The sequence below is a fragment of the Mycobacterium sp. GA-1199 genome (assembly GCF_001500045.1).
GTDB lineage: Bacteria > Actinomycetota > Actinomycetes > Mycobacteriales > Mycobacteriaceae > Mycobacterium.
Genome location: NZ_LQIX01000004.1, coordinates 1 through 57671, shown reverse-complemented (window position 1 = coordinate 57671; position 57671 = coordinate 1). Strand labels below are relative to the sequence as shown.

General features: G+C 65.9%; 55 protein-coding genes (1 of these 55 running past the window's edge). 22 read left to right on the top strand and 33 right to left on the bottom strand.

The genetic code is table 11. From position 1 onward, the window contains the following. The 3 genes from AU198_RS04725 to AU198_RS04715 form a co-directional block, all read left to right on the top strand. Positions 1-625: the 3' end of an MDR family MFS transporter gene (locus AU198_RS04725; RefSeq protein WP_064346350.1), read on the top strand. 1427 nt of this gene lie to the left of the window's left edge; only the last 625 of its 2052 coding nucleotides appear in the window; its start codon lies beyond the left edge, outside the window; its stop codon occupies positions 623-625. Positions 626-687: 62 nt separating this feature from the next. Next, positions 688-1170 carry a carboxymuconolactone decarboxylase family protein gene (locus AU198_RS04720; RefSeq protein ID WP_064346349.1) on the top strand — a complete coding sequence of 161 codons (483 nt, stop codon included), beginning with the start codon at positions 688-690 and terminating at the stop codon, positions 1168-1170. Between the two features lie 30 nt (positions 1171-1200). Continuing rightward, positions 1201-2562: a glutamine synthetase family protein gene (locus AU198_RS04715; RefSeq protein ID WP_156431489.1), complete on the top strand. Its 1362-nt coding sequence runs from the start codon at positions 1201-1203 to the stop codon at positions 2560-2562. A gap of 34 nt (positions 2563-2596) precedes the next feature. Here AU198_RS04715 and AU198_RS04710 read toward each other — a convergent pair whose 3' ends face one another. Together AU198_RS04710 and AU198_RS04705 are read right to left on the bottom strand one after the other, a co-directional pair. After that, the gene (locus AU198_RS04710; RefSeq protein ID WP_064346347.1) at positions 2597-3040 is read right to left on the bottom strand and encodes a nuclear transport factor 2 family protein; all 444 of its coding nucleotides are present in this window, start codon (positions 3038-3040) and stop codon (positions 2597-2599) included. Beyond that, positions 3030-4820 carry an N-acyl-D-amino-acid deacylase family protein gene (locus AU198_RS04705; RefSeq protein ID WP_064346346.1) on the bottom strand — a complete coding sequence of 597 codons (1791 nt, stop codon included), beginning with the start codon at positions 4818-4820 and terminating at the stop codon, positions 3030-3032. Before AU198_RS04705 ends, AU198_RS04710 begins: the two co-directional genes overlap by 11 nt. A 157-nt stretch (positions 4821-4977) precedes the next feature. Between AU198_RS04705 and AU198_RS04700 the strand changes: the two genes are divergently transcribed. From AU198_RS04700 to AU198_RS04685, 4 genes are all read left to right on the top strand, one after another. Then, entirely contained in the window at positions 4978-5889 is a 912-nt protein-coding gene (locus tag AU198_RS04700; RefSeq protein ID WP_064346345.1) for a dienelactone hydrolase family protein, read from the top strand. 332 nt (positions 5890-6221) lie between these two features. Next, positions 6222-6620 (top strand): hypothetical protein, encoded by a 399-nt coding sequence (locus AU198_RS04695; RefSeq protein ID WP_064346344.1) that lies wholly within the window; start codon positions 6222-6224, stop codon positions 6618-6620. 267 nt (positions 6621-6887) lie between these two features. Next, the gene (locus AU198_RS04690) at positions 6888-7346 is read left to right on the top strand and encodes a hypothetical protein (RefSeq protein ID WP_064346343.1); all 459 of its coding nucleotides are present in this window, start codon (positions 6888-6890) and stop codon (positions 7344-7346) included. Next, positions 7343-8041: an HAD family hydrolase gene (locus AU198_RS04685; RefSeq protein ID WP_064346342.1), complete on the top strand. Its 699-nt coding sequence runs from the start codon at positions 7343-7345 to the stop codon at positions 8039-8041. The genes AU198_RS04690 and AU198_RS04685 overlap by 4 nt, the downstream gene beginning before the upstream one ends. A 12-nt stretch (positions 8042-8053) precedes the next feature. On the opposite strand, the gene AU198_RS04680 is transcribed toward AU198_RS04685, so the two are convergent. From AU198_RS04680 to AU198_RS04655, 6 genes are all read right to left on the bottom strand, one after another. Then, positions 8054-9154, bottom strand: coding sequence for an Rv2629 family ribosome hibernation factor (locus AU198_RS04680; RefSeq protein WP_064346341.1), 1101 nt, complete (start codon positions 9152-9154; stop codon positions 8054-8056). 82 nt (positions 9155-9236) lie between these two features. Next, entirely contained in the window at positions 9237-10547 is a 1311-nt protein-coding gene (locus tag AU198_RS04675; RefSeq protein WP_064346340.1) for a cytochrome P450, read from the bottom strand. A 62-nt stretch (positions 10548-10609) separates the two neighbouring features. Further along, positions 10610-11113, bottom strand: a complete 504-nt coding sequence (locus tag AU198_RS04670) for a Cif family virulence factor (RefSeq protein ID WP_064346339.1) — start codon at positions 11111-11113, stop codon at positions 10610-10612. A gap of 96 nt (positions 11114-11209) precedes the next feature. Then, positions 11210-11674, bottom strand: a complete 465-nt coding sequence (locus AU198_RS04665) for an SRPBCC family protein (protein WP_064346338.1) — start codon at positions 11672-11674, stop codon at positions 11210-11212. A gap of 101 nt (positions 11675-11775) precedes the next feature. Beyond that, a complete protein-coding gene (locus AU198_RS04660) occupies positions 11776-12120 on the bottom strand; it encodes a hypothetical protein (RefSeq protein ID WP_064346337.1) in 345 nt (114 codons plus the stop codon). A gap of 71 nt (positions 12121-12191) precedes the next feature. Next, a complete protein-coding gene (locus AU198_RS04655; protein WP_064346336.1) occupies positions 12192-12401 on the bottom strand; it encodes an Rv3202a family protein in 210 nt (69 codons plus the stop codon). A 279-nt stretch (positions 12402-12680) separates the two neighbouring features. On the opposite strand from AU198_RS04655, the gene AU198_RS04650 reads away from it, so the two are divergent. Beyond that, positions 12681-13568 carry a cyclopropane mycolic acid synthase family methyltransferase gene (locus tag AU198_RS04650; RefSeq protein WP_064346335.1) on the top strand — a complete coding sequence of 296 codons (888 nt, stop codon included), beginning with the start codon at positions 12681-12683 and terminating at the stop codon, positions 13566-13568. On the opposite strand, the gene AU198_RS04645 is transcribed toward AU198_RS04650, so the two are convergent. From AU198_RS04645 to AU198_RS04635, 3 genes are all read right to left on the bottom strand, one after another. Continuing rightward, positions 13565-13804, bottom strand: a complete 240-nt coding sequence (locus AU198_RS04645; protein ID WP_064346334.1) for a hypothetical protein — start codon at positions 13802-13804, stop codon at positions 13565-13567. The two genes, AU198_RS04650 and AU198_RS04645, sit on opposite strands and share 4 nt — an antisense overlap. After that, positions 13801-15636, bottom strand: coding sequence for an MFS transporter (locus AU198_RS04640; protein WP_064346333.1), 1836 nt, complete (start codon positions 15634-15636; stop codon positions 13801-13803). Before AU198_RS04640 ends, AU198_RS04645 begins: the two co-directional genes overlap by 4 nt. A 103-nt stretch (positions 15637-15739) precedes the next feature. Then, a complete protein-coding gene (locus AU198_RS04635) occupies positions 15740-16117 on the bottom strand; it encodes a thiol-disulfide oxidoreductase DCC family protein (RefSeq protein WP_064346332.1) in 378 nt (125 codons plus the stop codon). Positions 16118-16163: 46 nt separating this feature from the next. Between AU198_RS04635 and AU198_RS04630 the strand changes: the two genes are divergently transcribed. The 3 genes from AU198_RS04630 (at position 16164) to AU198_RS04620 (ending at position 19901) form a co-directional block, all read left to right on the top strand. Continuing rightward, entirely contained in the window at positions 16164-17114 is a 951-nt protein-coding gene (locus tag AU198_RS04630) for a threonine ammonia-lyase (RefSeq protein ID WP_064346413.1), read from the top strand. A gap of 471 nt (positions 17115-17585) precedes the next feature. Continuing rightward, complete coding sequence (locus tag AU198_RS04625; protein WP_082690869.1) at positions 17586-18926, top strand: DUF7159 family protein; 1341 nt, start codon at positions 17586-17588, stop codon at positions 18924-18926. Between the two features lie 225 nt (positions 18927-19151). Then, the gene (locus tag AU198_RS04620) at positions 19152-19901 is read left to right on the top strand and encodes a L,D-transpeptidase (protein ID WP_231744570.1); all 750 of its coding nucleotides are present in this window, start codon (positions 19152-19154) and stop codon (positions 19899-19901) included. On the opposite strand, the gene AU198_RS04615 is transcribed toward AU198_RS04620, so the two are convergent. The 6 genes from AU198_RS04615 to AU198_RS04590 all read right to left on the bottom strand — a co-directional run bounded on the left by AU198_RS04615 (position 19898) and on the right by AU198_RS04590 (position 23712). Beyond that, entirely contained in the window at positions 19898-20587 is a 690-nt protein-coding gene (locus AU198_RS04615; RefSeq protein WP_064346331.1) for a sterol desaturase family protein, read from the bottom strand. The two genes, AU198_RS04620 and AU198_RS04615, sit on opposite strands and share 4 nt — an antisense overlap. Beyond that, positions 20584-21306, bottom strand: a complete 723-nt coding sequence (locus tag AU198_RS04610; protein ID WP_064346330.1) for a FadR/GntR family transcriptional regulator — start codon at positions 21304-21306, stop codon at positions 20584-20586. Before AU198_RS04610 ends, AU198_RS04615 begins: the two co-directional genes overlap by 4 nt. Before the next feature lie 52 nt (positions 21307-21358). Next, a complete protein-coding gene (locus AU198_RS04605; RefSeq protein WP_064346329.1) occupies positions 21359-21733 on the bottom strand; it encodes a nuclear transport factor 2 family protein in 375 nt (124 codons plus the stop codon). A 7-nt stretch (positions 21734-21740) separates the two neighbouring features. Then, positions 21741-22160, bottom strand: coding sequence for a lipoprotein LpqH (locus tag AU198_RS04600; RefSeq protein ID WP_064346328.1), 420 nt, complete (start codon positions 22158-22160; stop codon positions 21741-21743). A gap of 50 nt (positions 22161-22210) precedes the next feature. Beyond that, positions 22211-22855 (bottom strand): peroxidase-related enzyme, encoded by a 645-nt coding sequence (locus tag AU198_RS04595; RefSeq protein WP_064346327.1) that lies wholly within the window; start codon positions 22853-22855, stop codon positions 22211-22213. 80 nt (positions 22856-22935) lie between these two features. Next, positions 22936-23712, bottom strand: a complete 777-nt coding sequence (locus tag AU198_RS04590; RefSeq protein WP_064346326.1) for a helix-turn-helix domain-containing protein — start codon at positions 23710-23712, stop codon at positions 22936-22938. A 111-nt stretch (positions 23713-23823) separates the two neighbouring features. Here AU198_RS04590 and AU198_RS04585 point away from each other — a divergent pair, with 111 nt between their 5' ends. Continuing rightward, on the top strand, positions 23824-24111 hold the full coding sequence (locus tag AU198_RS04585; protein ID WP_064346325.1) for a hypothetical protein: 288 nt from the start codon (positions 23824-23826) through the stop codon (positions 24109-24111). A gap of 236 nt (positions 24112-24347) precedes the next feature. Here the strand turns inward: AU198_RS04585 and AU198_RS04580 are convergent, their stop codons facing one another. After that, positions 24348-25637 carry a cytochrome P450 gene (locus tag AU198_RS04580; RefSeq protein WP_064346324.1) on the bottom strand — a complete coding sequence of 430 codons (1290 nt, stop codon included), beginning with the start codon at positions 25635-25637 and terminating at the stop codon, positions 24348-24350. Positions 25638-25887: 250 nt separating this feature from the next. Here AU198_RS04580 and AU198_RS04575 point away from each other — a divergent pair, with 250 nt between their 5' ends. Continuing rightward, positions 25888-26460, top strand: a complete 573-nt coding sequence (locus AU198_RS04575; RefSeq protein WP_064346323.1) for a hypothetical protein — start codon at positions 25888-25890, stop codon at positions 26458-26460. Here the strand turns inward: AU198_RS04575 and AU198_RS04570 are convergent. Beyond that, a complete protein-coding gene (locus AU198_RS04570; RefSeq protein ID WP_064346322.1) occupies positions 26457-26936 on the bottom strand; it encodes a hypothetical protein in 480 nt (159 codons plus the stop codon). The two genes, AU198_RS04575 and AU198_RS04570, sit on opposite strands and share 4 nt — an antisense overlap. After that, positions 26933-27550: a DUF2867 domain-containing protein gene (locus tag AU198_RS04565; RefSeq protein WP_064346321.1), complete on the bottom strand. Its 618-nt coding sequence runs from the start codon at positions 27548-27550 to the stop codon at positions 26933-26935. Before AU198_RS04565 ends, AU198_RS04570 begins: the two co-directional genes overlap by 4 nt. A gap of 58 nt (positions 27551-27608) precedes the next feature. Here AU198_RS04565 and AU198_RS04560 point away from each other — a divergent pair, with 58 nt between their 5' ends. Next, a complete protein-coding gene (locus AU198_RS04560) occupies positions 27609-28160 on the top strand; it encodes a TetR/AcrR family transcriptional regulator (RefSeq protein ID WP_064346320.1) in 552 nt (183 codons plus the stop codon). A gap of 42 nt (positions 28161-28202) precedes the next feature. On the opposite strand, the gene AU198_RS04555 is transcribed toward AU198_RS04560, so the two are convergent. The 5 genes from AU198_RS04555 to AU198_RS04535 form a co-directional block, all read right to left on the bottom strand. Continuing rightward, positions 28203-28535: a DUF6766 family protein gene (locus AU198_RS04555; protein ID WP_064346319.1), complete on the bottom strand. Its 333-nt coding sequence runs from the start codon at positions 28533-28535 to the stop codon at positions 28203-28205. Between the two features lie 62 nt (positions 28536-28597). Then, entirely contained in the window at positions 28598-29731 is a 1134-nt protein-coding gene (locus AU198_RS04550; protein ID WP_064346318.1) for a nitronate monooxygenase, read from the bottom strand. A 46-nt stretch (positions 29732-29777) separates the two neighbouring features. Then, positions 29778-30134: a VOC family protein gene (locus AU198_RS04545; protein ID WP_064346317.1), complete on the bottom strand. Its 357-nt coding sequence runs from the start codon at positions 30132-30134 to the stop codon at positions 29778-29780. Positions 30135-30200: 66 nt separating this feature from the next. Then, the gene (locus tag AU198_RS04540; protein WP_064346316.1) at positions 30201-30977 is read right to left on the bottom strand and encodes an HAD family hydrolase; all 777 of its coding nucleotides are present in this window, start codon (positions 30975-30977) and stop codon (positions 30201-30203) included. Positions 30978-30989: 12 nt separating this feature from the next. Further along, on the bottom strand, positions 30990-32078 hold the full coding sequence (locus tag AU198_RS04535) for an NAD(P)H-dependent amine dehydrogenase family protein (protein WP_064346315.1): 1089 nt from the start codon (positions 32076-32078) through the stop codon (positions 30990-30992). Positions 32079-32155: 77 nt separating this feature from the next. On the opposite strand from AU198_RS04535, the gene AU198_RS04530 reads away from it, so the two are divergent. Continuing rightward, positions 32156-32890: a glucose 1-dehydrogenase gene (locus AU198_RS04530; protein ID WP_064346314.1), complete on the top strand. Its 735-nt coding sequence runs from the start codon at positions 32156-32158 to the stop codon at positions 32888-32890. Between the two features lie 127 nt (positions 32891-33017). On the opposite strand, the gene AU198_RS04525 is transcribed toward AU198_RS04530, so the two are convergent. Then, positions 33018-33404 carry a PaaI family thioesterase gene (locus AU198_RS04525; protein ID WP_064346313.1) on the bottom strand — a complete coding sequence of 129 codons (387 nt, stop codon included), beginning with the start codon at positions 33402-33404 and terminating at the stop codon, positions 33018-33020. Between the two features lie 58 nt (positions 33405-33462). Here AU198_RS04525 and AU198_RS04520 point away from each other — a divergent pair, with 58 nt between their 5' ends. Beyond that, complete coding sequence (locus tag AU198_RS04520) at positions 33463-34722, top strand: competence/damage-inducible protein A (protein WP_064346312.1); 1260 nt, start codon at positions 33463-33465, stop codon at positions 34720-34722. A 76-nt stretch (positions 34723-34798) separates the two neighbouring features. Then, a complete protein-coding gene (locus AU198_RS04515; protein ID WP_064346311.1) occupies positions 34799-35020 on the top strand; it encodes a hypothetical protein in 222 nt (73 codons plus the stop codon). A gap of 23 nt (positions 35021-35043) precedes the next feature. Here the strand turns inward: AU198_RS04515 and AU198_RS04510 are convergent, their stop codons facing one another. From AU198_RS04510 to AU198_RS04495, 4 genes are read right to left on the bottom strand one after another with little or no spacing between them, the layout of a single operon-like run. After that, the gene (locus tag AU198_RS04510) at positions 35044-35967 is read right to left on the bottom strand and encodes an alpha/beta fold hydrolase (protein WP_064346310.1); all 924 of its coding nucleotides are present in this window, start codon (positions 35965-35967) and stop codon (positions 35044-35046) included. Positions 35968-36005: 38 nt separating this feature from the next. Then, positions 36006-36854 carry a hypothetical protein gene (locus AU198_RS04505; protein ID WP_064346309.1) on the bottom strand — a complete coding sequence of 283 codons (849 nt, stop codon included), beginning with the start codon at positions 36852-36854 and terminating at the stop codon, positions 36006-36008. A 34-nt stretch (positions 36855-36888) separates the two neighbouring features. After that, a complete protein-coding gene (locus tag AU198_RS04500) occupies positions 36889-37128 on the bottom strand; it encodes a hypothetical protein (protein WP_064346308.1) in 240 nt (79 codons plus the stop codon). Positions 37129-37169: 41 nt separating this feature from the next. Further along, positions 37170-37547 (bottom strand): hypothetical protein, encoded by a 378-nt coding sequence (locus tag AU198_RS04495; RefSeq protein ID WP_082690871.1) that lies wholly within the window; start codon positions 37545-37547, stop codon positions 37170-37172. A 97-nt stretch (positions 37548-37644) separates the two neighbouring features. Here AU198_RS04495 and AU198_RS04490 point away from each other — a divergent pair, with 97 nt between their 5' ends. After that, positions 37645-39276 carry a fatty acid--CoA ligase gene (locus AU198_RS04490; protein ID WP_064346409.1) on the top strand — a complete coding sequence of 544 codons (1632 nt, stop codon included), beginning with the start codon at positions 37645-37647 and terminating at the stop codon, positions 39274-39276. Between the two features lie 116 nt (positions 39277-39392). Next, on the top strand, positions 39393-39881 hold the full coding sequence (locus AU198_RS04485; protein WP_231744569.1) for a hypothetical protein: 489 nt from the start codon (positions 39393-39395) through the stop codon (positions 39879-39881). Positions 39882-39891: 10 nt separating this feature from the next. Here the strand turns inward: AU198_RS04485 and yaaA are convergent, their stop codons facing one another. The 3 genes from yaaA to AU198_RS04470 form a co-directional block, all read right to left on the bottom strand. Further along, on the bottom strand, positions 39892-40635 hold the full coding sequence (gene yaaA / locus AU198_RS04480; RefSeq protein WP_064346306.1) for a peroxide stress protein YaaA: 744 nt from the start codon (positions 40633-40635) through the stop codon (positions 39892-39894). A gap of 31 nt (positions 40636-40666) precedes the next feature. Then, positions 40667-41218 carry an NlpC/P60 family protein gene (locus AU198_RS04475; RefSeq protein ID WP_064346305.1) on the bottom strand — a complete coding sequence of 184 codons (552 nt, stop codon included), beginning with the start codon at positions 41216-41218 and terminating at the stop codon, positions 40667-40669. Positions 41219-41471: 253 nt separating this feature from the next. Next, on the bottom strand, positions 41472-42608 hold the full coding sequence (locus AU198_RS04470; protein ID WP_064346408.1) for an alkaline phosphatase family protein: 1137 nt from the start codon (positions 42606-42608) through the stop codon (positions 41472-41474). A gap of 85 nt (positions 42609-42693) precedes the next feature. Here AU198_RS04470 and AU198_RS04465 point away from each other — a divergent pair, with 85 nt between their 5' ends. The 3 genes from AU198_RS04465 (at position 42694) to AU198_RS04455 (ending at position 57557) form a co-directional block, all read left to right on the top strand. Then, entirely contained in the window at positions 42694-55908 is a 13215-nt protein-coding gene (locus AU198_RS04465) for a BTAD domain-containing putative transcriptional regulator (RefSeq protein ID WP_082690868.1), read from the top strand. A gap of 162 nt (positions 55909-56070) precedes the next feature. Further along, positions 56071-56847: an ArsR/SmtB family transcription factor gene (locus tag AU198_RS04460; protein ID WP_064346303.1), complete on the top strand. Its 777-nt coding sequence runs from the start codon at positions 56071-56073 to the stop codon at positions 56845-56847. Positions 56848-56852: 5 nt separating this feature from the next. Continuing rightward, entirely contained in the window at positions 56853-57557 is a 705-nt protein-coding gene (locus tag AU198_RS04455; protein ID WP_064346407.1) for a DUF899 domain-containing protein, read from the top strand. Positions 57558-57671: the final 114 nt, after the last annotated feature.

Sequence of the window (57671 nt, the reverse complement as noted above, 5' to 3'; positions counted from 1 at the left end):
CTCGCTGGGTCGCGTTTTCCTGTACGCGGTGCCCGTGGCGGTAGTGGGCTTCGTCGTTTCGCTGTTCCTCAAGGAGGTGCAGCTGCGGGAGGTGGAGACGGTGTCGGCCTCGGACCTGGGTGAGGGCTTCGGCATGCCGGGCACCGAATCGCCCGAGAAGATCCTCGAAGTGGCCGTCGGCCGGCTGTTCCGCGACTCACCGGAGATCCGACTGCGCAGCCTGGCCCGCGAATCCGGGTGCGACCTCGACGTCAGTCAGATGTGGGCGCTGCTTCAGATCTACCGGCAGAACCAGGTATTCGGCTCGGCGACGCTGACCGACATCGCCGAACGACTCCGCGTGCCTTACGAGATCATCGAGCCGGCCTTCGATGATCTGGTGCGACGCGGCCTGGCGCTTCGCACCGGCGAACGGCTCTGGCTGACCCAGGACGGGGTCCGGAAGGTCGACGCGATCTCGACGGCGATCGTGGGCCGCATCGTCGAGAAGTTGGCAACGTCACCGTCCTTCGAAGGGCGCCCGGACCGGTTCCAGGTCGAGGTCGCACTGGAGCGCATCGCGCACCGAATGCTCCTGCAGCGCGACTGGACCGACGACCGCGCCCAGCTGATCGCCACCAGCTGACTGCGCCGATCCGAGAACTAGAACGCGTTCCAATTCGACGACCGCGGGCGTACGATGCGGCCATGAGTCGAATCGGAGATTTCGCCGACGATGACGCGGCCGCCTGGGTGACGAAGTCGCCGGATATCGGCATCGCGATGGCCGGCTTCACCAATGCGGTTTACACGAAGAACCGGCTGCCGATGCGGGTTCGCGAACTGGCGCGGATGGTCATCGCTCTGGATAACGAATGCGTGGTGTGCCAGAACACCCGCGACTCCGAAGGTCTGGCGGCCGGCGTCGACGAGGATCTCTACGATCACGCCGCCGAATGGCGGACGTGGCCCGGCTACAGCGCGCAGGAGCGCATCGCCGCCGAGTTCGCCGAACGCTTCGCCGGCGACCACACCGGCCTGCGCGACGACGAGGACTTCTGGCAGCGTTGCCGCGAGCACTTCTCTGAAGAGTTGCTCACCGATCTGGCGCTGTCCTGCGCGATGTGGCTCGGCATGGGGCGCATGTTGCGCACGCTCGACATCGGCCAAAGCTGCAAGATCACGCTGTAGGCCGCAGCGGGGGCGCGCACAATGGCTGTCGTGAACGCAGGGGCAGCCAAACCGCTCGCGGCGGCGGCGATCGCCCAGCTCGAATCCGACGGGGTGGCGACCCTCATCGGCACGGTCGTCAACGGCGCCGGGCTCACGCTCGCCAAGACCGTGCCACTGCGCCGAATGGGCACGTTCGCCGACCCCGGTCTCGGCGCCAGCCCGGTGTGGCACGTTTTCGCGATCGACCAGAGCGGAATCGTCTTCGGCAACGACATCGGCGTGGTGGGGGATCAGCGGATCCGCATCGACCTCGCCGCACTACGTATCCTTGGTGACGGATTAGCCTGGGCGCCAGGCAATTTCTTCAACCAGGACGGCACCCCCGACGCGTACTGCACGCGCGGCGCGCTCGGACGGGTCGCGGATCGGCTGTCCGATGCGGGAATCAGCACGGTCGTGGGCCATGAGATGGAGTTCGTGCTCGTCGGGTCCGACGGCAGCCGGTTGCCGTCGCACCTGTGGGCCCAATACGGCCTGGCCGGGCTGTTGGAGTTCGAGGGGTTCGTCCGTGACGTCACCGACGCGGCAACCGCATCGGGGGTTGCGATCGAGCAGTTCCATCCCGAGTACGGCGTCAACCAGTTCGAGATCTCGCTGGCGCCACTGCCGCCGGTTGCGGCCGCCGATGCGCTCGTGCTGATGCGGATCATCATCGGGCGGGTAGCGCGGCGGTACGGAATGCGGGTGAGCCTGTCGCCGGTTCCGTTCGCAGGAGAGGTCGGATCGGGTTCGCACCAACACTTCTCGATGCGGCGCGACGATGTCCCGCTGTTCTCCGACGGTGACGGCGTCAACGGCCTGACACCGGAGGGGGAATCGGCGCTGGCGGGTTTGCTCGCCGGCCTGCCCGAGGCTCAGGGCGTGCTCGCCGGTTCCGTGTTGTCCGGCCAGCGCATGCAACCCGGTCACTGGTCGGGGGCTTCGGTCTGCTGGGGCACCGAGAACCGCGAGGCCGCAGTGCGTTTCCTGATCGGCGGCGTCAGCAATCCGCAGGGGGCCAACGTCGAAGTCAAGGTCGTCGATCCGTCGGCCAACCCGTACCTGGCGACGGCGGCGATCCTCGGGCTGGCCCTCGACGGCATCGAACGCAAGCTGACACCACCGCCGGAGACGACGGTCGATCCCTCGACTCTGACCGATGAGCAACGGCGGCGGGCCGGGATCGTGACGATGGCTCAGAACCAGGCCGAGGCGGTCGACGCGCTCGAGCGGTCCTCGCTGATGCGGAGCATCCTCGGCGATGCGGTTGTCGACGCCGTGGTGGCGGTACGTCGCTACGAGCACAAGAACTTCGGTGACCTCAGCGCTGAGCAGGCTGCCGACAAGTTCCGGTTGGCCTGGAGCGTCTAGGTTCTCGCACGCCGCCGCGCGGCCGCGGACCGAGTCAGACCAGCCCAGTCGCGTCGAACACCCAGCTCATATCGGCGTTGGCGAAGTCCTCCATCCACGTGGGCGGGGCGTTGTTGGCCAGTGCTCCCATGTCCCAGTAGTCCTTCCACAACGTGATCTTGCCGTCCTCGACGCGATGCACGCTGACGAACTGAAGCACCGCCGATTCACCGGTGGCCCAATGCCATTCCTCGGAATGCTCGTACATCACGTCGGTACCGTTGTCGACCAGCAATCCCGTGAAGTTCTCGTAGGAGGCCAGCGGCTCCAAGCCGATCTTGAGCCGCTTGACGATGTCCTCCGGCCCGCGCGCAGCAGCTGCCGGACCTACCGGCATGTCGAGGTAGATGCAGTCGTCGGACAGAAAGCTCTTGACCGCCTCCCAGTCACGCGCCGACAGCGCCTTCCACATGCCCAGAACCGTATCCTCAACCGACACCGGCCAATTCACCTTCCAGCTCGACAAGCGCGGGCGCCTTGTGCGCCGCGCGCAGGAATCGTCCGGTCCGCCGTTGACCGACCAGATCGGTCGGTTTGCCGTCGAGGAAGACCGCTCGGCCGCCGACAAACACACCCGAGACCGTGTCGTCGTTGCGGTTGACCATTCGCGACAACCCGCCGTAGTGGTCGACAGGCTCTTCTGCGTACGCGTCCAGCGAGTCGTCGAGGTGGGCGGGGTCGACGATCACAACGTCGGCCCGGTCGCCGATACGGAGGTGCCCGGCGTCCAGGCGATACCAATCGGCCAGCTCACCGGTGAGCCGGTGAACCGCGTGTTCGACCGTCATGAACGGCTTTCCGGCTCGTTCGGCGCTGTACGCGTGGCGCAGCAACCGCAGACCCATGTTGTAGAACGCCATGTTGCGCAGGTGCGCACCGGCGTCGGAGAAGCCCATCTGGATACCGGAATCCGCGGCGAGCTTCTTGAGCACCTCGGGTCGATGGTTGGAGATCGTGGTGCGCCAGCGCAGCGCCGTGCCGTGTTCGAGCACCAGGTCCAGGAAGGCGTCGACGGGATGCACGCCGCCGCGCTCCTGACCGACCTGGCCGAACGACTTGCCGACAATCGACGCGTCCGGGCAGGCGACGATCTCGGCGTCGAAGAAATCGCGCTGCCACACCCGGATTCCGAGCTTGCTCTCGTACTCCTTGCGGAACCGGCGCCGGTAAGCCGCGTCACGCATGAGCTCGTTGCGCTCGACCTCGTCGCGCAGATGCAGCGCCGCCGCGCCCGCGCCGAACTCCTCGAAGACCACCAGATCGATGCCGTCGGCATAGACCTCGAACGGGACCGGCAGGTGCTGCCAACGGAAGTTCCCGCCGAGCTTGTTGACCAGCCGGGCGGCCGGGCCCAGCGCGTGGATGCTGTACGGGTTCGATTTCACGTCCGCGGCCGACAGCAGGCTGGTCTTGAGCGGTTTGCGGAGGATGCCCAGCGACTGCGCCAGCTGCGAGCCGAGATTGAGAGGGTTCTGAATGTCGGGGCCCGACTGCAGAACCCGGCCGCTGCGACGCAGCAGTGCCTTGAGCCGACGTAGTTCGCGCGGTTTGGCATAGGTCGACGGAAGAGTCCTCGACCGGCACACGTCACCGTCGAGCTTGTCGAAAAGCAGCTGCTGTGACGACATTCCGACGAAGCCGGCCTCCAGCGCCTCCGACAGCCAGCGCTCCATCTGCGCTTGCTCGGGCTTGGTCGGGCGCTGATCTTTACGCGTGGCGCGGTCGAGTCTCATGATCGCGGCGCGCATGTCGGAGTGTCCGATGAACGCCGCGATGTTGGGGCCCAGCGGCCGGGACTCCAACGCCTGAATGTATTCCTCGCAGTTCGACCAGGTCTTGTGCCGTTCGACCGCGGCGATCACGTGGTCGCGGGGGATCGCCTCCACCCGGCCGAAGATGTCACCGGCGTCGCTGGCGTCGACGTGCACCGTCGACAGCGAGCAGGACCCGAGCATCACCGTGGTCACACCGTGACGCAGCGACTCCGCGAGGGCGGGACCGTTGAGCACCTCCACGTCGTAGTGGGTGTGGATGTCGAGCATGCCGGGCAGGACCCATTTGCCCGTCGCATCGATGATCTGCGGGCAACCGGTCGCGTCCAGATCGTTGGGGCTGACCGCCACCACACGACCCGCACGGATGCCGAGGTTGCGGATCGCCGACGGAGCGCCGGTGCCATCGAACCAGCGGCCGTCGCGGATGATCGTGTCGTAGGTCACCCCGCCATAGAACAGCCCGGGCGATTAGCCTGTCAATCGCATCCGTGAACAGATTCGACAATTTGTCTACTAACTCCGCTGACATGCACTTATCCGAGCGGCCACCTGTCCGGGCAGTGGGTTCCGGCGGCGTCTGCATCGGGGCATACTCGCTGGGATGACCCCCATCCAGCGGTACATCGCCGAAGAGATCGCCACCGACCACGTCGAAGGACTGCTGTCTCGGCGCGAGGCGCTGCGCCGGCTGGCGCTGCTCGGCGTCGGCACCGCGGGCGCCACGGCGTTGTTCGCCGCGTGTGGCCAGAACCAGGAGCAGAAGTCCGACACCCCGGCCACGTCCAGCGGCGCAGTCACGCACAGCGCCCCGCCGCCGGGCAGTGAGACCGCGGTGCCCACCACTCCGGTCACCTGGGAGGGACCTCGCGGCGAACTGCAGGCCGCCTGGGCCGAGGCCCCGGACGTCCGTGGTGGCGTTCTCGTGATCCACGAGAACAAGGGGCTCAACGACTACATCCGTTCGGTGGCGGGTCGGTTCGCCGGAATCGGCTACTCCGCGTTGGCGATCGACCTGCTGTCGGCCCAGGGCGGAACCTCGATGTTCGCCGATCCCGCGGAGGCGACGGCGGCGCTGGGCAAGATCCCGCCGCAAGACGCGGTCGCGGATCTGAGATCAGGCATCGACGAACTGCAGCGGCGCGTACCCGGGAAAAGGATTGCCGCCGTCGGCTTCTGCATGGGCGGCGGTTATGTGTGGCGGCTGCTGGCCGCGGGCGAACCCCGGCTGTCGGCGGCTGTCCCGTTCTACGGGCCAACACCCGACAACCCCGACTTCTCTGGATCGAAAGACGTTGCCGTGCTTGGTATTTACGCGGCGCAGGATCAGCGGGTGAATGCCACCGAGCCCGTCGCGAGGGCGGCGCTGGAAAAGGCCGGTCTGGTTTTCGAGTTGGTCACCGAACCCGACGCCAATCACGCGTTCTTCAACGACACCGGGGAGCGCTACAACGCGACCGCCGCGGCCGATGCGTGGCGTCGTGTGCAGGACTGGTTCACCCGCTACGTCGCCTGAGCCCCGCGACGTCGCCCAAGCCCCCGACGTCGCCCAAGCCCCCGCGACCGTGCGCGTCTGCGCACGACACACCGCCGAAAGTCAGCCGTTTTCGCACCCTCGTCGGCCGGCGATCGTGCGCAAACTCCGCAGTAGAGGGCAGGCTGCGTGCGTTGACCCGTTCGGAGCTGACTCCTTTGATGCAGACTCGCACACTCATTGACCGCCGACGGTGCGCAAAGTGCGGCCAGATCGCGGCGCGTCGTGTGCAGACCCGCACGCTGCTCGCGAATAGAGGGGGTGCGCGGCGAGAAGGGCCGCGCGAAGGTGGCACCTTGACCTACGATCCGGGAATGATCAGGTCGCTGATGGTCGCGGGTTTCGCGGTCGCCGTGAGCTGTGCGTCGGTCACCGCGACGGCTGGCGCCGATCCGGGCGATCCACCCTGCTCCTTCACCCTCTCCGCCCCGCATGTCGTCCACGTGGCGGGGACAGACATGGTGGCGGTGACGATGTCGCCGTCCGCCTGTGACGGCGGCACCCCGTATCAGTCGATCGCCTGCGTCGAACTTCAGGGCAACGCGGGTCCGGAGAATTGCGTGCAGAACAACGGCTTGTTGACGGCGCGGGCGTACTACTCGCCGTATCAACCGGGAGCGACATATGTGGCGACCGGCCGGGGCTGCTCGACGTCGGGCAATCCGCCGGAGCCGGTCTGCGAACCGTCCGGACCGTTGACCGCGACTCTCTAGCGTCACGCGACAACGCCGCCGCGGCCTGAAATCCCGCTCCGCTGCGGCGCTTTCACTCACTCGACAGGTAGTCGCAGTGCGCCGACGGGGTCGAACTGAGCTGCTCGACGGCCGCTTCCAAGCCACAGTCGAAGAACCGGGCGCCCACCGTGTCCCGACCGCCAACGGGTTGTCTGACGCGCCGCCGTTTAGGTGAGCTGCCGCCCGGGCACACGCAGAATTAGCGGGTTCGTCAACGAGCCGGCTCGACAGACCAAAGGAGCCGACATGGATAACAACGCCATCGTGTGGATCATCGTCGCAATCGCTCTGATCGCCGCGATCGTGCTGGTGGCGGTCCTGGCGCGCAACGCGCGCAACAAGCGCCGCCGTATGGAGGCCGAGCGGCTCCGCACAGAGGTCGACGAGAAGTCGCATCATCTCCAGAAGCGCGAGACCGTCGCGCAGGAAACCGAGGCACGCGCCCGCGCCGCCCAGGCCGAGGCGGAGGCGAAGGCCGCCGAGGCGGCCCGGCTACAGGATGCCGCCCAGACGCACCGCAACGCGGTCAACACCAAGCGCGACGAACTCGACGAGCAGCGCGCTCGCGCCGATGCCCTGGACCCGAACACCCGCGCGTCCGACTCCGCCGCCGATCCGTCGACCACCAAGACCGACGGTGTGCGAGACGATCTCACCGCGCGTCCCGACGCCAAACGGGCCCCCGAGCAGCACCACCGGTCGTGACCGGCCAAGCCAAGACCATCTCGGCCGTCCTTTTCGATATCGACGGCACCCTGGTCGACTCGAACTATCTGCATGTGCATGCCTGGTATCGGGCGTTCGAGGAGGCCGGTCACCCCGTGGAGGCCTGGCGCATCCACCGCTCCATCGGGATGGATGGCACGACGCTGGTCAACACTCTGGCAGCCGATGCCGACGCGGAGGCGCGTAGCCAGGCCAAAGACCTGCACTCGCGCTACTACAAGGAGTTGGCGCCGCACCTGAGGCGGCTGCCGGGCGCGCGCGGTCTGCTCGAAGCGGTGCACAAACTCGACATCCGCGTCGTGCTGGCGACCTCGGCCCCCGAAGAGGAGCTGTCAATGCTGCGCGAGGTGCTCGACAGCGACCACCTGGTGTTCGCGGTGACCTCATCGGAGGATGTGGACACCGCCAAACCCGAGCCCGACATCGTCGAGGTCGCTCTCGAGCGCGCGGGGGTGACGGCCTCGCACGCCGTTTTCGTCGGCGACACCGTTTGGGATGTCGAAGCCTGTAAACGCGCGGGCGTCGACAGCATCGGTGTGCTCAGCGGGGGAGTCTCCCGTGGTGAGCTCGAAAAGGCCGGAGCGCAGCGGGTTTTCGGGCACGCGCTCGAGCTCTGCCAGCATCTCGACGACACGCCGATCGCCGCGCTGGCCAACATCGTCGGCGCCCGCTGAGCCTCGCTGGCGTCAGCGGGGCAAGGCGTACCGCAAGATCGCGGCGACGCCGTCGGCCGGATCGATGCGTTCGTCGGTGCGGATCAACGCGGCTCCGGTGTTGATCGCCGCCATCGGCAGCGCCTCGTCGGCCCGCAGTGTCTGGCTCGGTGCCGTGCCGAGCTCGGACAACACGTTGGCGTTCGGCGCGACCGTGGTCAGGTCATCGCCGGCGACGACGGTCGCGTCTCCGACGTCACCGATGATCAGGGTTTCGACCGCGCCGGCCCGCAACGCCGCCGTCACACCGTCGAGTCCCTCGGTCGCCATGCCCTCACCGCGTCCGAGCTCGGCGGTCAAGCGTTGTGCGGCATCGTCGATCGCGGCGACGCGGCGACGCTGGAACTCCTGATCGATCTCGTGCTGCAGGTCGGCGTCGTCGAAACCGCTCTGCCGCGCCCCCACAGCCACGTCGACCAACAGCGAAGCGACCCGCTCGGGTAGTTGCGCGGCCAGGTCGGTGCGAGACTGCACCTCACCGACGACGAATACGACTTCGGGTTTGGCGTCGTCGACCAGCGTCGTCAGCTGGTTGGCGACGGCCCGGATGTTTTGTTGACGCGCTTCGTCGCTGGTGCGTTGCGGGTCGCCGTAACCCGGTGTGTCCGCGCCAGATGCTTTGTGCACCGGGTAGGCGTCACCGTCGACGGTGTCCGATACCGCGGTGCCCTCGCGGTACAGCGTGATGTCGCCACCCTCGTAGTCCACGATCACGACGGCGTACGTCGGGCGGTCGAGGCCGTGCTCGACGACCGGGACGATGTAGGGCAGCGCCGAGACCCGGACGACGGGCTCGATGGGCCGAATGAGCTGTTCGTTGACCAGGACACCGTCGGCGCTGGCCACGACCGCGCGACCGCTGGGCCCGACCGGGGGCGTCGCGTCCGTGATGGCCTGCTCGATGCTCTCGGTCACCGCCGGGTCGGCGCCCTGCTCCTCGAGTTGCTCACGCAACGCGCGCCACTTCAGGTCCATCTGGGCCGCCGCGTCGGCGGTGTTGTGGGAGTCGTCGAAGTACACCGAGGCGTAGGGGCCGTTCGAGGTCAGCAGGGTACGAAAGTGATCGGGTTGCATGACCGTTGGTTACCCATGGCGCAGCTGACGACACAGGCGATCGGCCAACCAGGTCTCGAAACGTGTCGCCGCCGCGACGAGCTCATCGAGGCGGCGTCCAGGACACCGGTAAGCGTTTGATCCCGTGAATGAACGGCGACAGTAACCTCGCCGGTTCCTCGGTGGCGGCGATATCGGGTATCTGCCGGTGCAGCTCCTCGAAGACGACGCTGATCTCGCGCCGGGCGAGGTTGGCGCCCAGGCAGAAATGGGCGCCACCACCGCCGAATCCGGCGTGCGGATTGGGGTTGCGCGTCACGTCGAACGTCCACGGGTCGGCGAACTTGTCCTCGTCGCGGTTCGCCGAGCAGTACCACAGCGTGGCCTTGTCGCCCGCAGACATCGTGACACCGCTGAGTTCACAGTCCTCGGTCAGGGTGCGGCGCATGTAGTTCACCGGGAACGCCCACCGGACGATCTCCTCGACCGCGGTGGGGGCGACGGCCTCGTAGTCCGCCCACCAGCGCTCGCGCTCGCGCGGGTAGCGGGTGAGCGCCAGCACGCCGTGGCTGATCGCGTTGCGGGTGGTCTCGTTGCCGGCCACCACCAACAGGATGAAGAACGATGCGATCTCGGCCGACGTCAATCGCTCTCCGTCGACCTCGGCCTCCACCAGCGCGGTCGTCAGGTCCTCCTGGGGACGCGCACGACGATCCTCGGCATGAGCGGTCGCGTAGGCGCCGATGTCCATCGCGACCTTGACGAACTCCTCATAGTCCTGAGCGATGTCTTTGTCCCCGAAGCCCAGGATCACGTTGGTCCAGTGGAAGATCTGCTGGTGGTCGGCCTCCGGGATGCCCATCATGTCGCAGATCACCTGCAGGGGCAGCGGCCCGGCCAACTCCGCGACGACCTCGCCGTGGCCGTCGGGATGTTCGGCGATCATTCCTTCGACGAGGCGCCGGGCACGGTCTCTGACCGAGGCCTCGGTGCGCGCCACCACCCTCGGCGTGAAGGCACGACTGACGATGTTGCGCAGGCGAAGATGCCGCGGATCGTCGGTCACGATCATCGAGCCGAAATACTCCGACAGTTCCGGGTTCGCATCGTTGATGGTGATGCTCGGACTCGAGCTGAAGATATGCGGATGCCTGCTGGCATACCAGACGTCGTCGAACTTGGTGATCGCCCAATGGCCGGGACCTTCCTGCACACCGGGGGTCTCCAGCGGAGCGTGAAACGAGACGGGCGCCTCGCGGCGCAGCGTGGCGAAGGCGCCGTCGCGGAAGTCGTCGGGCTTGACCCAGAAGTTCCACGAGCCCAGGTCCACCTCGGACAGCGGCACCTCGGGCGGAGGGGCGCCGTTCTCCCTGACCAGGTGCGCACCGAAGGCGGGCGGCGTAGCGGTGTCCACCCGTCCGAGGGTAGGCCGATATCCGCGCCGGGAGGGCGATTCGGGCGCAGTCGCCAATTGGCCTACGGCATCTGCCAGTTCATGTTCTCGGCGAACACGCGGGCATCGTCGGAGAGTGTGCCGAGCTCATGACAGCGCTGGACGTAGCCCTGCACCATCACCAGGAAGTTCATCGGGTTGTAGGCGTCCTCCTCGTAGCTCCACTTCCCGTCACCGGCGTACCTGAGCACCGTGATCACCGGTGCGCCGTGCACGCTGCCGTCGCCTGGATCCTTCATCGTGTTGACGTTGCGGTTGATCACCCAGCCCTTGTCGACGTCGATCGAATACCACTCGACCGGATAGAAGGGCATCTCGCTGCCGGGGAATGTGTTCATCGTCGAGACGATCCAGTCGCGGATGGCCTCTCGGCCGGACATGTCGCCCAGCGCGTGCTCGACATAGGTCGCGTCCTCGGTGAAGTGATCGGCATAGCTCGACCAGTTCCACGTCCTACCGATGTCGACGACCGCGTCCTGATAGGCGCGAAACGCCTCGTCGATCTCCTCACGTGACCATTGACCCATCGCAGGCTCCTCGGCATCGCCGCGCAACTGGCACCGTTCTACCAAAGGTGGCGGCCCCGCCGGGGCGGATTCACGATCGTTGGCGGACAGACGCTTTCAGCCGCCCTCAGGCGCTTCGACCACTGCCTTGATGCGCTCGAGCGTCTTGCGCATGTCGCGGATGTTGCGCCGGCGCCGGAGCTGTCCTCCCAACACCGAGAACACCTTCATCAGCAGCGAGTCGTTGAGCCGGAAGGACTCGGTCACCTCGGTACCGCCGTCGACGGGGGTGAGCCGGTAATGCCAGTTGTTCACCGGTTTGTCCCCGATGAGCACCGCGAAGCCGAATTCCCGGTTGGGCTCGCAGGCGGTCACCTCGCATGTCGTCCAGTACACGGGTCCGATCTCGTTGCGCTTGACGTGACCGCGGAACCGCGCACCCAACGCAGGTCCGGTGGCGCCGCCGAGCCACTCGGCCTCCATGACTTCGGGGGAGAACTTGCCGGTGTTCCGCACATCGGCGATCAAGTCCCAGATCCGCTCCGCCGGCGCCGCCATCGACACCGTCACCGCACCGTCCACCGTTTCCTCGCTCTCTGGCAAGCGTTTTCGAGAACCCTAGCGCCCTGTCGACCGAATGCACCGTGAACGCACTGGTAAGCACGATGGCGGCGCCCACCTCCTCACCGTGACGAGATGTCGCCGTACAGGTCGGGCCAGGGCGGCCGTCGAACCATCGCCACCCCGGCCAGCGCTGAGGTCACCAGCCCGACCAGGATTCCGGCCAGCGCGATGCGGGTCGCGTCGACCGCGGGTCGCCACACGGCGTCACCGTCCTTGATGACGAACACACCGGCCGGCCTGGTCATCACCCTGACATTCGGCTCACCGCCGCGCCTTGCCCGGCCCCGGACCGCCGCGACGGGGATGACGGTGGTGCCGTCGGTGGTCTCGTAGGGCTGGCCGAAGACACGCGAGGCGTTGGGATCGAAATCGAGGCTGTCGAGCAATTCCGCACGTAAGTCCATGGCGTAATGCTTACTACCCGCAAGCGGGCGTGACAGCCGATCCCCTCGACGAAGGGCGCTACGCGGTGGGGCTATTCCGACGGTAGGTCGTCGTCCGGAATCGGCACCTCGATCGCCTGATCGACCAGATCCGCCTCGTTGGCGTCCCACGTACGTTCGGGGGTGATCGTGGAGGCGTCCTGCCAGGTGTCGGCGTCGTCGGGATCCACCGGGGTGCGCTGGTCGGCCACGTCGGCTTCGGGAATGGCATCGCCGAACGCGAGGCCGTCAGGTGTGCTCATGATCGGTCTCCGTTCTCTTGAAGGTTGCCCGTCTGAAGTCCAACGATAGTGCGGGCATGGCGCCGTGCCACCCGGCGCCACGGTGATCTGCGACGCGTGCCCAATGCCGCAGACGGGCGGCCGCCGTCGTCGGCGCTGAGCGGCTGCCGTGGCGGTCATGTCCCTGACCAGGGTGATGACGGCTACACCCAGGTGCTGTGCGTAAACTGCCTGCGACGGGGGAGGCTCTCTAACCGTGCGGAGCTTCGACCTGACCCAATCCGACTCCAGGGGCTGACCGTGCCAGAAAACACCACCGACACCGCCCAGGACCTCACGCCGCATTTCGAGGATGTGCAGTCGCACTACGACCTGTCCGACGACTTCTACCGGCTCTTCCTGGATCCCACGCAGACCTACAGTTGCGCCTTCTTCGAGCGCGACGACATGACGCTCGAGGAAGCCCAGCTCGCCAAGATCGACCTCTCACTGGGCAAGCTGGGCCTGCAGCCGGGGATGACGCTGCTCGACATCGGATGCGGCTGGGGCGCGACGATCAAACGGGCGCTGGAGCGCTACGACGTCAACGTGGTGGGCCTGACACTGAGCAAGAACCAGCAGGCCCATGTGCAGAAGGTGCTCGACGGCATCGACAGCCCGCGCACCAAGCGAGTTCTGCTGCAGGGGTGGGAGCAGTTCCACGAACCGGTCGATCGCATCGTGTCGATCGGCGCGTTCGAGCACTTCGGCCGCGACCGCTACACCGAGTTCTTCAAGATGGCATACGACGCGTTGCCCGCCGACGGCGTGATGATGCTGCACACCATCGTCAAGCCCGACGATGAGGAGTTCGCCGAGCGCGGCCTGCCGCTGACCATGACCAAGCTCCGGTTCTTCAAGTTCATCATGGACGAGATCTTCCCCGGCGGGGATCTGCCCCAGCCCGTCGCGGTGAAGAGGCACGCGACCCAAGCGGGTTTCAACGTTGGCCTGGTTCAGCCGTTGCGGTTGCACTACGCCCGCACGCTGGACCACTGGAGCGCCGCGCTCGAGGCTCATAGAGACGAGGCGATCGCCATCCAGTCCGAAGAGGTCTACGACCGGTACATGAAGTACCTGACCGGCTGCGCGGACCTGTTCCGTGAGGGCTACACCGACGTCTGCCAGTTCACGCTGACCAAGAGCTAACGCCGCCGCAGCGCCCGCCACAGCCGCAACGGCAGCAGGCCGAGTAGCGGTGCGCGCTTCCCGAGGTCGTCGGCGTCGCGCTTGTTGAACGCTGTGGCGTATCTGCGCGCGTCCTCGGCTGAGGCGTATTCCTTGGCGCCCTGCGCCTCGCCACAGCGCTCGCACTTCCACCGCATGACGCGGCCGTCGGCCCGAAACGTCGGGTTGTGCCCGAATATGCTGCAGCCCAACGTCATTGCTGCGGCGTTCCCGGCGGCATGCCGACCTTGCCCCGAGGATGTCGGGCGATTCGGTTCTCCGCCAACGCCACCCGCATCGCCTTGCGGAATTCGCCCGGTCCCCAATAGCGCGCGCCGACCGCCCTGTGCAGCTCGCGCACCGACATCGGCTCATGCTCGCTCACCGCACGCGCGATGGTTTCGATCTCGTGGTCGAGCGCCGACTCGGGCACACCGGGCGTTGGCGGCTCACGCCAGGCGCCGTACCAGCCCGCCGCCGGGCCGGGCCGGTAGCGCCGCGCCTGGTTGGCTGCCCGCTCACGTTGGGTGCGCTCAGCGATGCGCGCCTGGCGCGCCGCGCGTTCCTGGTCGCGCTCCGAAGGTGCCTCCGCCTCCTTCTCGTCTTCGTCCGCGGTTGTCAGCGGCATGGCCAGGTCCTCGAGTTTCTGGCCCTCGGCCTTCACCCCGAATATCAGCTCGACGACGCCGCCGACGGCCATCACCGCCGCGCCGATCAGGAAGGAGACCGCGACCAGTCCGCGATCGCCGGATTCGATGAGTTGGCCGAACAGCAGGGGTCCGGTGATACCGCCGACGGCGGTGCCGACGGCATAGAAGAACGCGATCGCCAAAGCTCGCGTCTCCATGGGGAATATCTCGCTGACGGTGAGATAGGCGGCGCTGGCTCCCGATGACGCGAGGAAGAAGCACACGCCCAATACCGTCATGAAGATCCACACGCCGCCCGTCTGGTTGACGAACAGCACGGTCAGGGCGACCGCCACGCACGCCGAACCCAGATACGCGAACGAGATCATCGGTTTTCGGCCGATCGTGTCGAAGAACCGGCCGAGCAGGATCGGGCCGGCGAAATTGCTCAGGGCCCATATCGCGTAGAACATCGGCACGATGCCGGACGAGACGTCGTAGAAACCGCTCAGAAGGGTTCCGAGGTTGAACGTGAAAGCGTTGTAGAGGAACGCCTGCCCGATGAAGAGTGCGAGGCCGAGGACGGCTCGGCGGGGATACTTCGTGAACGCCACGTGGGCGATCTCCCGGAACGAGATCGTCTTGCGTTGACGCACAGTCAGGGATCCCTCCGGTTCCTCGAGGGTCTGCCCGGTCTCGCGTTCCACCCCGCGCTCGATCTCGCCGACGATGCGTTCGGCTTCCTCCTCACGACCGTGAATGAACAACCACCGCGGACTTTCCGGGACGTTTCGCCGCACCACGAGCACCACGAGACCGAATATGGCGCCGATGCCGAACGCGATGCGCCAGCCGACGTCTGCCGGGAAGATCGCGGTGTTCAACAGCACCAGTGCGCCTGCGGCACCGCCGGCGGCGCCGAGCCAGTAGGAGCCGTTGATGATCAGATCGACGCGGCCACGGACGCGAGCCGGGATCAACTCGTCGATCGCGGAGTTGATCGCGGCGTACTCGCCGCCGATACCCGCGCCGGTGAAGAACCGCGCTATGTAGAAGTACCACGGCGCAAACGCGAAAGCCGTTGCCACGGTTGCCGTGAGGTACACCGCAAGCGTGAGCAGGAACAGCTTCTTGCGGCCGAACCGGTCGGTGAGCTGACCGAAGAACAAGGCACCCAGACACGCGCCGGTGATGTAAATCGCGGCGGCGATGCCGATTTCACCTGCGGTCAACTCGATCCCGCTGCCGCTCTCGGTCAAGCGGGACGCGACGTTGCCCACCATGGTGACCTCGAGGCCGTCGAGGACCCACACGCCGCCAAGCCCCAGCACGACGCGCCAGTGGAATCGCGACCACGGCAACCGATCCAGCCGACTGGGAACCTGTGTAGTGATCGTGCCGGTTTGCACCCCAGAACTCATCGGCAGCCTCCTCGACCGTGGCCCAATCGGCTAGGGAGTACCCAACTTGGAGAAAAACATCCGAAGACTTGCCCGCACGAGGATGTCGGACGTGGCCATCGGGTCAGCAGCTGACGGGATGCGACTCGCAGTACGGCGTCGTACCCGGGAAGCGGTAGCGATGACTGGCGACATACCGGTACGCGGCGTCCTGCAACGCACGCACTCCCGGGGTCCGGTACACGAAGAGCGGGAGCCGGGTTCCCAATGCGGCTGCCAGTGCGGCGTTAACCGCTTCTGCGCCCTCGTACACATCGCCGGACTCGTCGCGCCATCGCGCGGCGTCGAGAACCCGTGACTGGGGGACACCGAGTCGCTCCGCCACGCCCTCGCCCTGCAGGACCGCGGTTCGCAGATCGCCCGTTCGGTTCCTCATCAGGATGAAGTAGACGGCGCGGGTGCACATCCCGCAGTTGCCATCGAAGAACAGGGTTCCGGCCATGTCGCTATTGTCTCTCCGGTTCCGCTGCGGGGGCACACTGGTGGGTGTGGAATTCGTTACGCTCGACGACATCGAACAGGCGGCCGCACGCACCCGGGCCTTCGTGCTTCGCACACCGCTGCTTCCCGCCCCGTGGGCCGGTGACGACGACCGGCCGCTGTGGATCAAGCCCGAGAGCCTGCAGTCGATCGGGGCGTTCAAGGTGCGGGGCGCGTTCAACGCAATCGGCCAGCTCGAGGAATCGGTACGCACCAGGGGAGTGGTGGCCTATTCGAGCGGGAACCACGCGCAGGCGGTGGCCTACGCGGCCGCGGTGTATGCGATACCCGCCCACATCGTGATGCCCCAGGAGACGCCGGACATGAAGGTGGCGGCCACCCGCGGCCACGGAGCGACGGTGGTGTTGTGCGCTGCGGGACAACGGGAACGGGTCGCGGCCGAGGTCGTCGAAAAGACCGGTGGTGTCCTGATACCACCGTTCGACCACCCGGACATCATCGCGGGGCAGGGCACGATCGGGCTGGAGATCGCCGAGGATCTCCCGACCGTCGACACAGTGCTGGTACCCGTCAGCGGCGGCGGCCTCGCCTCGGGGATCGGTACGGCGATCAAGGCGTTGTGCCCCAACGCCAAGGTGATCGGGGTCGAACCAGAACTCGCTGCCGACACCGCACAGAGCCTGAGTGTCGGACACCGCGTCGACTGGTCCATCGAGGACCGCAACCGCACCATGGCCGACGGGTTGCGCTCGCAGCCGTCCGAGATGACCTTCGCTCACCTGCAACGGGTACTCGATGACGTCGTCACCGTGACCGAAGACGAAATCCGTTCGGCGGTGCGCGAACTCGCTCACCGCGCACACCTGGTGAGCGAACCCAGCGGCGCGGTCGCGCTGGCCGCCTACCGTAAGGGCTCCGCGCCGGCGGGCCGAACGGTCGTCGTCCTCTCCGGTGGCAACATCGAACCCGCACTTCTGCGGGAGATTCTGACCGCCTAGCAGTGCGAGGACGTCGCTCAGTGCACTCCCTCCATGCGCCATCATCTGGGCCCGGAACGCTTCGGGCGCAAGCTTTGTGGTCGCCGACAACCCGATCGGGGACAGCATCAGCTCGCGATCGCGGACACCGCCAGCCCACCGTAGGCGCCGACGATGCCGGTGGCCACGCCCTGCGGAAGGCTCAGGCCGCCCTCGGTGACCGAGTACGGCGCGACCGCTGGGCCCGCCCTCCGCCCGCTCGACTGCTGCCATGGGTCTTCACATCGCCATGGCGAACCGCGCGCCGCGCCATAGGGAACAATCGTCCCGGCAAAGCTGTTCGACGTCCTCTTACAGGACGTTCAGCGGCACAGCACATTTCGAATCGACTCGCTGGCAGCACCTTTCAACCGCCGTGCGATCCCCTCGGAAACAGGCGGGGCACCGTGCTGTTACGGTCACCCCGGTAAGTGGACGTCCGAAGGGATTTGAGTGGACGCGGTACTCGGCTTGTCGGTGACACCGTCTGCCGTCGGCCTTGTCCTCGTCGAAGGGCAGGGCGCCGACGGCGCAACCGTCGACCGCGAAGCCATTGAGATCCTGCCCACGCGACGGTCGTCTCCGCGACACGCCTCCGATGAGGCCGCAGCAGCGGTGCTGCGCACGGAAGCGCTCGCCACCGGCCGCGGTCTGCGGTTGCACACCATCGGTGTGACGTGGAGCGACGACGCCCAAACCGAAGCGTCGCTGCTACTCAGATCGCTGCGTGAATGCGGATTCGACAACGTGGTGGCGGTGCAGTTGCCCGAGGCATCGGAGGCCGTGGCGTGGGGTGTCGCCGAGTTGCTCGGCAATGAGGTCACCGCGGTGTGCGTGATCGAGTACGACGCGGTCATAGCGCTGGTCGTGAACACGCGCGAAGGCGCCGTGCAGACCGCGGTCAACCATTCGGTCGACAGCGAAGAATCGTTGATCCGCTGGTTGAACGCCGTGTTCACCAGGGCCGACTGGCGACCTGAAGCGCTGGTGTTGGTGGGATCCGGTGCGGATCTGGACGCGATCATGCCCCGGCTGGAGGCTGTGCTGTCGGTGCCGGTGTTCGCACCCGCCGAAGCCGAGTTGGCCCTGGCACGCGGTGCCGCCCTCGCCGCGGCCGACAGCGGCACGTCGGTGTTCGCCGCCGAGGAGGCGCCCGACCGCGCAGGTGAGCAGCGTCGTCGGCAGCCCGCGCATGCCGGGCCGCTGGCCATGCTGGCCGCCGGAACGGTCACGTTCGTCGTATCGGTCTCGGCAGCGATCAGCATGCAGCTGACGCCGGGCAAGGACACCACACCCGCCGAGCCGACGCCCGCCGCCAAATCGTCGCCCGACATCGCGGCCGCACCCGCGCCCCAGCCGGCCGCTTCACCGCTGCCCGCGGCACCCCCGCCGCCACCACCGGCCGAGATCCCGGCACCACCCGAAGAGCCGCCGGTCACCGTCGTCGACATTCCCGCGGTGGCGCAGGATCCGCTGCCTGCCGTCCCGCCACCCGAAGCACCGGTCACGGTGCCGGGGGCGCCCGCGTTGCCACCGGAATCGATGGCTCCCGGACTTGTACCTGCCCAGCCCACCCCGGTACCCGAACGCCGAGGTTGGCTGCAACGGATCAGGGACCGGTTCTCGGACGCCGGCGACAACGCCCCACCGGTACAGCAGGCCCCTCCGCCCGTCGACCCCGCGCTGGCTCCGCCGCCGGGGGCACCGCTCCCGCCGCCACCGCCGGAGGCGGTCGTCGCTCCACCGCCCGAGGGCATTGCACCCCCGGCACCCGGGCCACTGCCGCCCGCGTGACTCGCTGACGCTGGTGTGCTGGCGCATGTGAACCCTGTCCTCGGCTGAGTTTGCCGTCCGTCAACCGGCTCGCCGCCCCCGCTCGGACCAAATCGGTGTGAAACGTTCTGAGCAGCGTGTTCGATAACGGTTGTGAGTGCGGTATCCGCGTGTGCTGCGACATGTACGCGAGGGTCCGCATTGCGATTGCCGGGGGAACTCCACGAGACGAATTAGGATGAAAGTGTGCTGAAGCTACGAAACGTGCTCGCGGTGGCGAGCCTCGCGGTGCTCACCGTGGTCTCCGCCCCGACAAGTTCAGCGGGCATCGCAACACCGAACTCCGTAGCCAGCATTCAGCCTGCCGGCCAGACAGTCGGTGTGGCGCATCCGATCACGGTGACGTTCAAGCAGCCCATCGATGACCGCGCGGGCGCCGAGCGCACGTTCGGTGTATCCGCGCCGGCCATGCCGCTGGGAACCCAGAAGGGAACCTTCTCCTGGCTCGATGACCGTGTGCTGCAGTGGACTCCAGAAGAGTTCTTCCCGGCGCATTCCACCATCACCGTGATGGTGGGCGATGCCAAGGCCAACTTTCAGACCGGCTCTGAGGTGCTCGCGGTCGCCGACATCGACGCCCATACCTTCACCGTCAGCATCGACGGCGAAACCATGCGCGAGATGCCCGCATCGATGGGCAAGCCGGGCTTCGCGACACCCAAGGGATCGTTCACGGTGCTCGAGAAGCAGAGCCCGGTGATCATGGATTCCCGCACCATCGGCATTCCGCTGGACGATCCGGAGGGCTACAAGCTCACCGTCTACTACGCCGTCCGCATCAACTGGGGTGGCGTGTACGTGCACTCGGCGCCCTGGTCGACGGGATCGCAGGGGTACGAGAACGTGAGCCACGGCTGCATCAATCTCAGTCCGGACAACGCGGCGTGGTACTACGACATGGTGAGCATCGGCGACCCGGTCATCGTCCAGGCCTAATGGCCGGACGCGCCGACCGGTTGAGCGTCGGCATGCAGGTTCTTCACGGTCGGTGAGTTCTCCACCGTGACCGGGTCGGGGTAGGTGCCGAGCACGCGGTCGGCCGTTCCCGAACTGGTCACGGTGAACCAGTAATGCTCGTTCTTGAAGTGATGATGCCGGTGGTTGCGCCAGATCGCCCGATACAGAGCCGTTTTCGGTTTGTAGTCACTGTGGATCAGGTAGTGCGTCCACTCGTAGACCAGCCCGGCTGTCCCAATACAGACGAGGAATGTCAATCCCATACCCAGCCGCGGGAATGCCAAGAGTCCGACCGCCACCGTCAACGGCAACACCCACGTGGCCAACGACTTCCATGGGATGAAGATCAACGGGATGTCGCGGGGATCGCTGTGGTGCGCGCGGTGCTCTCGCGCCAACAGGGGGTCTATCGTCAACGGCCCGAGCCGTTTCGGCCTCCAGTGCAGAACGAAGACGTGGATGATCCACTCGAAGAACGGAAACAGCGCGAGCATCACCACCGGCACAATCGCATCGGTGAGCTGCCAGTCGCCGACAGCGATGCGTGCGGTCACCGCGGCGACCAGCGTGGCGCCGATCATCCAGGGGGAGGGGTGTTTCCAGAATTGGCGCAGCGCACCGGTGAGGGTGAAACCCTTACGTGCGCGGCCTGCGGTCGTCGTCATCGTCGGTCCTTCAGATTGTCGAGGGCGTCCAGAAGCGCAGCGGTGGCCGGTTCGAGCAGATCCTGCGCGGCTCGCCGGGCCCGCGACGGATCACGTGCGGTGATCGCGTCGGCCAACTCGCGGTAGGCGTGCGGTCTGCCGACCTCGGCGGCCATCACGGCCGCCAGCGCAGGCAGCGCCGGCTCGTAGGTGGCCCGCAGCGTGTTGTACATCAACCGGAAGGCAATCGAGTCGGCGCCGTCGACAATGTGGTCCCAGAACGTCAGGGCGTGGCGTTGCTGCGCGACGGGATCATCCTCGGCGGCCAGATCCCGCAACGTCTGATCGAGCGCTTCGCCCAGTTCGGGACCGCTGCGTTCGGCGGCCAGTTCGGCAACCTTGGGCCCGTTGTGCAGCCGCGTCTCCAGGATGCTCCTGACGACCGACAAGTCGAGTTCGCCGGCCCGAATGAGCAGCCGCGGCAGGAAATCCAGACCCGCGTGGCGCCGGAAGTCGCGCACGGTGGTCGCATCGCCCTGGCGCACCTCGACCAGACCCGCTGCGGTCAGTCGCTTGAGCGCCTCGCGCACGGCGGGCCGGGAGACCCCGAGGACCTCGGCCAACCTGCGCTCGCTGGGCAGGGACTCGCCGGGTTGCATCTGCCCGCTGAGCACCTCGGACACGATCTGGTCGAACACGTCCTCGGGCACGGAACGCCGATTGACCGGTTGCAGGGCCATGCGGCCAGCCTGCCACCGGACAGGACAGAGGTCAAGTGGTCAGACCAGTGGATCAGGTTCCGGCCAGCCGCGCCTTCATCATCTCGGCCAGGCTCAGCGTCGCCGACAACGGTCGCACCATCACGGTGAGCTCGCTGATGGCCCCGTTCTCATCGGTGCGGATGAAGTCGCAGCCTTCGATATCCTTGTCGCCGACCTTCGCCTGGAACACCAGCGCATGGTCGCGAGCGTCGGCCGCTCCGATCTCACGGACGTATCGGAAGTCTTCGAAGACCTCCATCACCGCCGCGAGGATCGTTCGCAGCGCATCGCGTCCCTCGTACGGCGTGAAGACAACGGGGCTGCGGAACACGATGTCGTCGCGGCACAGCGCGATGACGGCATCGAGATCCCCGGCCTCGACCGCCTGACGAAACTCATGCACGATCGAGCCCTCAGCAGTTTGCTTCGATGCGGAAGGTGGCAGTCACCGCATTACTCGGGTTGTCGGTGAACGAACCGTCCGCCGAGCCGGTGATGGTGAACGTGCCGCCGTCACCCGTGACCTCGGCTTCGCCGATGTTGCCCTGCCAGAAGTTGCCGGTGAAGCCGCCGAAGTCGTGGAAACTGACCGATTCGACGGTGACCTTGTCGCCGGTGCCGAGGCTGGCCGTGAAGCCCTTGCTCTCGTCGGGGGTCTCGATCGTCCACAGCCACCCGGACTGGGTGCACGACACCGCGTGCGGTCCACCGGTGCTCTCGCCGTTGATGGTTACCTTCGCGGTCGTCCCACCGAGTGCCGCGGGCGGCGTGGAGCAGCCCGCGACCCCGGCACCGAGGATGACCGCGGCCGCCGCAACGAGTCGGATGTCCATGACGCCAGACTCTATTGGTGTTTGCGGCCGCGTATGCGCGGTTCGGTCGACTACCGATCCGGCGTGTTCCGGCGGTCGGCGGCCGGGACACCCGTGTACTCCGCATTGGGTGGCACCGACAACGCGATGCCGAGTCGGTTGGTCGCGCCGATGAACGCGGCGATCGAGATGCCCTCCAGTATCTGATGATCGTCCAACCCCAACACACGCAGCCGGTCGATGTCGCCGTCTCGGATCGACTGCGGGTGATTGTTGACCAGCACGGCGAGGTCGGCCAGGGCCCGTTCACGGTCGGTCAACTCAGCCACCTGGTGGTGGTCGATGGCGACGCGCTGGCCGAAGGACCAATCGCCGGCGACCTTGCCTAGCTTGTTGGCGTGGTTGGTATGGCAGTAGGCGCAGCGGTTCTCGCCGGATACGACGGTGGCGATGACCTCTCGCTCACGCGCGCTGAGACCGTCGCGCCCATCGGCGCCCAACAGCGGCAGCAGGTAGGCGTTGAGTCGTTCCAGGTCTTGCTCATTGAGGGAGAGCGCCCGGAACCAGTTCGACGTCAGCCCCTCGTCGCGCTGTTGTTTGGCGAAGAAACCGCGCACCGCCGTGGTCTGCAGCTCGTCGAGTTCTGGCACCCGCAGCCGCGAGATGCGGCCGGGTGCGGGGGAGGCGATGGTGGGCGCGTCGGCAGTCGTGGTCATACACCGACGATGCGGCGAACGCCGTCTGCGAACCAGGATTATGTGACCGCAGAACAGAACTCTTGCGGACGGCCCCGCTCTCACCGCAACGCGGCGGCGGTGGCCTCGTCGGCAGGCAGGAACGCCTCGATCGAGAGCTCGGCGGCGGTGAGGTCGAGCGCTGTGCCGAACGTCGTCACCGTGGACAGAAAGGTCAGCAGGCGCCCGTCCGGTGTGGAGAGCTCGAGCGGTACCGCGACGCTGCCCAGATCCGTTGTGCCGTCGGAACCGCCGGGGTAGGAATCGATTTCAGCCAACAGCGACGCCAGTTCTTCAGAGCCGCTGACCGCGACCTCACGCCGAAGGCGTTCGATGAGGTGGTGACGCCACTGCGCGAGGTTTCTGATCCTCGGCGCCAAGCCGTCGGGATGCAAGGCGATGCGCAGCGCGTTCGGCGATTGGAGCAGTTCCGGCGCGACACCGTCCATCAGCACGCCGGCACCGGCGTTGGCCCGCACGATCTGCCATCGGCGGTCAACCACGACACACGGAAAAGGGTTGTAGGCGAACAGGACTCGATCGATACCGGTCCGGACCGCAGCCATATCCGGGTCATCGATGGACCGTTCCGGATACATCGGGGCCAAACCCGCCGCCATCAGCAGCTGGTTCTGCTCACGACGCGGAACGTCGAGGACCTCCGCCAGTCGCAGCACCATCGCCCGACTCGGCGTGGATCGTCCGGTCTCGATGAAGCTGACGTGCCGGGACGACACGTCGGCGGCGAGGGCGAGATCGAGTTGGCTGAGCCGCCGGCGCCCGCGCCATTGTTTCAACAAGGCGCCGAACGTCTGCATGTGTACAGCCGCGATGGTCATGGTTGCCAGTGTGACCGGCTGCCCGCGTCTCGACCACTACCTGACAGGTAATTGCGCCCGTTACCTCAGGAGGGCAACGTGATCGGTGTCATCGGACGAAAGGAGGCGCTTATGGGGGCACTGCCCGCGACGACGCCGATTCCTCGGTGGCTGCGCTTCGTGCTGATCTCCGACCGCGCAGGGTCCGCGTGGTACATCGGTGCCGGTTTCTTCTTCGCGCCGGTGCTGGCGGTGCTGTCGCCGTGGCCTGCCGTCACCACCGTGCTGTGGACCCTCATCGGCCTCTTCGGATTCTGGCTTGGCCTGCTCGGCATCGCGATGGCGACCGGTCTGGCCATGGTGCTGAAGTCGAATGCCGAGATACCGGAGGAGTTCTGGCGCTCGATCATCGACTACTGAGACGCAGTGGGGGCCCGGACGGGACAGACCGTAGGTACGGCTTGCCCCCGATGGACAACTCACGGTCTGGTCTTGCGAACAAGACCCGGCTTGGTAGTCGATCCCGTCCGGGTGGAACCATGACACCCGTCTCTTTCAGGTGCCGAAGTGAAGGTATCGGTGCCCGGCCGATCGGCGCGTCCACCGATCGGACACTTCCGCGGTGGACGAGCGGGTCCACCGATCGGGGGAACACGTCACGGCGCGGGCTCGCTGCGGGCGCCGACCGCAGCGCCACCCCTGACAGCCGGGTCGGCGCCGACATAGTCGACCTGCCAGTGCTTGATGCCGTTGAGCCAGCCGGACCGGAGTCGTTCGGGTGGACCCAGCGGCCGCAGGTTGGGCATCTCGTCGGCGATCGCGTTGAAGATGAGGTCGATCGTCATCCGGGCCAGGTTGGCACCGATGCAGTAGTGCGCACCCGTGCCGCCGAATCCGACGTGCGGGTTGGGATCTCGCAGGATGTCGAAGGTGTAGGGGTCGTCGAAGACCTCTTCGTCGAAATTGGCCGACCGGTAGAACATGACGACCCGGTCGCCCTTCTTGATCTTCACGCCCGACAGCTCTGTGTCCTCGAGCGCGGTGCGTTGGAACGACGTCACGGGGGTGGCCCAGCGGACGATCTCGTCGGCGGCGGTGACGGGCCGTTCCCGCTTGAAAAGTTCCCACTGGTCGGGGAATTCGGTGAACGCCATCATGCCCTGGGTGATCGAGTTGCGCGTGGTCTCGTTGCCCGCCACCGCCAGCAGGATGACGAAGAAGCCGAACTCGTCGTCGGTGAGTTTGTGTCCCTCGACGTCGGCCTGCACGAGCTTAGTGACCAGGTCCTCGCCCGGGTTCTTGCTGCGCTCGGCGGCCATCTGCATGCCGTACATGATCAGCTCGACGGACGCGGCTTTCGGGTCATTGCGGGCGTACTCCGGATCCTGGTCGCCCACCATCTGATTCGACCAGTGGAACAACTTCATCCGCTCTTCCTGCGGCACCCCCATCAGGCCGGCGATCGCTTGCAGTGGGAGCTCGCACGAGACCTGCTCGACGAAGTCCCCGGAGCCCTCGGCAGCGGCCGCCTTGACGATCTTGGCCGCTCGCTCGCGCAGTTCGGCGCGCAGTGATTCGATCGCGCGCGGGGTGAACGCACGCGACACGATCTTGCGGAGATGCGTATGGTGCGGGGCGTCCTGGTTGAGCAGGACGACCTTGCCGCCCTCGAGCGATTCGGGATCGGCCTCGTCGCGATAGCGCGGCAGCGCGGTCTTCTGGTTACTGGAGAAGATGTCGCTGCGTCGCGAAATCTCCTTGACGTCCTTGTGCTTGGTGACCACCCAGAAACCGTTGTCACCGAAGGCCAGGTTTCCTTTCGTCTGTTCGTTCCACCAGATGGGCGCCACCTTGCGAAGCTCGGCGAGTTCGTCCACCGGCAGGCGTTGGGCGTAGATGTCTGGATCGGTGAAATCGAAACCGGGCGGAAGGTTCGGAGTCGGCATGGCTGCATCCCTCGATGACGTCGTCTAGTGACCTCACCGCATTGCTACACCACAGTTAGGCGCGGCTGAGGCGGGTTCGGAAAAGTCCGACGAAAAGGGAAGTGGAACGTGTTCCCGGCGGCGCGGTAATTGACCTCTTCGTCACGGCGAGCACTCCTGTAACAATTCTGCGACACTGTTCGAACCAAAAGTGAGCCGTGGAAGGCCCGGTCCTCCGGTCTTTGAGCGGTAACCCGGAAAGGGGGCAGCGGTGAGGATCGTCATCAACCCGAAGAAGCTGTCGCTGCTGGGCGCGGGATTGGCAGCGGCAATCATGGCCGCTGCGCCGCAGACCCTCGCCGAACCGGCCGCGCCCCCGCCACCGCCCCCCGCGCCGCCCAATAGTGCACCGGTTCTGGAAGCCGCTGCGCCGGCGGTCGCTCCTCCGCCGGCAGCCGATCCGTTGGCTTTCCTGCGCCCGGCGCCCGCGGCGCCGCCGCCCGCGCCCGAGCCACCCGCTGCCGCCGACGCGCCGGCCGCCCCGCCCGAACCCGTGCCGCACCTCGCGAGCCCGGAGACGCTGGCGCCGGGGACCAAACTGGATCCGACCGGGCGCGGAAACGAGAGTCCGAACGTCAGCTACCTGAAGGACTTGTGGTACGCCGTCCAGAGGCATGAGATCAGCGGTAAGGAAGCGTTGATCATGGGCTTGGCCCAGCGCGGCATGAACACTCCCATTCCGGACCAGAGCCCGGGACCAAACGTTCCGATCGCGCCGGCGCCGCCCGCGCCCGCGGCCCCGGCCCCACCCGCACCGCTAGCACCTGCTCCGCCGGCGCCCTAGCGGCGGGCTCGTTCCAGAAGCGAGCGGACCGTTTGCACGTGCGACGTCTCGATCGTCGCCCACAGCCTGCGAGCGATCAGGTTGTCGTGACGGACGAACGTCGCGAACAACAACCCGTCGTTCTCGCGACGCAGCACCAGTTCTCCCGGCATCCCGATCCGTGAGCGGGCCCCGACCATCACGAAACCGGCGTCCCGCTTGCGAATCTCCCACCCGAGTATCGATCCGGCCGAACCCGGCGTCCGCAGTTTGAGCCCGATCGCCGACCAAGCCGCGAGCAGCCGGATCCGCGTGTGCAGCGGGGCACCCTCCAGTATCGTTCGCAGCCATTCTTCGGCGCTGCGCTGGAGCGGGTGCTCGATACCGACTTCGAAGGCGTCGGTGTAGTCGATGCGCCCGAGCGTGCTCGCGGTGAGCAGCGCTTCCGCGGGAGGGACCTGCTGAACGTGACGATTCAAGGCTCGGCTTCTCGTCATGGCTGCCTGCTTTCTCGTCGTGTCGCCTCCGGCCTGCTGCGCCACAGTCGGCCGATGTCGCGCAGCATCAGCGGGTAGACGACCAGGTGGCGGAGGGGAGCGATCGCGCGCAGATACATCCCTCCCGTTACACCGTTCAGTCGCACCAGAACCGCCATCTGTCCGCGGTACACACCCGCGGCGGCGGTCACCCAGCCGACGTGCAGCACCCCGTGGACAGTCCGATTGGCGATCTCCATCGCGAACTCGTCGTCAGTGCGGTACAGGGCCTGGAAGCCACCGTGGTGGGGCGCGAGTTGCGCAGCAGTGGAACGTAATTCGGGAGGGAGTCGATCTCGCAAGGTGTGGACGCGCGCACCCAGACCCGCCTCCGCCGTGTCGAGCGCAAACAACCTTCCCAGCGCCCACCGGGCGGCGAACAGGGCGCGCACGACGGGTGAGGTCCGGGCGGCATCGTATGTGCACCACAGCTTCACGAGTTCGTCGAACTCGTCGCGCCGTCCCGGCGTCGGCAGCGCCCAGACGTCGAGAACCTCGAAGTCGGCGGCGATTTCATGGATCCGCCAGGGCCGGACGACATGCTCGCCGATGTCGAGTCGCCCTCCGCCAAACATACATTACTGTATGCTTGGATCTGTCACGCCGTCAATGCCTTAACTCAGGAGGTAGTCGATGGTCGCTCAGATTCGCACACCACGGAATGTGTGGATCGACGCCGGACTCGAGGCGTTGGCGGCGGGTGGGCCGGACGCCGTCCGGGTGGATCTGCTCGCCAAGGCGCTGGGTGTCACGCGTGGCGGTTTTTATTGGCACTTCGCCAATCGGCAGGATTTCCTCGACGCCCTGCTGGAGTCGTGGGAACAGCGAAGCACCGACGACGTGCTCGAACGCGTTGAGGCCGAGGGTGGAGACGCCAGGGCGAAAGTCCGCAAGGCGGGCCTGCTGACGTTCTCCAAGGAACTCCTCCCGGTCGACCTGGCGGTTCGTGACTGGGCCCGCCGCGATCGGGCGGTGGCGCGGCGCCTTCGTCGCGTCGACAACCGTCGGATGGACTATCTGCGCGCTCTCATCGGCACTTTCGTCGGCGACGCCGCCGATGTCGAGGCGCGGGCCATGCTCGCCTTCTCGCTGGCGATCGGCGGTCACTTCATCGCGGCCGACCACGCCAAACTGACCAGACGCGAAGTGGTGGAACGGGCCACGCAGCGACTTCTCAGCAACTGACACCGGCGGTGCCGGTCGCGCCGGCGATGCCGAAACGTGAAGTCACGGGGGAGGAGTCGGCAAACCCAACCTGTCCTTGATTTCGTCGACCTTGGCTTCGATGCGCTCGAGATCCTCGGCGTCGACCTTGAACAACCAGTGTTTGGCGCCGAGCAGCAGGATCGCCTGGAAGATCAATTGCAACCACTCGCTTTGCCAGTTCTCGAAGGTGCTCGCGAAGAACTGGTGCAAGTAATCGTTCCACATGAAGGGCTGGCCATGCTGCTGCTGGGTACTGGTGAACTCGGCCAGTTGGGTGAAGAACTGTCCGAGCCATGAGCCGACGAACAGCAGGAGCAGTATGTATACCGCGCCCCATCGCCTTATGTGCGTCATGGGTAGGGGTGTACCCCAAGATCAGCGGGCCACCCCCCGGGTGCGATGCGACGAACCGCGGATCAGACCGAGGCGGCCTCGTTGATCTCGTCGAGCCTGCCGGTCGCCTCGAGGTACTCCTGCACCCAGCGCTCGATCACCGTCGCGGTCTTCTCGACCTTGGTGAACTGCCCGACGACCTGACCGATCGGGTTGAACGCCACGTCGACGGACTCGTTCGGATACTTGTGGGTCGCGGCCACCGCCATCCCGGAAACCATGTACTGCAACGGCATTCCGAGCGGTTTGGGGTTGTTGGGATCCTCCCACGCCTCGGTCCACTCGTTGCGCAGCATGCGCGCGGGCTTACCGGTGAACGACCGGCTGCGCACGGTGTCCTTGCTGGACGCCTTGACGTACGCCGCGTGCTGAACCGGGGTGTTCTCCGACTCTTCGACCATCACCCATTGGGAGCCGGTCCAGGCGCCTTGCGCGCCGAGAGCCAGCGCGGCCGCGATCTGCTGGCCGCTGCCGATCCCGCCGGCGGCCAGCACCGGCACCGGGGCGACCTCCTTGACAACCTGCGGCCACAGCACGATCGAGCCGATCTCACCGCAGTGCCCGCCGGCCTCGCCGCCCTGGGCGATGATGATGTCCACGCCGGCGTCGGCGTGCTTGCGCGCCTGCGACGGCGAACCACACAGCGCCGCGACCTTGCGGCCTTCGTCGTGGATGTGCTTGATCATTTCGGCAGGGGGAGTGCCGAGCGCGTTGGCGATCAGGGTGCACTTGGGATGCCGCAGCGCGACCTCCACCTGTGGGGTGGCGGTGGCCTCGGTCCACCCGAGCAGTTGCAACGCGTCGTCGTCGCTGTGATCGACCGGCACGCCGTGCTCAGCGAGGATCTTCTTGGCGAAGTCGATGTGCTCCTGCGGGACGAGGTCGTTAAGGGTCTTCTTGAGCACCTCCGGATCCATATCCGCGGAGTCCATGCCCTCGTACTTGTTCGGGATCACGATGTCCACGCCGTATGGGTGGTCTCCGATGTTCTCGTCGATCCACTTGAGCTCGATCTCGAGCTGCTCCGGGGTGTATCCGACGGCGCCGAGCACGCCGAAGCCGCCGGCCTTGCTCACGGCGACCACCACGTCCCGGCAGTGGGTGAACGCGAAGATCGGATACTCGATACCGAGGTCGTCACAGATCGGGGTGCGCATGCCTGCTCCTTGGTGATGGGCCGCTCAAATTGAAACGTGTTCTAGTTTAGTACGTACCGAGATCCTGCACGAAGGAGACCTCGTTACCGTCGGGATCGACAACGTCGACGACCTTCACCAGGTCGGCGATCACGACGACCTCTCCGGTGTCGATACCCAGCTGCGCCAACTCGGTGATCTGCGCGTCGAGATCGTCGACACCGATCCGGACCGCCGATCGGCCCGCCTGCGTGTGGTCCTCCATGAGCTGCAGCCAGGCGGTCGCGGTGATCTGCCACTCGGCGACGCCGTCGATCGGCTCGAGATCGGGGCCGCACCCCATCACCTCGCAGTACCAGGACCGGGCCGCGACGAAATCGGCGGTGGCGACCACCGCAGCGACGTCGTTGAACTTTCCGGTCACGGTTCAATCCTTCGCCGAGACTTCGCTTTATGACGGGTTTCGGGCCGAATTCGTCAAGCGCGCCCGTCAGTCGTAACCGATCAGCCTCCGAAACGACACCCGCCTGCGGTTGCTCGACCCCTCGACCTGCAACACCGGCCACCCCTGTTCGGCCGCCATCGCGGCGAGCCCCGGCCGTGGGTTCACCGGCCGCGGATTGCCGACAAGAGCCATCAGCACCGAATCCTCGTCACCGTCGGCGTAGAAGTAACTGCGTTGCAGCTCAACGCCATTGGTCTCGCAGAAGCGCTGCACCGCGGTCGACTTGTTGGCTCCCCAGATGACGGGCTTGGCGATCCGGCCGGTGAGGAGGCCGGCGTCGTCGGTTTCGAAGTGATTGCACAACACGTGGTTGATCCCGGTGAACCGGGCGACGGGCTCGGCGTGGATGGTCAGCGCTGAGCTGCTGAGCACCACGGTGTGGCCGCGTTGCTGGTGCGCTTGGACGATCTCGTGCATGTAGGGGAACACGCGCGCCGCCACCCGCTCCACGAAGAGCCGCTCACCGAGTTCGTCGAGTTCGGCGAGGGACTCACCGCGCAGGTAACCGGCAGCGCGGGTGAGAAGCCGCTCGAATTGCATGCGGCCCAACCGGTATCGCAGCGACGCTTCGACCACACCGAGCACCTCGCCGATGCGCGCCTGTCTGCGACGGATGCGGTCGGCGGCGTGTGCGGTGGCGGTGAAACCGTCGACCAGCGTGCCGTCGAGATCGAAGAATGCCCCGACGCGGGGATCCTGCGGGCTGGCGGCGACCTCGGCTACAGCGTCCACGCGCTCCGGTACCGCCGGCTGCAGGCTCATAACGTCGTCAGCTTACTGAGCCGCGTACAACCCCTTGCCCGTCACGAGCGGCATGTCCAAAGTGGTCCGGATCCCCGGTGCGGCCGACACCACGTCCGGGATCGCGTTGACGATGCGGCCGGCCGCGGCCAGGATCGCGGCGTAGTTGTGGTCGCCGTTGCGACTGGTCGGGCAGATGTCCATGACATATGACGGTTCGCCGGTGATCTCGACGCGGTAGGAACCGCCCGGCTGCGCGGGTTGCGCCCAGTCCGGTCGCAGGTCGCCGCGCAGCCGCGTGACATGCTCGACGACGATCGCCGGTCGCCCCTTGACCATGCCCTCGATCTGGAATCGCACGGCGGCCACGGTGCCCTTCTTGATCGTGCCGACCGCGACGTCGAAGTCCTCGGGCGCTGGTTCCTGTTCGACGGAGTCCTTGATCTCGTCGACCTCGATGCCGAGGCCCGCGGCGAGCTGGCGGATCGCGGTGCCCCAGGCGATACTCAGCACTCCGGGCTGGTACAGCATCGGAAGGTCACCGATCTCATCCGCAATGGGCCTGCCGAAGCCCATCACGTCGAACATGACGGTGGCGCCGTCGTAGCTCGCGTAGTCGGCGATCTCCATCGTGCGGACCTGTTCGATGCTTTGACATGTTCCCGCGAGCGCGAAGGGGAGCAGGTCGGTCACGAAGCCGGGGTCGACGCCGGTCATGAAGACCGTCGAATTGCCTTCTCGTGCAGCGTCTTCGACGCGTTGGATGTACTTGTCGGGGATCACCTGCCACGGGTACTGCAACACGCCGAGACCCGAGCCGACGACGTCGATGCCCGCCGCGAGGATCTTGCGCACGTCAGCCATCGCATCGGGCAGTCGGGTGTCGCCCATCGCGCAGTACACGACGCATTCCGGTGCGTCCGCGATGATCGCGTCGAGATCGCCTACCGCGCTCACCCCGGTGGTGACGTCGAGACCGGCCAACTCCCCGGCGTCTTTGCCCACCTTGGCTTCCGACGAGACCCATACGCCGGTGAGATCGAAGCGCGCATCGTCGATCAGTTGCTTGAGTGCGAGGCTGCCGCAGTTGCCGGTTCCGATGAGCGCTACACGAATAGCCATGGCCAGCAGTATGCGTGCTGGCCAGCGAAATTGGAACAGGTTCTAGTTCTCTGCGAGGTGCGGTAGCCTGACGCCCCATGGGACGTGTGGACGACAAAGTGGCACTCATCAGTGGCGGTGCTCGCGGAATGGGGGCCGCCGACGCCCGCGCTTTGGTTGCCGAGGGCGCAAAGGTGGTGATCGGCGACATCCTCGATGAGGAGGGCAAGGCGCTGGCCGAGGAGATCGGTGACGCCGCGCGCTACGTCCACCTCGACGTCACCCAGGCCGACCAGTGGGAGGCCGCCGTCGCCACCGCCGTCAATGAGTTCGGCAAGCTCAATGTGTTGGTCAACAACGCCGGGACCGTGGCCCTGGGGATGATCGGCCAGTTCGACATGGCCAAGTGGCAGAAGGTCATCGACGTCAACCTCACCGGCACCTTCCTGGGCATGCAGCATTCGGTCGAGGCGATGAAGGCCGCCGGCGGCGGATCGATCATCAATATCTCCTCGATCGAGGGGTTGCGCGGCGCGGTGATGGTGCACCCGTACGTGGCCTCGAAGTGGGCGGTGCGCGGGCTCACGAAGTCGGCGGCACTGGAACTGGGACCGCACAACATCCGGGTCAACTCGGTGCATCCGGGCTTTATCCGCACCCCGATGACCAAACACTTCCCCGACAACATGCTGCGGATCCCGTTGGGCCGGCCCGGTCAGCCCGATGAGGTCGCGACGTTTGTCGTATTCCTGGCCAGTGACGAGTCGCGGTACTCGACCGGCGCCGAGTACGTCATGGACGGCGGCCTGACCAACGACGTCCCCCACAAGTAGTGCGCCGAACGTGGGTTACCCGCACGTCTTTCGCGGCGCGAGCGTGACATAACCCCACACTCGGCCGCGAGGGGTGAGTACGCCAGGGGTGGGTCTACGCCTGGGTGGGGCTACACGAGGGTCTAGGTCAGTCGACGGCGGCGAAGTTCACCGTCGCTGTCGCTCCGACCTCGTCGTCGTTGCCGCGGTAGATGTCGACCTGGACGACCACGGAGCGTTTACCGGTGCGCAGGATGCGCGCGACCGCCCGCGCCGGCCCGATCTTGATGGGCCTCAGATAGCGGATGAACAGGTCCGTGGTGGCGATGGCGTGGCCGAACGGGGTGGCTCGCGAGGCGAGCTGGCCCGCGGTCACGTCGGCCATCGTCGCGATCAAGCCGCCCTGCAAACCGCCCGCGGTGTTAGTGGTCCGCTCGTCGACGGGCATCTCCATCGTCACGGTGCCGTCGGGCGAGGGCACCTCCGTCAAGCCGAGTTGGTCGAACAACTCGCGAAGCGACTTGGGTGCGGTCATGGGTAATGACATTACCGCTGTGCGCCGGCGCGATGTCGGGTGCGTAATGTCGTAGCTTGTGAGCGCACGCGCGGGCATCGTCGTCACCGGTACGGAAGTCCTCACCGGCCGGATCCAAGACCTCAACGGGCCCTGGCTGGCCGACCGACTGCTGGAGTTGGGCGTCGAACTGGCCCACATCACGATGTGCGGCGACCGACGCGACGACATCGAGGCGCAGCTGCGCTTCCTGGCCGACGAGGATGTCGACCTCATCATCACGACTGGCGGCCTTGGGCCCACCGCCGACGATATGACCGTCGAGACGGTGGCTCGGTTCAGCGGCCGAAAGTTGGTGTTGGACCACAGACTCGAGGAGAAGATCGCCGACATCGTGTCGCGGCTGATGGCGCGCTTCCCCGACGTCGACGCCGAGGCGATCCGGGTGGCCAACCGCAAGCAGGCCCTGATCCCCGAAGGCGCCGATGTCATCGACCCGGTGGGCACCGCGCCGGGTGTGGTGGTTCCCGGCACGCCGACGGTCGTCGTACTGCCCGGCCCGCCACGGGAGTTGCAGCCGATGTGGCCGCTGGCGTTGCAAACCGCGCCGGTGCAGAAGGCGATCGCCGACCGCACGGTGTATCGCCAGGAGATGGTGCGGATGTTCGGTGTTCCCGAGTCCGGGCTCGCCGACACGCTGCGCCACGCCGAACGAGAGGTCGACGGCTTCGGACGGCTCGAGATCACCACCTGTCTTCGTCGCGGTGAACTCGAGATTGTCACCCGCTACGAGCCGGACGCCGCACAGACCTACGCCGAGCTAATGGCGCTGCTGCGCGATCGCCACGGCGATGCGCTGTTCTCAGAGGACGGCTCCCGCGTCGACGAGCAGGTCGCGCGGCTGCTGAGGGGGCGTCGCATCGCGACCGCGGAGTCGTGCACCGGCGGTCTGCTGGCCGCGCGGTTGACCGACCTCGCGGGGTCGTCGGCGTACGTCGCGGGCGCGGTGGTGGCCTACGCGAACGACGCCAAGTCCGGTCTGCTCGGTGTCGACCCCACCCTGATCGAAACACATGGCGCGGTTTCCGAACCCGTCGCCGAAGCAATGGCCGACGGAGCGCTGAACCGGTTCGGCGCGGACACCGCCGTCGCGATCACCGGCATCGCCGGGCCCGGCGGCGGCACAGCCGAAAAGCCTGTGGGCACGGTGTGTTTCAGCTTGAAACTGGCCGACGGTACCACGGTGACCAGATCGATGCGGATGCCCGGTGACCGCGCCGACATCCGCGAGCGGTCCACCACCGTGGCCATGCACCTGCTGCGACGGGCGCTGAGCTGAAATGCGCGTCCGCAGCCTGCTGCAGCGGTGCCATGCGGATCGGCTAACCTACGGGTCCGACACAGGAGGAGCACCGATGGCGGAGAACGCGCGCGAGCAGATGTCTGAACGCGCCGTAGAGGCCGGATGGCACCGCAGGGACGCGGACCGTACCGACTACTACACGCGCAGCCCGGTGCGTATCCACGTGATCTGGCAGGGCGATGACGCCATCAGCGGCGGCGCGCTGTACCACGACGACATCCTGATGGCCTACACCCGGGACCTGTCCACGGTGTCCGGCTGGCTGAAGCGCTGAACTGACGCCGAGAGCCCCTGCGGTCAGCGACGCTGGGTCTGCTGTTCGTCCCATACCTTCAGCATCGTCTGCAGGATCTCCTCGGCGCGGCCAAGGCCGGCGAGGTGGCTCTCGCCGGGCATCGGGTACAGCTCGGCGTCGCGGAGTATCGACACGACGTGCTCACCGTGCCGGAACGGGACGATGTGGTCGGCGTCGCCGTGCCACCACCGGATCGGCACCGTGATCTCGTCGAGCCGGAAACCCCAGTCGCGGGCGAACACCACGATGTCGGAGAACGGGGCCGCCAACTGCTTGCGGCTGCCGTTGAGCAGATCGTCGAGGAACATCGCCTTGATCTCCGGCCGGGCCAGCAGCCGGCGGTCCGCTTCGGGCGACACGCGCCCGTAGAGGTCTGTGACCGGAGATGCGACCGGCTTGATGAACCGGATCAGGGCCGAGGCCAGCAGCCCGATCGGAACTCCCGCGTACTGCAGCAGCGGCGCGACGCGTGTGCCGAGGTTGCCCATCAGCCCACCGGGGATCGCGTCGGGACCGACGGTCGGGGCAACACCGCCGATCACGCCCGCCACCACCACACGGTCGGGCATCGCGGCCGCGCACCCGAGCGTGTACGGGCCGCCACCGGACAGGCCGACGACGGCCATTTTGTCGATGCCCAGGGTGTCGGCGATGGTGCGGAGATCGTCGGCGAAATCGACGACCCGCTCGTATCGATGCGGGGTCGAGGAGCCGATGCCGGGCCGGTCGAGGCCGATCAGGCGGATGTTCGCCTTCTCGGCGTAGATACGCGCTTCCATCGGGATCTGTCGACGGGCACCGGGGGTGCCGTGCAGCCAGAAGATGGCGCGGCCCTGCGGGTCGCCGAACTCGGCGAACCCGATGCGTCGGTCTTCACCGACAGCGACGTTGCCCTCGAGTTTGGGGCGGGCGATTGCGACAACCATGGCGGAAGTGTCGCACGTCGCCCGCACTCTCATTCCGATTAGGCCGCCCGAAACACGTACGAGGCTGCGGTGGTGACGCGGTCGTCGACCCCCTCGTCGTGCATCAGCACCCGGACCGCGATGGTGCCGTGGGCCCCGCGCACCGGTTCGGTGTCCACCCGGAATGGGCCGGTCTTTCCGCGCGCCATGAACATCACATGGCAGGACACCCCGTGGAGATGATCGGTTCCCGCGGCGGCGGCCGCGGCGTCGATCGCGGCGGTCTCGAGGATGACGAACTGCGGTCCGACGTGCAGGGCCGCATCGGGCGATGCGACCTCGACCGACAGTTCGGGCAGCGCCCAGCGGCCGTCGGGTCGGCGATGGCCACCGAATACCTGCCACAGCGGCGGCAGGTCGGGGGAGTCGACGATCTCGAGCGGATTGGCCTCCATACGTTCCAGGCCCTCGGGCGGGATGCCGATGCTGACGCCCTGACCCTCGATCAATGCGAGCGCCCGATCGGGGCGATCAGCGTCGACGATCTTGGCCCGGCTGTAACCCATTTGGCGGCCGACCCGCAGCTCCTCGGACACCACCTCGATGCGTTCCACGCCCACGCCCGGGTCGAGGATCTGGCAGGAATGGATGACCGGGTTCGGCACCGCCTCCAAGTCGGACATGTGGCCGCTCTCGGGCGCCGAGATGCCCAGCACCGCGAACAGCAGCCCACCCGCCGCGTCGCGCATATCTCGGCGCACCGCGACGGTGTTGTCCTCCTCGACGAGGTCCATCTGCGCGTAGCTGCGGCCGATGTAGCGATAACTCAGGAGCCCGCCCCATCGCCTCCGCAGCTCCTCGGCGTACTCCTCGGGTGAATCTGTCAACTCCCGGATATCGCGTAACACGCAGCCTCCTGTCTGAGGTGATGCCGACGGCGTTCTACGGCAGTCGGCGGGGCGTTCTTTCCATCTGGTAACCGGCGGGGAACGTCATCTCGATCACCCGCAGCTCGTCGTGGGCCTTGGACTCCAGCTCGAGGACGACGCACCCCTCACCGAGGTCTTTGGCCTCCAACACCGTGTAATGCTGACCGCCGCCGTTGACATCGACAATCGGGTCCCCTGAGCGCAGTGCCTCGACCGCTACCAGGCCGGGGGCTTTTGCCGGATGTGCTTCCACGCGACCAACCGTAGGCCAAACTGCCGGAGCGCTCGGGTGTTTCAGCCGACCGCCAAGGTGTAGAAGAAGCCGCCGACGATGAGCGTGGCCAGACACAACCCGAAAGTGCCAAGCGCGAACGGCCAGCCGCGCTCCCGCCGCACCAGCTGCACGACGGTGACGATCAGGCCGGCCACACCGATGGCGGCGGCAATCAACAGCGCGTTGATGACCGCACCGACCGCCCCCTCCTCGCTACAACTCTCGGGAGGGCAGTGGTCCAGGAATGCGAGGGAGAACAGCCCGAAGAACGCACCGACGACGATCATCGCTGCGGTCATCACCAAGGCGACTATCGAAGCCGCGATGTCCGCGCCGGACACCGGCCGCTTCAGGGGCTGCGGCATCGGGTAGGCCGGTGGATAGCTCGGTTGGACCATGACCGCAGATGCTAGCGACGCGATGCGCGGTTTCCCGTCGAAATGCCAGGACATCGACCATCATGGCGCTATCGAGCCAGCCGCACGGGAGATGCCGATGGACAGCACGATGCAGGACTTTCCGCTGACACTGACCACGATCCTGCGCCACGGTACGGGGTGGCACTCTGGCCGCAAGGTGATCACCGCGACGCCCGACGGATCGCGCGAGATCAGCTATGGCGAACTCGGAACCCGGGTGGCCCAGCTCGCCAACGGGCTGCGTGCGCTCGGAGTCACCGAGGGCCAACGGGTCGCCACGTTCATGTGGAACAACCAGGAACATCTCGAGGCCTACTTCGCCGCGCCGTGCATGGGCGCGGTGCTGCACACACTCAACATCCGCCTCGGAGGCGACCAGGTCGCATTCATCGCCAACCAGGCCGAGGATTCCGTTGTGCTGGTGGACATGTCGCTCGTGGCGTTGTTCGCACCGATACTTCCGCAGCTGACGACGGTGCACACTGTGGTCGTGGTGGGGGACGGTGACATCTCCGAACTCGCCGACGCGGGCCGCACGGTGATTCGCTACGACGATCTCCTCGCCGGGCAGCCGCTCGAGTACGACTGGCCGCATCTCGACGAAAAGAGTGCCGCCGCAATGTGTTACACCAGCGGCACAACGGGCAACCCGAAGGGCGTCGTCTACAGCCACCGGTCGACGTATCTGCACTCGATGGCCGTCTGCTCCGCCAACGGCATCGGCCTGGCCGACGGTGACCGGGTGTTGACGGTCGTTCCGATGTTTCACGCCAATGCGTGGGGTCAGCCGTATGCGTCGGTGATGGCGGGCGCGGATCTGCTGCTGCCCGACCGGTTCCTGCAGGCCGCCCCGCTGGTCGACATGATCGAGCGTCACCGCCCGACCATCTCGGCGGCGGTACCGACGATATGGAACGACGTGCTCAACTTCTTGCACGCCAACCCGGACAGAGACATCTCGTCGCTGCGGACGGTCTGCTGCGGCGGATCGGCTGTGCCGCTGGCGATGATGAAGGAGTACCAGGAGCGCTTCGGCGTGGTCATCCGCCAAGGCTGGGGGATGACCGAGACCTCCCCGCTCGCGGCGATCGCGATCCCACCGCCGGAAGTGACCGGCGACGACCACTGGACGTTGCGCGCCGCGGCGGGACGCGCACTGTGCGGCGTGGAAATCCGCATCGTCGACGACCAGGGCGCGGTGCTGCCCAGTGACGGGAAGGCCGTGGGCGAGATAGAGATTCGCGGTCCGTGGATCACCGGGTCCTACTACCACAACGCCGACCCGAGCAAGTTCGACGAGGGATGGCTGCGCACCGGCGACGTCGGAAGAATCGATCCCCAGGGCTTCATCACGTTGACCGACCGCGCCAAGGACGTGATCAAGTCCGGCGGGGAGTGGATCTCGTCGGTGGAGTTGGAACTGCGGATCATGGACCACCCCGGCGTGTACGAGGCGGCGGTCGTCGCGGTGCCCGACGACCGTTGGCAGGAGCGCCCGCTGGCGGCGGTGGTGCTCGACGACGGTGCCTCCGTCACCCCGGAGGAGTTGCGGAAACACCTGAGCGACAATGTGCCTCGGTTCTGGCTGCCGGAACGCTGGGCGTTCATCGATGAGGTGCCCAAGACCAGTGTCGGAAAGTTCGACAAGAAGTTGATCAGGGCGCGGTCCGCAGACGGCGCCTACGACGTCGTCGAGTGCCGGGACTGATGACGGTGGCGCTCAACACCCGGCGAACCGTTCCGGTGCGGGTGACAGGTGGTTTACGGTAGCGACGACGGTCAATCCCGTGGTCAGCACCGCGGATGAGGAACGGGGACGAAGACATGCGCCGATCGATCCGACTGATGGCCTCGGCCGCCGCGCTCACGACCGCGGCGCCACTCGGGTTACTGACCGCCGGCATCGCGTCGGCCAATGACACCTTCGTCCCGATGAACCAGGTGTCGCGACGCTGTGATTACAGCGAGACCGACTACAACGGCCCGACCGGGTATGCGCGAGCCACAAGCGTCGTCCGCACGTCCGGCTCGAATCTGTCCGCGGATGTCACGATGGACACCGCTATTCCGAACATGCGCTACGACGTCCGCCTCATCCAGGTTCCACGACCGTCGTCCGCGCCCTGCCTGGGCACCGACCCCGGTGTCGCCGCAGGCGTGCTTCAGACCGACGGGGTCGGTCACGGCACCGTCACCCTCACCGACAGCATCGAACCGGGAGCGACGGGGGCATGGGTGTGGATCACGCGTCCGGACGCGTTCTCCCAGAATCCCGCGGAGTTCTACACCAGCGACCTGATCGTCAAGATTTGACGACGGTCGCTCAGGCGACGACGACGGTCAACTCAGCTCCTCGACGTTCCACCCGCATACCCGCGCGCCGCGCCACGGCGGCAACCGCCGCCGCATTGGACGGTTCCGATCGCGTGCTCGCCAGTACGCGGGCGAGTCGCCCCTTGTGCGCCTTGTTGAAGTGGGTCACCACGCTGCGACGCCCGTCCGGGTGTTCGGCGACGACGTCGACCCGGACCGCGTTGGGCACCCGGCCGAGCGCCGCGTACGAACCCGAGCGCAGGTCGACGACCAGTTCGTCGGCCGCCCAGCGGGCGAGGACGGGTTCCAGCAGGGGGCGCCACCGCGTCGCCAGGGAAGGGCGCCCGGGAAGCTTCGACGTCGCCGAGAGTCGATACGCAGGGACCAGATCGTCGGCGCGCAGCAGTCCGAACAGCGCAGACCCGACGGCCAGCCGCGTCCGTGCACGCGATGCGGCGGCTCTGCTCAGCGATCCGACGTCCAGGGCGTCGTAGAGGACACCGGTGTAGCGGCTGATCGCCGGCAACGTCGGCGCGACGCGCAACTGGGCGTTGCGATCGATCTCGGCGTCCTGCGAGGCCGAGAGCCCAAGCGCGCGCCGACATGCCGGCCGGTCGCGGGCCAGTTCCACCAGCTCATCGAGCAGCTCGGTGCGCAGTGGCCCGAGCTCGGCCGAGCTGAGCGACTCCAGGCGCAGTGGTGGCCCGTCGCCGCCCACCCGCTTGGTCTCCGAGGGCGGCAGAAGCACGATCACGCCGCAGAGGCTATCCGGGCGCGGGTCGCGGTCAGGCCGGAGGCACCGGAGCTGGCGGCGGCGGCGGTGCGAACGGATCGGCCGGAGGCGGCGGCGCGGGTGCGAACGGATCGCCCGGCGGCGGAGGCGGCGGGGGTGCGAACGGAGCGGGCTGGTGCCCGGCCATCATCACCACCGGCGCGGCCGGGGCGCCCGGGACCATCGGCTGCTCAGGGGGCACGGGCAGGAACATGTGGTTGGTGAACTGGTCCTGGTAGGCGCCGCCGCCACCGACCTTCACGCCCCCGCCCTCACCGGATGAGACGGGCGTGCCGTCGGGCAGGGTGGCCGCGGTATGGCCGCTGTTCCAGCCGACCACCAACGCACCGGGCTGGGCGCCGTACTGGAACCCGCGCTCGAGCAGGGCGCTCTCGATGTTTCCGGTGTTGAACCGGTCACCGTATACGGGCCGACCGGTCGCTGCATTCGTCACCCAAGACACCAGGCCCGAGCAGTCCGTACCGGCAGGGGAGTCCCCGCCGGAGACGTACGGCGTGCCGGACACCTGGTTTACAAGCGTCAAAAGCGTGGCAATAGCAAACACGCGGTCGGACGCTACAAGTTTCCGGACAAGGCCACCAAATTCTGTGATGGCCTTCACAGCCTGCGGTTTCTATTGCCTACTTCACGAATAGCATTGTGAAATCTTGCTTTTGACGTCGCTTTAGCAACACCGATTACCACCGGTTGAATTTGGCCGTCTAGCAATCGAATTGCAGTGACAATGCCGCATCAGGATTTGAATCACGTTGAACTCCAGTCGATCTGTCATCCACAGCGCGGATTACATCGGAGGCTCAGCCGAGCGCCAGCAGTAACGGAACCGTCTGTTCAGCGAAGGTGAGTGATCCATGGTGTCCGATCAGCGACGATTCCAGGGGTTCGGTGGTGCGCCGGACGATCGCCGCCGTGCCGCGGGCGGCGGCCACGACATCGCCGATCCGGGGGCGGACCTCGTCGCTGACCTGCGGTCCGAACCAGCCGGCCTCGATCGCCTCGTCTCGCGAGAGCACCCACGCCCGCTCACCCAGCACGGACCGCCATGAGTCGAGCACGTCGGCTTGCGAACCGTCCTCTATATAGACGTGTCGGGCCCGGGCCTCTCCGGCGAGTGCCTCCACACCGTCGAGCAGTGCGGGAGTGGCGTCGACGTCGATGGTCTCGTTCGGGGAGACCTCGACCATCCCGTGGTCGGCCACCACGGCCAGCAGGCCGCCGGGCGGCAGTGCCTCGACCACCGATTCGATGAGCGTGTCGATCTGGCGCAGCTGCATGCGCCATTGCGTCGACCCCGGGCCGTACAAGTGCCCAAGCATGTCGAGTTCGGCGTGGTACCCGTAGCAGAATCCGCCGTCGGACAAGGTGGTCCGCACCGCCGCCGCGAGGTCGCCGAGCGCATGAACGCCCACGTAGCGCCCGCCGCGAAGCACGGCGCGGGTGAGACCGGAGCCGGTGAACTCGGCGCCGGAGATGACGCTGACGGCGACACCCGCCGAAGTCGCCCGCTCGAAGGTGGTCGGCAGGGGCTGCACCTGTTCAGGAATGACGGTGCCGCGAAGATCCCGGCCCCACGGGTGCGGACGCCATCGCAAGGCGTTGATGACGCCGGTGTCCGGCACCTTGAACGAGTAGCCCACGAACCCGTGCTCACCGGAGTGACGGCCGGTGCCGACCGCCGCCAATCCCGCTGCGGTGGTCGACGGGAAGCCGACGGTCAACGTCCTGCCCCGAAGCGATGCCATCGCCGGTGCGTCGACGGCGTACCGGTCGAGAAGTTCGGCGCCCAAACCGTCGATCAGCAGGACACAGCCGCCGCCGAGGTCATCGGCGAGCCCGAGGGAGTTCTGGAATCCACCGGCGCCCATCGCCGACAGGACTGAGGGCACCACATCGGCCAGATGGGGCAGGGCGGGATCCGGTGTCGGCAGGTCCACGAGCTGAGCCTGCCACACGGGTCGCCCGTGTTTCATTGCGAGCGCAAAGAACCAGCTCAGCGGTCCTTTACCGGTTCTTGACCGCATGTTGAATCGCCTTTTTGACGATGGCAATGTGACTACGCTTCAACAGGTGGAACTGGGGGTTCTGGGACCTCTCCAGGTCCGGCAGTACGGGCTGCCGGTCGCCATCCCCGGTGCCAAGCCGCGGGCCATCCTCACGATGCTCGGGCTGCACGGCGGTTCGGTCGTGTCGGCCGCCGCCCTCGTGGCGCTGCTCTGGGGAGACGACCCGCCGCGGACCGCGACCAAGGCGTTACAGACCCACATCTCGTCGCTGCGTCGCGCGTTGGGAGACGGCTTCGTGTTGACGGAGGGCTCGGGCTGGACCCTGAGCACCACCGAAATCGACGCCATCCACTACAAGAGCGCCGCCAAACTCGGGCGCAAGGCCCTCGCCGCGGCCGACCCGACCCGAGCGGTGACTCTGTTCGACCAGGCGCTCGCCCTGTGGCGGGGCATTCCTGAGCTTCCGGACAGCTCGCGCGGGTCATCGGAGAAGACACGCTGGCTCGAAGGCCACGCCGCGCTGGTGGAGGACCGGGCCGACGCCCTGCTCGCGACGGGTCGCGCCGCGGAGATCGTGGGGGAACTCGAGTCCGCGATCGCCGAAGCGCCTCTGCGCGAACGTCGTTGGGGCCACTTGATGCTCGCGCTCTACCGGGCGGGACGCCAGGGCGAGGCGCTGAGTGCATACCGGCGGGCGCGGTCGCTATTGGCCGAGGAGCTGGGTGTCGATCCCGGACCGGAGTTGCGCAGACTGGAGGCGGCGATCGTCGCGCAGGATGCCGCGCTCGAAGTGCCTCAGTCACAGCAGCTCTCGACAGTCACACGAGCCGTCACATTCCTGCTCACCGATATCGAGGGGTCGACTGCGGCGTGGGAGGCCGACTCCGACGCCATGGCGGTGGCGCTCGCCCGCCACGACGAGATCGTCGAACAGTTCGTCACGTCGCGCGGCGGACGGCTCATCAAGACTCGCGGGGAAGGGGATGCGACGTTCTCCGTGTTCGACCGGCCGTCGGCGGCTGCCGCCGCGGCGATCGAACTGCAGGGGGCCATCGCTCACGAAGATTGGCGGCTCGCGGAGCCGATGCGGATCCGAGTGGCCCTGCACACCGGAGAAGTGGAGTTTCGCGACGGCGATTACTTCGGTCGGGCGGTCAACCGCGCGGCCCGACTGCGCTCTCTGGCCACGGGTGGCCAGATCCTGTGTTCCGGCGCGACCGCCGAACTGGTCATCGACTCGCTTCCGGACGACGTCGTGCTCGCCGACCTGGGTCTCCGCCGGCTGCGCAATCTTCCTCGACCGGAGCACGTATTCGAACTGCGCATGGAGACCGCGGACGACCCCAGCCTTCCCACAGCTGATGCGCCGATGGAGCGGCCGGCACTTCCCGCGGTGCTGGTAGGCCCGGGACCGTTCGTGGGCCGCGGTCGCGAACTGGAGCGACTCGTGTCGGCATGGCAGTCGACCCTGGCGGCCGGCACGCGCGCTGTGCTCATCGCCGGCGAACCGGGCGTGGGTAAGACGCGGTTGGCCGGCGAATGGTCGCGTCACGCGTACGAGCAGGGCGCCGTCGTCTTGTACGGCCGCTGCGACGAGGACCTCGGCGCGCCCTACCAACCATTCGCCGAGGCGTTGCGCTCGCTGGTGTCGTGCGTCGACTCCAACCGGCTGCGCGGCGTGCGTGGTGTCGAGTCGCTGTTGCCGTTGGTGCCGGGACTGGGCGATGCGCTGCCCGACGTGACCGTGCCGCCGCGTGCCGACCCGGACACCGAGCGTTACGCGATGTTCGACGCGGTGGTCGCTCTGCTGGGTACGGCCTCCGCGACCGCTCCCGTCGTGCTGATTCTCGACGACCTTCACTGGGCGGCCAAACCGACGCTGTTGTTGCTGCGGCACCTGCTGCGTTTCGGGGACGAGGCTCGGGTCCAGGTCATCGGGACGTACCGCAGCACCGATCTCGACCGCTCCCACCCGCTGGCCGCCATGCTTGCCGACCTCCATCGGGACGGCACCGCAACCCGCCTGCAGCTCAGCGGCCTCGATGAGGGCGACGTCACCGCCTATGTCGCCGAGGCCGGTTACGACGACGAAGAACTGGGCCGGGCGCTTGCGACGGTGACGGGTGGCAACCCGTTCTTCCTCATCGAGGCTCTGCGCCACGTGGAGGAAAGCGGAGGCCGCTGGGATCCGAGCACACTGCCGCAGGGCGTTCGAGAAGCGGTGAGCCGCAGGCTGTCCCGACTGGCGACCGAGACGAACAAGGCGCTGGCGGCGGCAGCGGTGGTGGGCAGCCGCTTCGCGCTGACGCTCGTCGAGCAGGTGGTCGGCGAAGATCTGGTGGACGCGTTCGACGAGGCCGGTAAGGCGGGCATCGTCATCGAAGAGCCCGGCGGGCGTTACCGGTTCAACCACGCCCTCGTGCGACAGTCCCTGCTTGCCGAACTTCCGTCTGTGCGGCGCATGCGGTTGCATCAACGCATCGCCGTGACGCTCGAAGCCGAATCGGGCGCCGACGATGAGGTCGTGGCCGAATTGGCGCACCACTATTTCGAATGCGCGTGGGCCGGTAATGCGGCCAAGGCGGTCGAATACTGCCGGCGTGCGGCCGACCAGGCGATGTCTCGGGTGGCGTATGAAGGCGCGGCCGATCTCTATGACCGGGCGCTCCATGCGCTCGAGGAATTGGACGACGAGCTTCCCGACCGCGATGATCTGCAGGCTGAATTGCTGATCGCCCACTGTGAGGCGCTGCTGGCAGCCGGCGATGTGACGTCGGCGAAGGTTGCGGTGACGCAATTGCGCGGTGTTGCAAAGGATTCCGGCCGTCTCGGTGCCTGGGGAACCTGCTTCGACGGCGAACTCTCCATGCTCACCGATCCTGAACGGCTGGACGAGATCGAATCCGCGGTGGGTGCGGCCGCCGAACAGTTGGCCGCTTTCGACGACGCGGCGGGGGAGGCCAAGGCGCACACCGTCCGCGCCGGGTGTTTGGCGCGTCTGGGCCGAATCGGTGATTGTGAAACGGCTTTGGACCAGGCACTCACCGCGGCACGGCGGGCACGTGAGCACGGCCGAGTGAACGCCGTGCTTGCCGGGGCACCGTTGGCGGCGTTGTGGGGGCCCAATCCCGTTCCTCGCGCCGGTGGACGGTGTCTGGATGTGGTGCGGTTGCTGCGCATCACGACCGGTTCACCGCTTGTGGAGGCGACATCGACACGGTGCCAGGCCGTGCTGGATGCGTTCCGGGGGCGGGCCGCCGAAGGCCGCCGTCTGATCGAGTCGGCGAGACGGACGCTGACCGAACTCGGTCTGCGCCACGCGCTGCTGGAGGTGGATCAGTTCGCGGGCATCATCGAGTTGGTCGCCGATGATGCGGCGGCCGCTGAGCCATACCTGCGCCGGGCCTATGAGGGATTCCGGCGCATGGGTCTGGACACTGACACCGCCGACACTGCGGCATTGCTGGCGCGGACGTATCTGGTCTTGCACCGGGATGCCGAGGCGGACGAATTATGTAGCGAGAGTGAACGTCTCGCCGGTCACGGGTCAAAGGCGTCGATCGCGTGGCGGACGGTCAGGGCCCAGTTGTTGGCGCGCGACGGTGTTCACGATCGAGCCAGGCAGGTAGCCGAGGAGGCGGTAAGCCTGGCGGCGGGGACAGATGCCCTGGTGGATCACGGTGATGCCTGCTTGGCGTTGGCGACGGTGTTGCGGCTCGCCGGTGACACCGCGGGCATGCGAACCGCCGCAGAACAGGCGATCGCGCTATACGACCGGAAGGGTGCTGCGGCGCTTGCGGAGAAGGCGCGTCGAGTCCTTGGTGCACGCAGGGAACCGCCCACGCCCGCCGATCAGGTTTCACGGGCCGAGCCCGAGAATGCGTGCGTGCGGATTATCCGCCGGATGGCGGCGGCAGCCGATCGCCAAGCTTGGGAAGAGTACCGGAGCCTGTACGCGCCGGACGTCACCGTCGAGAGCAGGCGGAGGATGGTCGGCTTCACGAAAGAAGACTTGGCGGTCGGGGATTGGCCGCGTCTAGCTGAGCGCGTCGCGGATTCCGATACGGTGCGACACCGTCACAGTGTCATCGCGGTTCGGGGCGAGCGGCTGGCACTTTGTCGATTGACCATAGGTGGACCGGATTTTGGCCCCGACGCGGCGAAAGAAGACATTCTCGAGCTCTACGCGCTCGACGATGAAGGGCGAATCGCTCGAAGGGTGTGGTTCGACGCCGAGGATATGGACGCCGCGCTCGCGGAGTTGGACGATTTGTACGTTGGTCAGCACGAAGGACAGCAGACGCCATCAGGACTCGAAAACTCTGCGAGTAGAGCCGATGACCGGCTGATAGCGCTCTTTAACGCCAACCGCCTGGACGAAATCGATGCCCTCTTTACGGTGGATGCTCAGCTTGACGACCGGCGGCGAGGCGTTCGCAGTGAGAGCAACGATCGCGCAACCATGGTCGACGGAATTCGCGCAATCGCGGCCATCGGTGTCACCGTGACAAACACAACTCTCGCCCTCCGAGGCGAACGTCTCTGCCTCCGCTATATGCGTTTCGAAGCAGATGGACCTCAGCACGCCGGTTTCTGCGTCGAAGCGTTGGAGCTCACCGAGGCCGGGACGGATGGAAGAATGGTGGCCAAAGTCGACTTCGACTGCGACGATGTCGATGCGGCTTTCGCGGAACTCGATGCTCGCTATGCCAACGGCGAAGCGGCGACGTTCGCGCAGACCTGGTCGGTGATCACAGGCCTCACGGCTGCATTCAACCGACACGAATTCGATGCCATGAACTGTCCGAGCACTGACCACCGACGGCTCACGCGATATGCACCCGGTTCCCTGACGGTAGCAGCACTCACGCAGACAAATTTCACGCCGAAACTTCGTACGTACATCGAGGTCGTGCATCGGCTCAGTGCACGCGGTGTGGCCGTGACCCATCGGTCCTATGGGACCGCGCAAGAGGGCTTCGAAGCCGAGTGGCGCGGGATCAATCTATTGATGATCGAAGGCGGACAGCTCACGCGCTACGAGCTTTTCGACGAAATCGACGTTGACGCGGCGCTGATTCGATTCGACCAACTCATTCGTCCGACGACGCGATTGGAGAACTCAGCAACTCGCATACACGAGCGCATGCAGGGCTATTTCGCGAACCGCGATTGGGCGGCAGCGAGCGCGCTGATGACGCAGGACGTATCTGTCGATGATCGTCGCCGGTTGGTGAATACCGAGATCCGTCGGGGCCGAGAGGCGACCATCGCGAGCATGCAGGCGGGCGCAAAGCTGGGGGCGAGAGACATCGGCTCTGTTGTGATCGCGTTGCGCGGCAACCGCCTGGCGATGCTTCGTACACGGTACTCGGGTAGCGAGGCGCAGCCAGATGGTTTTCACATGGAAGACTTCAGCATTGTCGAGATCGACGTGGATCAGCGGATCTGCGCAGTGGTGATATTCGACCTCGACGACTTCCATTCTGCGATCGCCGAATTGGAGGTTCGGTACGTCGCGGGTGAGGCTGCCCCCTTTGCACGGACATGGGCGGTGATCGCAGGCGCGTACGCATCGGTGTGTCAACGCGAACGCCCCGCAATGACACCCAATGCGGTGACCATCGACTGGCGCCGAGGCGCAGCGTTCGAACCCGAACAGCTGATGGCGTATATCCGCGGCGGGCGGGAACTGGAGCTACACGAAGGTCCATACGTAGAGACGGTGCATCGCCTGAATTCGCTCGGAGCTGTCGTCACTTATGCGTCGAAAGCAGCGTCGCGCGAAGGCTTTGAAGCGGAGTGGCGAGAGATTACTCTCTCGACCGTCGACGGCGAACTGATCGACCGCTGCGAGCTCTTCGACGAAACGGACCTCGACACCGCGCTCACCCGCTTCGCAGGCCTCAGCCGCCCTGCCCATCGCCTCGAGAATGCGGCAACAAGAGTTAGCGACCGCTTGTACGAGTGCTTCAAGGCACGAGACTGGCCCACGATGGCCGAGGTAATGGCCGACGACTTCCACGGCTATGACCGACGCCAGGTGATCGGTGTCGACTTGCATGGTCGCGACGCCGTGGTGGGGAGTTTCCGGGCGGTCAGCGAGTTCGGCAACCCGGATGCGACATCAACCGTCCTTGCGACTCGGGGCGAGCGACTGGCCTTGACGGCTGTACGGTACGACGTCGGCGAGGGGATGGCGGACGCGTTCAACGTCGAACTGCTGCAGCTAATCGAGATCGACACCGACCAACGAATTGCGTCGCTCGTCACGTTCGATCGCGACGCCATCAACAGCGCCTTCGAGGAGCTCGAGGCTCGTTACATCGCGGGAGAAGCAGCGAGTCACGCGCAGACGTGGGCGGTCGTTGCGGGCATCTTCGCCTGCCTCGCTCGCCACGAAGTCCCCCCGGCAACGCCAGACTGGCGAAGCATTGACCACCGGCGTGGAACACCACTCAACGACGCGGACCTCAGGATCGTGGTGGCGACACTCTGGGATATCACGCCAGATCTCCAGAACCACGTCGAGAAGGTGCACCGGTTGGGCGATCATGGAGCACTCTGCACGCAAGTCTCGCGCGGAACAACGCCCGAGGGCTTTCCGGCTGAATGGCGGATGCTCAACCTGACGACCGTCGACGGCTCACTGGCCAGCGGATGTGAGCTCTTCGATGAAGAAGACTTCGAGGCGGCCATCGCGCGATTCGAGGAACTCGGCCGAGCAGGGAGGCGGCTGGAGAATAAGGCAAGCCGACTGTACGAGCGATTCAAAGTGTGCTTCGCATCTGAAGACTGGCACGCCATCACCGAGATGCTGGCCGAGGACCTTTCGAGCGATGATCGCAGACACGTAATCAATACCGGCCGCCGACAGGGTCGGGACGCGATGGTCGCGGAACTCAAGGCGTTAGCCGAGGTCGGAGCGGAGAACGTCACATCAGAGACGATTGCCATCCGTGGCGAGCACCTCGTCCTGAGCTTTGTCAGGTCTTCGCAAGGACAAGGAGGGTTCCGCGGAGACGCGATCGACATCCTGGAACTCGGACCCGACGAACGAGTTGCGAGCCGCATCGTATTCGACGTTGACGACATCGATGCGGCTTACGCCGAACTCGAAAGCCGTTACCTCGCGGGCGAAGCATCCGCGCACGCGCGCGCGTGGTCGGTGATCGCAGGCGCCTACGCCGCTGTGCTTCGACATGAACTGCCGCCGACGACGGCCGATTGGGTCAATGTCGACCACCGCCGGGTGACGTCGTTCGCGCCGAATGAGTTGGAGCCGTTCTTGAAGGCGACTTGGGACGTCCTCGAGCATGACATCAGAATCTACGTCGAGGCCGTGCACCGGCTCACCGACATCGGAGCGGTCGTCACCCGGGTCATCAAAGGAACGTCTCGCGAGGGATTCACCGCCGAATGGCGCGAGATCGGGCTGTCCACGGTTGACGGCGACCGTATCAACCGGTCAGAAGTCTTCGATGAGGCCGATCTCGACGTCGCACTCGCTCGATTCGACGAGCTTGAACGACCATCGGCTTTGAAGAACGCGGCGAGCGACGTTATAAACCGCTATTGCGCATCGTTCGACGCGCGGGATTGGGCCACGATGGCGGAGACCCTGGCGAAAGACGTCATCACAGACGATCGACGACGAGTCGTGAATGCCGGTGTCCGCCAAGGCCGAGACATGCACATCGCGGACATGCGAGCCACCGCCGAGGTCAGTGGCGCGAGAGTATCGTCGACGGTCCTGGCAACTCGTGGCGAGCGTCTCGTGCTCAGTCGTGTCCGGACGACCAACAGCAACACACCGCCTGGTGAAATCAGCGCACAGATGCTCGGCATCGTTGAGATCGACGCGGATGATCGAATCGCTGTCACGGCTTGTTTCGACGAGGAGGACGTCGACGCCGCCTTCCGCGAACTCGACGCTCGTTATCTCGCCGGCGAGGCGGCCGCGTACGCGCGGACATGGTCGGCCATCTTGGAAACATTCGCCGCCGTCAACCGGGGCGAGCTTCCTGAGGTCACACGAGATTGCATATCTCTCGATCACCGGCGTGCAGTCGCATTTGCGCCTGGCGAACTAGGCTCGTATATCCGCGCTACTCATAGCAGCACCACAGGACTCTACGCCTACATCGAGGTGGTACACCGCCTGAACGCCCGTGGAGCGGTCGTGTCGTTCGTCGGCAAAGGGGCTTCGCCGCAGGGCTTTCAGGCTGAGTGGCGGGGCGTCAGCCTTTCAACAGTTGACTGTGGACTGGTCAACCGTAACGAGTGGTTCGATGAGATGGACCTCGAGACGGCGCTCGGCCACTTCAAGGAACTCACCTGTGGGTCGACGCAACTCGAGAACGCGGCGAGCCGAGCCGTCGAACGCTTTCAGACGTGCTTTGCCACTCGCGACTGGGATGCTATGGCAGAAATACTGGCCGACGACGTCGCGGCAGTCGATCACCGCCCTGTGATGGGAGCCGGTCTGCGATTCGGGCGCGCCCTCAACATCGGCGACTGGCAGTCGGTAGCCGAGGTAGGTTTCACCACCGTCACATCGACCGTGATTGCGACACGAGGCGAGCGTCTGACCATGGGTCGCTTCCTCATCTCGACCGGCGATAACAGGTACCACAACGATGTGCTCGGCATAGTTGAGATCGACGCTTCCAATCGGATTTCGACGTGTCTCATGTTCGATGTCACCGATATGGACGCTGCACTCCAAGAACTGGAATCTCGTTACCTCGCTGGCGAAGCCGCCGCGTACGCGCGCACATGGTCGGTCATCCTAAAGAGCTACGAGCAATATGACCGTCATGAGCTTCCACCCACGACACCGGATTGGGTGAATATCGACCATCGCCGCGTAACCACAATGCCAGCAGGTGAATTGCTCGAAAGCTCGCAAGCTACCTGGGATGTCACGCCCGATGCCAAGATCCACATCAAAAGGGTGGACCGGCTCAATGATGTCGGAGCAGTTTTTACGCAGGTCGTGAGCGGCACCTCTCAAGAGGGATTTGAAGCCGAATGGCGGATGGTCGATCTCGTGATGATTCAAGGCGACCTCATCTGCCGGTGCGAGATATTCGACGACAGCGACCTCGACGCCGCGCTCGCTCGGTTCGATGAACTGACCCCTCCAGCTCGACCCGTCAACGTCGCATACCAGATGGTCGAGCGCCTATGGAGCTGCTTCGCCAAGCGAGACTGGTCGGCGACAGGGGAGTTATTGGCACCCGATGTTCGTGCCGAGGACAGAAGACGCATCGTCAACGACGGGCTGCGCCAAGGCCGTGAGGCTTTCGTCGCCAACATGCGGGCAGTCGCCGAAGTGGGAATCGACGATGTCGCCTCTGCCCTGGTAGCGACACGCGGTGAGCGTCTCGTCCTCGCCCGCGTCCGCACTGAACGTTTCCACAGTGACGTCCTGAACCTCGTCGAGCTGGACGCGGGGAAGACGTTCATTACATCGACCGTGGTGTTCGATATGGAGGACCTGAACGCCGCGCTCACCGAGCTCGACGCACGGTACGGAGCCGGCGAGGCGGCGGACCATGGTCGCACGTGGACGATGCTCGCGAACGCCATCGCCGCGTTCAATAGGCACGAACTGCCGGACACGACGCCCGACTGGGTCAACGTCGATCACCGGAGCGGTACCTCGATCGCGCCAGGCCAACTGTTCCCTTATGTGCGCACCTCATGGGAGTTGGCGCCCGACATCTCCAACTACATTGAGGTGGTGCATCAGTTGAACGACTCTGGGGCTGTCATCACGCGTGTGGCGACCGGCAACTCACGCGACGGCTTCAACGCCGAGTGGCGCGTCATCACCCTCGCGACCTTTGACGGTGACCTTCTGAGTCGAGTCGAGCTGTTCGACGAAACAGACCTGGACGCAGCCCTCGCTCGATTCGAAGAACTCCGTTCATCGGCCCCAATATTGACAAACACTGCGACGAAAGTAGATCAGCGCTTCCTAACAAGACCGGAGAACGCAGCCACTCGCGCATTAGCGGATCTATGGGAGCGCTTCGACGCGCAAGACTGGGATGCCATACAAGCAGCGATGGCCGAGAACTTCGCCTCCTACGATCGCCGCCAGGTCGTCAACGCCGGCGTGAGGCGTGGTCGGGCAATCCATATCGAAAACATGCGGTCGGTTGGCGAGGTCGGCTTCAAAAACGCAGGGTCGCCCGCCATCGCGACCAGGGGCGAGCGCCTCGCGTTATGCCGGAGTCGTTTCACTGCAGGTCGGGGACCGCGCGGCGAGATCGTCGCCGAGGCACTCATGATCATCGAGACGGACGCCGCGAATCGGCTGGTTTCGAATACGGTCTTCGACCTTGAAGCCCTCAACGAAGCGTTCGCGGAGCTGGACGCCAAATACGCTGCGGGAGAGGCGAGGCCACACGGACAAACCTGGCCGGTCGTAACACGCGCCTACGCCGCGCTCAATCGGCAAGAGCAGTTCGAACGCGACTGGATCTACACCGACCACCGGCGCGGCACACCGTTCGCATCCACGTCCTCTGCCACCTCCGCGCATCCCGACGTCTGGGATGTGACACCCGACCTGAACGCTCATATCGAAGTCGTGCATCGTCTCACTGATGGAGCGGTGCTCGTAACATCGGTCGTGGGCGGTTCATCGCAAGACGGCTTCGAGGCCGAGTGGCGATTCGTCCAGCTACTGACTGTCGCAAGTGGCTCCATCGAGCGGTGTGAGTTGTTCGACGAGACCGACATCGACACCGCCATCGCGAGGTTCGATGAACTCAGCCGGCCGACACACCACCTGAAAAACACCGCGACGACCATCTGGACTCGTGCAGTCGATGCGTTCAACAGCCGCGACAAGACTAGATTCCTCGCCTTGGTCGCGCCAGCCGGACGAGTGGAAGACCGCCGAAAAGGTTTGAGCACCGATCACTCTGGAGTCGTACGCGCCAAGCCGGCACAGGCAGTGTTCGAAGTGCCCGAAAGCTGGCGGACCGACATGGAGGTTATCGCAATCAGAGGTTCACGCCTCGCATTGATCCATCAGGTCTACCGCGACGTGGCGGACACTAAACGACCGATCACCGTAGAGCTCTTGACCGTAGTGGAGGTCGGCGATGATGACCTCGTTGCCGACATCGTCAACTTCGATGCCGACGACATCGACGCTGCCTTCGCGGCACTCGACACCCGCTATGTCGCCGGCGAAGGGTCTGCGCACGCGCACACATGGTCGGTGATCGCCGAGGCGTACGCTGCCTTCAATCGCAGGGAAATTCCTTCGGCGGAACCCGCCTGGGTCGATCACCGGTTGCTTGCCACAATCCAGTCGGGTGACCTGATCGCAAACGTGGGTGCCGCTTGGGACCTCGTGCCGGACATCAAGGCTCACATAGCGACTGTGCATCGGCTGAAGGAACTGGGGGCCGTCGTCGACATACTGGTCAGGGGGAGCTCCCGAGAAGGGTTCGATGCCGAATACCACGAGATAGCGGTCGTGACGGTCCGTGGAAACACTCCCGACCGCTTCGAAATGTTCGACGCGGACAACCTCGACGCTGCGTTCGCGCGCTTAGACGAGCTCAGCCAGCGTGCGCCGCGCATCAAGAACGCCGCGACCCGAATGCGGGAGCGTCTCGCCGACGCCTTCAATCGCCGTGACGTCGATGGATTTCTCGCGCTCACTTCGCCCGACGGACGAATCGATGACCGTCGAAAAGGTCTGCAGGCTCTGCATGATCCGTCAGACCGCAGACGGGCTGCACAGGCGCTCTTCGAGGCGCCGCGGACGTGGCGGCTGAACCTTGACCATATCGCGATCAGAGGGTCGCGACTGTCCCTCACCCGTCAGATCTATCGCGACACCGACGATGACAGCCAACCAGTCACGATAGAACATCTGGCAGTCGTCGAGATCAACGACGATGGCTTGATGCACGACTTCGTCAACTTCGATAGCGACGACCTCGACGCTGCCTTCGCGGAGCTCGAAACCCGTTACCTCGCCGGGGAAGCGGCCGCACACGCTCGCACGTGGTCAGCAGTCGCTGACGGGTACGCTGCCTTCAACCGACGAGAGTTATTCAGGACCACTCCGGACTGGGTGAACATCGACCACCGGCGGGGCGGCACCTCGTTCGGACCCGGTGAGCAGATCGATTTCGTCAATGCCACTTGGGATGTTGTCCCTGAGATCCGCGCGTACGCCGAGATGGTGCATCGGCTCGACACTCTCGGAGCGGTAGTCACCCAGGTCGTGAAAGGGTCGTCCCAAGCCGGCTTCGACGGTGAATGGCGCGAGATCACGTTGCTCGCGATCGATGGTGATGCGATCAGTCGCTGCGAAATGTTCGACGAATCCGACCTCGACGCTGCACTCACCAGATTCGACGAGCTCAATCGGTCGGCGCATCGGCTCGAAAGCGACGCAACGCTCACCCGGGCACGGTTGATCGATGCGTTCAACAAACGTGACCTCGGCGGTTTCCGCGCGCGTATCGCCCCCGATGGACGTTACGACGATCTACGCAAAGGCTTGCGCAGCGAGGGTTTGCTCAGAGAGGAGTTCGTGCCCAGCATGCTCTCCGGAGCTCCCGAAGGTTGGCGCTGGGGGAGCGAACCGATCGCGATCCGCGGACAGCGCTTGGCGCTGTGCCGTGACTGGTTCCGCGACACCCACGCGCCCGGCCATCCTGTCACCGTCGACGATCTATCGCTTACCGAAATCACCGAGGAAGGATTGGTCTGCCACTCAGTGATTTTCGACAGCGACGACCTCGACGCCGCGATGCGAGAACTGGACGCCCGCTGGATCGCTTCGGGGGAGGTGGCGCATTCGGACATCATCGAAGCACATCGCAGAAACCTCGAGATGACCAACCGCCATGACTGGGGTGCGCTTACCGCTGTGTGCGCGGGTGCTAGCTATATCAATCATCGGCAGCTCGGAAGCGACACCGCTGACTACATCGCTTCGATCAGTACGCTGGCGTCGCTCGCACCCGACCTTCGGATCGAGTCGGCAGAGATCCTGGCTGTTTCGGCCATCGGCGTCGCGACTCATGTGGTGGTCAGGGGAACATCCACCGCTGGCCTCGCGATCGAGGTTCCGTTCGTGCTGATCAACCTTTGGAACGGGGATCACGTCACGCACATCGAGGCCTTCGATCTCGAGGACCGCGACCACGCCCTGGAGCGTTTCAAGGAACTCAACGAGTCCGGTTAGCCCTCGGTACACGCCGAACATGCGGTAAGCGCGAAGTTCGGCGCCGATCTTCGGCCTGAGCGCAGCTTGGCGAAGAGAAGCCGCGCTGACCATTGACACGCAGCCGTGCGGCTGCCTATTGTCGAACATGCAGCCAGACGGCTGCATAAACCAGGCGGCAGGATGGACGACGTATTCAAGGCGCTGGCCGATCCGAATCGGCGCCTGCTCCTCGACAGCCTCAACGATCGCAACGGGCAGACCCTGCGCGATCTGTGCTCGCGGCTGTCGATGGCTCGCCAGTCGGTCAGCAAGCATCTCGCCGTACTCGAAGCGGCCAACCTCATCACCACAGCTTGGCGGGGGCGGGAGAAGTTGCACTACCTCAACGCAGAACCGATCAACGCGATCGCCGACCGCTGGATCCACCAATACGACCGCGCGCGGGTGCAGACGCTCGCGGACCTCAAGACTGCATTGGAGACCCACCCGATGAGCAGCAGTGAATTCGTTTACGTCACGTATATCCGCACCACCCCCGAACGGCTGTGGCAGGCGATCACCGACCCGGCGTTCTCCAACCGGTACATGGGCCATGCGTTGGTGTCGGACTTCAAGAAAGGCTCGGAGTACGTGTGGTCCGACTGCAGCGGTCTGGAGATCACTGACCCCGAGCAGGTGATCCTCGAGTCGGAGCCGTATCGGCGGCTCACGTTCACCTTCCACACCTTCGTACCCGAACTGACGACGCTAGGACTGGATGAGGACGTCGTGAGAAAAGCGGCCAGCGAGCGGAGGTCGAAGGTCACCTTCGACATCGAACCGGTCGAGGACGGCCAGGTGAAGCTGACCGTCATACACGACGAATTCCCGCCGGAAAGCACTGTGCGCGACCTGATCTCCGGTGGGTGGCCGTGGAAGCTGGCCAACCTCAAGAGCGAACTCGAGGCCGCGTCATGACGGTGATGAACACGCCGCCGGTCGTCTCCGAGGAAGAGTGGACGAGGGCCTGGAAAGAGATGCTCGTCAAGGAGAAGGACCTCATGCGGGCCCGCGATGCCCTGGCGGCCCAACGCCGCAGGATGCCGTGGATGGCCGTCGACAATGCCTACACCTTCGACGGTCCCCAGGGCGAGGTCAGCTTGCTCGACCTGTTCGACGGCCGTCGCCAGCTGCTCGTGTACCGCGCTTTCATCGAACCCGGAACCGGCGACGGCGACGTCCCCGGGCTCCCCGGCTGGCCCGAACACGGCTGTGTCGGCTGCTCCTTGATGGCTGACCACGTGCCGAACCTTGCCCATCTAAACGCCCGCGACACCACACTCGTATACGTCTCGCGGGCAACACAACCCGACCTGCAGCGCATGAAGACCAAGATGGGCTGGCGTCATATCCCCTGGTACACCATCACCGACGACTTCGACCAAGATTTCGGTGTCAAGGACTGGCACGGCACCAACGTCTTCATCCGCGGCGACCAAAACCGTGTCTACCGCACCTATTTCATCAACGGTCGCGGCGATGAGGCGTTCGTCAACACCTGGAATCTGCTCGACGTGACGCCCCTCGGCCGGCAGGAGACCTGGGAGGATTCGCCGGAGGGCTATCCGCAGGGTCCGCCCTACGAGTGGTGGAGTTGGCACGACACCTACGACCACCACACGCCTTAGCTCGACACCGATTGTGAAACCACCGACGAAATTCGTTCGCGGATTCATACGGTCAGTGCAACATCTGTTGTGATTGGAGTTGCGCTATGCCGAGTCCGTTCGGAGTTTCGGTTC

What these genes read in the sequence shown, in the direction of transcription:
- AU198_RS04585 (WP_064346325.1), top strand. Translation starts at nt 23,824, where the DNA reads ATGGGGGCACTGCCCGCGACGACGCCGATTCCTCGGTGGCTGCGCTTC.
- AU198_RS04655 (WP_064346336.1), bottom strand. Translation starts at nt 12,401, where the DNA reads ATGAGCACACCTGACGGCCTCGCGTTCGGCGATGCCATTCCCGAAGCC.
- AU198_RS04595 (WP_064346327.1), bottom strand. Translation starts at nt 22,855, where the DNA reads ATGACCACGACTGCCGACGCGCCCACCATCGCCTCCCCCGCACCCGGC.
- AU198_RS04720 (WP_064346349.1), top strand. Translation starts at nt 688, where the DNA reads ATGAGTCGAATCGGAGATTTCGCCGACGATGACGCGGCCGCCTGGGTG.
- AU198_RS04610 (WP_064346330.1), bottom strand. Translation starts at nt 21,306, where the DNA reads ATGGCCCTGCAACCGGTCAATCGGCGTTCCGTGCCCGAGGACGTGTTC.
- AU198_RS04455 (WP_064346407.1), top strand. Translation starts at nt 56,853, where the DNA reads ATGAACACGCCGCCGGTCGTCTCCGAGGAAGAGTGGACGAGGGCCTGG.
- AU198_RS04460 (WP_064346303.1), top strand. Translation starts at nt 56,071, where the DNA reads ATGGACGACGTATTCAAGGCGCTGGCCGATCCGAATCGGCGCCTGCTC.
- AU198_RS04570 (WP_064346322.1), bottom strand. Translation starts at nt 26,936, where the DNA reads ATGACGAGAAGCCGAGCCTTGAATCGTCACGTTCAGCAGGTCCCTCCC.
- AU198_RS04515 (WP_064346311.1), top strand. Translation starts at nt 34,799, where the DNA reads ATGGCGGAGAACGCGCGCGAGCAGATGTCTGAACGCGCCGTAGAGGCC.
- AU198_RS04535 (WP_064346315.1), bottom strand. Translation starts at nt 32,078, where the DNA reads ATGGCTATTCGTGTAGCGCTCATCGGAACCGGCAACTGCGGCAGCCTC.
- AU198_RS04465 (WP_082690868.1), top strand. Translation starts at nt 42,694, where the DNA reads ATGTTGAATCGCCTTTTTGACGATGGCAATGTGACTACGCTTCAACAG.
- AU198_RS04680 (WP_064346341.1), bottom strand. Translation starts at nt 9,154, where the DNA reads ATGCAACCCGATCACTTTCGTACCCTGCTGACCTCGAACGGCCCCTAC.
- AU198_RS04510 (WP_064346310.1), bottom strand. Translation starts at nt 35,967, where the DNA reads ATGGTTGTCGCAATCGCCCGCCCCAAACTCGAGGGCAACGTCGCTGTC.
- AU198_RS04695 (WP_064346344.1), top strand. Translation starts at nt 6,222, where the DNA reads ATGATCAGGTCGCTGATGGTCGCGGGTTTCGCGGTCGCCGTGAGCTGT.
- AU198_RS04540 (WP_064346316.1), bottom strand. Translation starts at nt 30,977, where the DNA reads ATGAGCCTGCAGCCGGCGGTACCGGAGCGCGTGGACGCTGTAGCCGAG.
- AU198_RS04565 (WP_064346321.1), bottom strand. Translation starts at nt 27,550, where the DNA reads ATGTTTGGCGGAGGGCGACTCGACATCGGCGAGCATGTCGTCCGGCCC.
- AU198_RS04660 (WP_064346337.1), bottom strand. Translation starts at nt 12,120, where the DNA reads ATGGACTTACGTGCGGAATTGCTCGACAGCCTCGATTTCGATCCCAAC.
- AU198_RS04600 (WP_064346328.1), bottom strand. Translation starts at nt 22,160, where the DNA reads ATGGACATCCGACTCGTTGCGGCGGCCGCGGTCATCCTCGGTGCCGGG.
- AU198_RS04530 (WP_064346314.1), top strand. Translation starts at nt 32,156, where the DNA reads ATGGGACGTGTGGACGACAAAGTGGCACTCATCAGTGGCGGTGCTCGC.
- AU198_RS04615 (WP_064346331.1), bottom strand. Translation starts at nt 20,587, where the DNA reads ATGACGACGACCGCAGGCCGCGCACGTAAGGGTTTCACCCTCACCGGT.
- AU198_RS04560 (WP_064346320.1), top strand. Translation starts at nt 27,609, where the DNA reads ATGGTCGCTCAGATTCGCACACCACGGAATGTGTGGATCGACGCCGGA.
- AU198_RS04485 (WP_231744569.1), top strand. Translation starts at nt 39,393, where the DNA reads ATGCGCCGATCGATCCGACTGATGGCCTCGGCCGCCGCGCTCACGACC.
- AU198_RS04555 (WP_064346319.1), bottom strand. Translation starts at nt 28,535, where the DNA reads ATGACGCACATAAGGCGATGGGGCGCGGTATACATACTGCTCCTGCTG.
- AU198_RS04590 (WP_064346326.1), bottom strand. Translation starts at nt 23,712, where the DNA reads ATGACCATCGCGGCTGTACACATGCAGACGTTCGGCGCCTTGTTGAAA.
- AU198_RS04640 (WP_064346333.1), bottom strand. Translation starts at nt 15,636, where the DNA reads ATGAGTTCTGGGGTGCAAACCGGCACGATCACTACACAGGTTCCCAGT.
- AU198_RS04690 (WP_064346343.1), top strand. Translation starts at nt 6,888, where the DNA reads ATGGATAACAACGCCATCGTGTGGATCATCGTCGCAATCGCTCTGATC.
- AU198_RS04490 (WP_064346409.1), top strand. Translation starts at nt 37,645, where the DNA reads ATGGACAGCACGATGCAGGACTTTCCGCTGACACTGACCACGATCCTG.
- AU198_RS04525 (WP_064346313.1), bottom strand. Translation starts at nt 33,404, where the DNA reads ATGACCGCACCCAAGTCGCTTCGCGAGTTGTTCGACCAACTCGGCTTG.
- AU198_RS04700 (WP_064346345.1), top strand. Translation starts at nt 4,978, where the DNA reads ATGACCCCCATCCAGCGGTACATCGCCGAAGAGATCGCCACCGACCAC.
- AU198_RS04495 (WP_082690871.1), bottom strand. Translation starts at nt 37,547, where the DNA reads ATGGTCCAACCGAGCTATCCACCGGCCTACCCGATGCCGCAGCCCCTG.
- AU198_RS04550 (WP_064346318.1), bottom strand. Translation starts at nt 29,731, where the DNA reads ATGCGCACCCCGATCTGTGACGACCTCGGTATCGAGTATCCGATCTTC.
- AU198_RS04635 (WP_064346332.1), bottom strand. Translation starts at nt 16,117, where the DNA reads ATGGCCGGAACCCTGTTCTTCGATGGCAACTGCGGGATGTGCACCCGC.
- AU198_RS04670 (WP_064346339.1), bottom strand. Translation starts at nt 11,113, where the DNA reads ATGGGTCAATGGTCACGTGAGGAGATCGACGAGGCGTTTCGCGCCTAT.
- AU198_RS04580 (WP_064346324.1), bottom strand. Translation starts at nt 25,637, where the DNA reads ATGCCGACTCCGAACCTTCCGCCCGGTTTCGATTTCACCGATCCAGAC.
- AU198_RS04645 (WP_064346334.1), bottom strand. Translation starts at nt 13,804, where the DNA reads ATGACGTTGGGCTGCAGCATATTCGGGCACAACCCGACGTTTCGGGCC.